Source organism: Vibrio mangrovi (assembly GCF_024346955.1).
Lineage (GTDB): Bacteria > Pseudomonadota > Gammaproteobacteria > Enterobacterales > Vibrionaceae > Vibrio > Vibrio mangrovi.
On the sequence record NZ_AP024883.1, the window covers coordinates 2595215 to 2652885 of the forward strand.

General features: G+C 45.5%; 46 protein-coding genes and 1 other RNA gene (2 of these 47 running past the window's edge). 23 read left to right on the forward strand and 24 right to left on the reverse strand.

All coding sequences use genetic code 11. The annotated features are described in order from the left end of the window. The 5 genes from OCU74_RS11570 to dnaK form a co-directional block, all read right to left on the reverse strand. On the reverse strand, positions 1-1124 hold the 5' portion of the coding sequence (locus OCU74_RS11570; protein WP_087479872.1) for a hypothetical protein. 190 nt of this gene lie to the left of the window's left edge; 1124 of the gene's 1314 nt are visible here — the first part of the coding sequence; its start codon is at positions 1122-1124; the stop codon falls past the left edge of the window. After that, positions 1121-1771 (reverse strand): PulJ/GspJ family protein, encoded by a 651-nt coding sequence (locus tag OCU74_RS11575; protein ID WP_087479873.1) that lies wholly within the window; start codon positions 1769-1771, stop codon positions 1121-1123. The genes OCU74_RS11570 and OCU74_RS11575 overlap by 4 nt, the downstream gene beginning before the upstream one ends. Before the next feature lie 4 nt (positions 1772-1775). Further along, positions 1776-2321, reverse strand: a complete 546-nt coding sequence (locus tag OCU74_RS11580; RefSeq protein ID WP_087479874.1) for a GspH/FimT family pseudopilin — start codon at positions 2319-2321, stop codon at positions 1776-1778. A gap of 254 nt (positions 2322-2575) precedes the next feature. Next, positions 2576-3721, reverse strand: coding sequence for a molecular chaperone DnaJ (gene dnaJ, locus OCU74_RS11585; protein ID WP_087479875.1), 1146 nt, complete (start codon positions 3719-3721; stop codon positions 2576-2578). A gap of 202 nt (positions 3722-3923) precedes the next feature. Beyond that, a complete protein-coding gene (dnaK, locus tag OCU74_RS11590) occupies positions 3924-5837 on the reverse strand; it encodes a molecular chaperone DnaK (RefSeq protein WP_087479876.1) in 1914 nt (637 codons plus the stop codon). 446 nt (positions 5838-6283) lie between these two features. Here dnaK and OCU74_RS11595 point away from each other — a divergent pair, with 446 nt between their 5' ends. After that, positions 6284-7213 carry a TAXI family TRAP transporter solute-binding subunit gene (locus OCU74_RS11595; protein ID WP_087479877.1) on the forward strand — a complete coding sequence of 310 codons (930 nt, stop codon included), beginning with the start codon at positions 6284-6286 and terminating at the stop codon, positions 7211-7213. A gap of 143 nt (positions 7214-7356) precedes the next feature. Next, on the forward strand, positions 7357-9264 hold the full coding sequence (locus tag OCU74_RS11600; protein WP_087479878.1) for a TRAP transporter permease: 1908 nt from the start codon (positions 7357-7359) through the stop codon (positions 9262-9264). A 109-nt stretch (positions 9265-9373) separates the two neighbouring features. On the opposite strand, the gene grpE is transcribed toward OCU74_RS11600, so the two are convergent. Then, the gene (grpE, locus tag OCU74_RS11605) at positions 9374-9991 is read right to left on the reverse strand and encodes a nucleotide exchange factor GrpE (protein WP_087479879.1); all 618 of its coding nucleotides are present in this window, start codon (positions 9989-9991) and stop codon (positions 9374-9376) included. A gap of 136 nt (positions 9992-10127) precedes the next feature. On the opposite strand from grpE, the gene nadK reads away from it, so the two are divergent. From nadK to bamE, 4 genes are all read left to right on the forward strand, one after another. Continuing rightward, the gene (gene nadK / locus OCU74_RS11610; RefSeq protein ID WP_087479880.1) at positions 10128-11012 is read left to right on the forward strand and encodes an NAD(+) kinase; all 885 of its coding nucleotides are present in this window, start codon (positions 10128-10130) and stop codon (positions 11010-11012) included. A gap of 119 nt (positions 11013-11131) precedes the next feature. Beyond that, a complete protein-coding gene (recN, locus tag OCU74_RS11615) occupies positions 11132-12799 on the forward strand; it encodes a DNA repair protein RecN (protein ID WP_087479881.1) in 1668 nt (555 codons plus the stop codon). 196 nt (positions 12800-12995) lie between these two features. Then, a complete protein-coding gene (locus OCU74_RS11620) occupies positions 12996-13745 on the forward strand; it encodes a BUD32 family EKC/KEOPS complex subunit (RefSeq protein WP_087479882.1) in 750 nt (249 codons plus the stop codon). 474 nt (positions 13746-14219) lie between these two features. Further along, on the forward strand, positions 14220-14582 hold the full coding sequence (gene bamE / locus OCU74_RS11625) for an outer membrane protein assembly factor BamE (protein ID WP_087479883.1): 363 nt from the start codon (positions 14220-14222) through the stop codon (positions 14580-14582). A 43-nt stretch (positions 14583-14625) separates the two neighbouring features. Here bamE and OCU74_RS11630 read toward each other — a convergent pair whose 3' ends face one another. Then, positions 14626-14985: an RnfH family protein gene (locus OCU74_RS11630; protein ID WP_087479884.1), complete on the reverse strand. Its 360-nt coding sequence runs from the start codon at positions 14983-14985 to the stop codon at positions 14626-14628. Continuing rightward, positions 14982-15413: an SRPBCC family protein gene (locus tag OCU74_RS11635; RefSeq protein ID WP_087479885.1), complete on the reverse strand. Its 432-nt coding sequence runs from the start codon at positions 15411-15413 to the stop codon at positions 14982-14984. The genes OCU74_RS11630 and OCU74_RS11635 overlap by 4 nt, the downstream gene beginning before the upstream one ends. Positions 15414-15633: 220 nt before the next feature. Here OCU74_RS11635 and smpB point away from each other — a divergent pair, with 220 nt between their 5' ends. The 8 genes from smpB to OCU74_RS11675 all read left to right on the forward strand — a co-directional run bounded on the left by smpB (position 15634) and on the right by OCU74_RS11675 (position 21595). After that, positions 15634-16113, forward strand: a complete 480-nt coding sequence (smpB, locus tag OCU74_RS11640; RefSeq protein WP_087479886.1) for an SsrA-binding protein SmpB — start codon at positions 15634-15636, stop codon at positions 16111-16113. 68 nt (positions 16114-16181) lie between these two features. Next, positions 16182-16547: a transfer-messenger RNA gene (gene ssrA / locus OCU74_RS11645) on the forward strand. A gap of 186 nt (positions 16548-16733) precedes the next feature. Beyond that, complete coding sequence (locus tag OCU74_RS11650; protein WP_087479887.1) at positions 16734-17978, forward strand: integrase domain-containing protein; 1245 nt, start codon at positions 16734-16736, stop codon at positions 17976-17978. Between the two features lie 201 nt (positions 17979-18179). After that, complete coding sequence (locus OCU74_RS11655; RefSeq protein ID WP_234993538.1) at positions 18180-18383, forward strand: helix-turn-helix transcriptional regulator; 204 nt, start codon at positions 18180-18182, stop codon at positions 18381-18383. After that, a complete protein-coding gene (locus tag OCU74_RS11660; protein ID WP_087479888.1) occupies positions 18380-19120 on the forward strand; it encodes a BRO-N domain-containing protein in 741 nt (246 codons plus the stop codon). Before OCU74_RS11655 ends, OCU74_RS11660 begins: the two co-directional genes overlap by 4 nt. 136 nt (positions 19121-19256) lie before the next feature. Next, a complete protein-coding gene (locus OCU74_RS11665; protein WP_087479889.1) occupies positions 19257-20276 on the forward strand; it encodes a hypothetical protein in 1020 nt (339 codons plus the stop codon). Further along, entirely contained in the window at positions 20277-20684 is a 408-nt protein-coding gene (locus tag OCU74_RS11670; RefSeq protein WP_234993539.1) for a hypothetical protein, read from the forward strand. Next, complete coding sequence (locus OCU74_RS11675; protein ID WP_234993540.1) at positions 20681-21595, forward strand: virulence-associated E family protein; 915 nt, start codon at positions 20681-20683, stop codon at positions 21593-21595. The genes OCU74_RS11670 and OCU74_RS11675 overlap by 4 nt, the downstream gene beginning before the upstream one ends. Before the next feature lie 347 nt (positions 21596-21942). On the opposite strand, the gene OCU74_RS11680 is transcribed toward OCU74_RS11675, so the two are convergent. The 3 genes from OCU74_RS11680 to OCU74_RS11690 all read right to left on the reverse strand — a co-directional run bounded on the left by OCU74_RS11680 (position 21943) and on the right by OCU74_RS11690 (position 26095). Next, positions 21943-23403, reverse strand: coding sequence for a P-loop ATPase, Sll1717 family (locus OCU74_RS11680; protein WP_087479890.1), 1461 nt, complete (start codon positions 23401-23403; stop codon positions 21943-21945). A gap of 86 nt (positions 23404-23489) precedes the next feature. Next, positions 23490-24941 carry an ATP-dependent nuclease gene (locus tag OCU74_RS11685; protein WP_087479891.1) on the reverse strand — a complete coding sequence of 484 codons (1452 nt, stop codon included), beginning with the start codon at positions 24939-24941 and terminating at the stop codon, positions 23490-23492. A 983-nt stretch (positions 24942-25924) separates the two neighbouring features. Beyond that, positions 25925-26095, reverse strand: coding sequence for a hypothetical protein (locus tag OCU74_RS11690; RefSeq protein ID WP_159457390.1), 171 nt, complete (start codon positions 26093-26095; stop codon positions 25925-25927). A 403-nt stretch (positions 26096-26498) separates the two neighbouring features. Between OCU74_RS11690 and OCU74_RS11695 the strand changes: the two genes are divergently transcribed. Beyond that, positions 26499-29114 carry an MIX and LysM peptidoglycan-binding domain-containing protein gene (locus tag OCU74_RS11695; protein WP_087479892.1) on the forward strand — a complete coding sequence of 872 codons (2616 nt, stop codon included), beginning with the start codon at positions 26499-26501 and terminating at the stop codon, positions 29112-29114. A gap of 18 nt (positions 29115-29132) precedes the next feature. Beyond that, complete coding sequence (locus OCU74_RS11700; RefSeq protein ID WP_087479893.1) at positions 29133-29477, forward strand: hypothetical protein; 345 nt, start codon at positions 29133-29135, stop codon at positions 29475-29477. Positions 29478-29960: 483 nt separating this feature from the next. Here OCU74_RS11700 and OCU74_RS11705 read toward each other — a convergent pair whose 3' ends face one another. The 4 genes from OCU74_RS11705 to OCU74_RS11720 all read right to left on the reverse strand — a co-directional run bounded on the left by OCU74_RS11705 (position 29961) and on the right by OCU74_RS11720 (position 35397). Beyond that, positions 29961-30914, reverse strand: a complete 954-nt coding sequence (locus OCU74_RS11705) for a hypothetical protein (protein WP_087479895.1) — start codon at positions 30912-30914, stop codon at positions 29961-29963. After that, entirely contained in the window at positions 30901-32703 is a 1803-nt protein-coding gene (locus tag OCU74_RS11710; RefSeq protein WP_087479896.1) for an ORC-CDC6 family AAA ATPase, read from the reverse strand. Before OCU74_RS11710 ends, OCU74_RS11705 begins: the two co-directional genes overlap by 14 nt. After that, entirely contained in the window at positions 32700-33935 is a 1236-nt protein-coding gene (locus tag OCU74_RS11715; RefSeq protein WP_087479897.1) for a metallophosphoesterase family protein, read from the reverse strand. The genes OCU74_RS11710 and OCU74_RS11715 overlap by 4 nt, the downstream gene beginning before the upstream one ends. Positions 33936-34488: 553 nt before the next feature. After that, positions 34489-35397 carry a LysR family transcriptional regulator gene (locus OCU74_RS11720; RefSeq protein WP_087479898.1) on the reverse strand — a complete coding sequence of 303 codons (909 nt, stop codon included), beginning with the start codon at positions 35395-35397 and terminating at the stop codon, positions 34489-34491. A gap of 322 nt (positions 35398-35719) precedes the next feature. Between OCU74_RS11720 and OCU74_RS11725 the strand changes: the two genes are divergently transcribed. The 3 genes from OCU74_RS11725 (at position 35720) to OCU74_RS11735 (ending at position 39122) form a co-directional block, all read left to right on the forward strand. After that, positions 35720-36913 carry a mandelate racemase/muconate lactonizing enzyme family protein gene (locus OCU74_RS11725; protein ID WP_087479899.1) on the forward strand — a complete coding sequence of 398 codons (1194 nt, stop codon included), beginning with the start codon at positions 35720-35722 and terminating at the stop codon, positions 36911-36913. Between the two features lie 29 nt (positions 36914-36942). Next, positions 36943-38232 carry an MFS transporter gene (locus OCU74_RS11730; RefSeq protein WP_087479900.1) on the forward strand — a complete coding sequence of 430 codons (1290 nt, stop codon included), beginning with the start codon at positions 36943-36945 and terminating at the stop codon, positions 38230-38232. Between the two features lie 119 nt (positions 38233-38351). Continuing rightward, positions 38352-39122: a DUF169 domain-containing protein gene (locus tag OCU74_RS11735; protein WP_087479901.1), complete on the forward strand. Its 771-nt coding sequence runs from the start codon at positions 38352-38354 to the stop codon at positions 39120-39122. A 74-nt stretch (positions 39123-39196) separates the two neighbouring features. On the opposite strand, the gene rlmF is transcribed toward OCU74_RS11735, so the two are convergent. Then, complete coding sequence (gene rlmF / locus OCU74_RS11740) at positions 39197-40216, reverse strand: 23S rRNA (adenine(1618)-N(6))-methyltransferase RlmF (RefSeq protein ID WP_087479902.1); 1020 nt, start codon at positions 40214-40216, stop codon at positions 39197-39199. A gap of 165 nt (positions 40217-40381) precedes the next feature. Next, on the reverse strand, positions 40382-40660 hold the full coding sequence (locus tag OCU74_RS11745) for a DUF1330 domain-containing protein (protein WP_087479903.1): 279 nt from the start codon (positions 40658-40660) through the stop codon (positions 40382-40384). A gap of 128 nt (positions 40661-40788) precedes the next feature. Between OCU74_RS11745 and OCU74_RS11750 the strand changes: the two genes are divergently transcribed. Beyond that, a complete protein-coding gene (locus OCU74_RS11750) occupies positions 40789-41700 on the forward strand; it encodes a LysR family transcriptional regulator (RefSeq protein WP_087479904.1) in 912 nt (303 codons plus the stop codon). Between the two features lie 156 nt (positions 41701-41856). Here the strand turns inward: OCU74_RS11750 and yfaU are convergent, their stop codons facing one another. Genes yfaU through OCU74_RS11770 form a run of 4 tightly spaced genes read right to left on the reverse strand, consistent with a single transcriptional unit; the run spans position 41857 to position 46026 of the window. Continuing rightward, positions 41857-42660 (reverse strand): 2-keto-3-deoxy-L-rhamnonate aldolase, encoded by an 804-nt coding sequence (gene yfaU, locus OCU74_RS11755; protein ID WP_087479905.1) that lies wholly within the window; start codon positions 42658-42660, stop codon positions 41857-41859. A 14-nt stretch (positions 42661-42674) separates the two neighbouring features. Then, the gene (locus OCU74_RS11760) at positions 42675-43964 is read right to left on the reverse strand and encodes an MFS transporter (RefSeq protein ID WP_200807667.1); all 1290 of its coding nucleotides are present in this window, start codon (positions 43962-43964) and stop codon (positions 42675-42677) included. A gap of 59 nt (positions 43965-44023) precedes the next feature. Continuing rightward, positions 44024-45229 carry an L-rhamnonate dehydratase gene (rhmD, locus tag OCU74_RS11765; RefSeq protein WP_087479906.1) on the reverse strand — a complete coding sequence of 402 codons (1206 nt, stop codon included), beginning with the start codon at positions 45227-45229 and terminating at the stop codon, positions 44024-44026. A gap of 17 nt (positions 45230-45246) precedes the next feature. After that, the gene (locus tag OCU74_RS11770; protein ID WP_200807668.1) at positions 45247-46026 is read right to left on the reverse strand and encodes an IclR family transcriptional regulator; all 780 of its coding nucleotides are present in this window, start codon (positions 46024-46026) and stop codon (positions 45247-45249) included. Positions 46027-46485: 459 nt separating this feature from the next. On the opposite strand from OCU74_RS11770, the gene OCU74_RS11775 reads away from it, so the two are divergent. After that, entirely contained in the window at positions 46486-46851 is a 366-nt protein-coding gene (locus tag OCU74_RS11775) for a hypothetical protein (RefSeq protein WP_087479908.1), read from the forward strand. Positions 46852-46900: 49 nt separating this feature from the next. Here OCU74_RS11775 and OCU74_RS11780 read toward each other — a convergent pair whose 3' ends face one another. Further along, positions 46901-49021, reverse strand: coding sequence for an ankyrin repeat domain-containing protein (locus OCU74_RS11780; protein WP_143693129.1), 2121 nt, complete (start codon positions 49019-49021; stop codon positions 46901-46903). A gap of 358 nt (positions 49022-49379) precedes the next feature. Here OCU74_RS11780 and OCU74_RS11785 point away from each other — a divergent pair, with 358 nt between their 5' ends. Next, positions 49380-50441 (forward strand): MBL fold metallo-hydrolase, encoded by a 1062-nt coding sequence (locus OCU74_RS11785; protein WP_087479910.1) that lies wholly within the window; start codon positions 49380-49382, stop codon positions 50439-50441. Further along, on the forward strand, positions 50441-50809 hold the full coding sequence (locus OCU74_RS11790; RefSeq protein WP_087479911.1) for a DUF5329 family protein: 369 nt from the start codon (positions 50441-50443) through the stop codon (positions 50807-50809). The genes OCU74_RS11785 and OCU74_RS11790 overlap by 1 nt, the downstream gene beginning before the upstream one ends. Positions 50810-50834: 25 nt before the next feature. Here OCU74_RS11790 and OCU74_RS11795 read toward each other — a convergent pair whose 3' ends face one another. Continuing rightward, positions 50835-51842, reverse strand: coding sequence for an acyltransferase family protein (locus OCU74_RS11795; protein ID WP_159457392.1), 1008 nt, complete (start codon positions 51840-51842; stop codon positions 50835-50837). Between the two features lie 182 nt (positions 51843-52024). Continuing rightward, positions 52025-57671, reverse strand: the 3' end of a protein-coding gene (locus tag OCU74_RS11800) for a non-ribosomal peptide synthetase (protein ID WP_087479913.1). The gene runs 8393 nt beyond the window's last position; 5647 of the gene's 14040 nt are visible here — the last part of the coding sequence; its start codon lies off the right edge, out of view; its stop codon occupies positions 52025-52027.

The following is a 57671-nucleotide window of genomic DNA, read 5'->3' on the forward strand; positions in this document are numbered from 1 at the left end:
GTAATTTCCTGTTCCGGATCCAATCGGGCCAAAGACTTCTTCAGCTCAGCCTGCAACGATGTCGATGCCCACTCCCGGAATAACATGGCTGCATGTTCCGGTGTCACCAACTGATATAACATTCCCTGTAACGAATGCTGGCTCTTAATCCCTACCAATCCATCCTGAATCAGCAGAATAATGCCCTGCTGCGGAAACTTTGCTTGGATGACACGGTTTATTTGCTGAATATCCGGGTCAGACAAGACACATCCGCCGTATACCCAGATAATCATCTTGCCATGCGAAATCACATCTTCGATCTGTGTTGCACAGTCCGGATTAAGCCGGCTTACCGGTAACTGAGATGAATCTGTATAGCGAAACTGCCCGGTAACGGAATTATCCAACGATTCAGGAACCCGCCCGATTCGGGGATGTGACATCACCTGAAACCACTGCTGGACATCAACCCCGAAAAGGTCCCGGAAAGGAGATAATGTCGGTGTATAAAGATAATCGGATTTGGCCGCCTGTGCCCGGCTGGCAACAGTATGGTATTGCCCGGCACATCGTTGCTCCGTCTGCGATGGAAAACCGCGATACAACGGGTATGGCAATTGCTCCGGATGATAGGTCGTCACTGAAGGTGCTGAGAAATCATATTTATATCTCAACACAACACATGCCCACCGGCCATCCGGAAGCTGATGTCCGGGATCGGGTGCGAATGAAGCATTGTCAGTCAGAATCAGGTGACTGGTTGCTTTGACGACCCCCGATAGATCCGGCAATGACAGACGATAATATTTTTGTAGTGTTGTCGTGCCTGCGGTAACCGTAAACAGTTTTTTATCCGGTGGCAAAAAACGAGTTTCGTGTTTCACCTGCTGGCATTGCACTGGTAGTGTTTCTTTGGCATAGGCAGAACGTTCCTGAGTCCAGAGACATTCAAGTTCGCCTTCAGCCTTCCAGAAGGACTGACTCCGCTTGATTTCTTGCTGAACATCAGCCAGTTGATAACGGGTGATCAGCGCTGACCGCCCGACCACCATCAAAGCAATACTGAGCATCAGAGCCGTCAGCAGCAAGGTTGCAATCCCCTGCTGGCGAATGTTCGGCTGAGTGAAGTAAATCCAGCTCATGGTCGCCAGTGCCGCTGCAAAAAAGAAAAATCTGCCGACTCCTGAATCGAAGGCTCCTGCACCAGAGATAGCGCGAGATGAACTGAAATCCAGCCACTACTCCTCTCTTTTGCCGGTAACGGCCGAAGCGACTGATAGCTGACCTGAAATGAATCCACACTGACCCACTCAGGATCAAAGACAGAGAAACATGGACCAGACTCACCGGAAAATGCAGCTTGTTTAAATGTTAGCCGTTTTCCGGTTTGTTTCTCACACAGTCGTAATACCGGCACACCCGAGATACTGTCGGCCTGTTGGTAAACAACATGATGAAAATCACTTTGGTGTTCCTTATTCATCTGATAAACATAACCCACCTGATTCTTTTCCGGCTGAACATCAGTGAGTCTCTGGCTGTCATTCAGTAAAACGGCCTCCTGAGAGGATGCATCAAATCCCGCGGTCAAAAGACTCCGTTTCATCAAAGCTAAAGATGCCCGTAGCTGTTGATGTAACTGTATTTTACGGCTCAACCGCTCTGCCACTTTAACTTCCGAGACAATCAAACGACTGAGTGTCAGGATCAGTACACTACTGAGCACACTTGCCAGTAGTACTTCAAGCAAGGTCAAACCCCGCTGGCCGATATAAGAATAATGAATCATCGAACTAACACGCCGGATAACCGTAAATGGCCATACCTGAGCTACAACTGCGTATCCGGCCAGCCCCGTAAGATGTGATAACTTTAATCCGCCGATCTGGTGTATTCCGAGCCAACAGCGTAATACTGCCATTGCCTAACTTGCCTGAATGGCCGTCAATGAAGAGCCGATCCTGAGTCAGCCCTGACTGCAACGCAATTTTCGGATACTGCGCTCCGGACAGCACAAGCAGACGCTGCCCCTTTTGACTCTCTTCGTCGGTACTGACACGTAGTTGCCACTGGGAATCATTCGGATCATCACTCAGAAAAGATGTCTGAGAAACTAAATGTAGCCACAACTGTTGATGATGAGTAATTGCCAGAGCCCGTGCCTGTATAATCAGTTCCTGAACTTCACTGACCGCCGTTTTTAACTGCTCCTTTTCCATCTGCCGGGAAAACTGTGGGGCAACCATCAAAAGAGAAAGACTGAGTAACGCGATAACCGTAACCAGTTCAAGTAAAGAAAATCCTGTACGCATATCTTTTTCCCAAAAGATTAATTTCATATCCCCATCATAAAAAAATTAAGGTCGTGATATTGCGTACACAGGAAAGTCTAGATGTGACATCAAAGAAATAACTGCATGACAGACATAACAGTTACACCAAAGATGATTGACTCCGGATAACCAAACGACAAGGGGCTGTAATCTGGTCCCATTCAGATTGAATGGTATTCAACAATACCCGCCTGGCAGTTCCAAAAAACACGCATAAAAAAACCTGCCGAAGCAGGTTTTCTCAGATTAAATCGCATCAATCAGCTGGTCAGATCGTCAAAGAACTTCTTTACACCACTGAAAAAGCCTTCGGACTTAGGTTTGTGCTTACTCGCCGCTTCACCGCCACAGGATTCTTCAAATTCACGCAACAGTTCTTTCTGACGCGAACTCAGATTGACCGGAGTTTCAACAACCAAGCGTACAATCAGATCTCCGGCGGCTCCGCCACGGACATTCTTCACACCTTTACCACGCATCCGGAACATTCTGCCGGTCTGAGTCTCTTCAGGTACTTTCAGATTAACCCGCCCGTCAAGTGTCGGAACTTCTACTTCACCACCCAATGCAGCCATTGAGAAACTGACCGGAACTTCACAGAACAGATTATTCCCTTCACGTTCAAAGATATGGTGCTCTTTAACGTGAACCTGAACGTACAGATCTCCGGCCGGAGCGCCCATTTCTCCGGCTTCACCTTCTCCGGAAAGACGGATCCGATCTCCGGTATCAACCCCGGCAGGAATTTTCACATTCAGCGTTTTACGCTGTTGCTTACGGCCCTGACCATGGCAATCCCGGCACGGATCTTTCACAATCTTACCTTTGCCGTGACATGTCGGACAGGTCTGTTGTACAGCAAAAAAGCCTTGTCGCATCTGAACCTGACCATGTCCGTGACAGGTGCTACATGTCTCCGGAGATGTGCCTTTCTTCGCACCGCTACCGTTACAGGTATCACAATGTACCATGGTTGGTACTTCAATTTCTTTCGAACAACCGCGGACAGCTTCTTCTAAAGTGAGTTCCATATTGTAGCGAAGATCTGCACCGCGCTGTGGCCGGGCCTGACCACCGCCACGACGACCGCCACCGAAGATATCGCCGAACACATCGCCGAAGATATCGCCAAAATCAGCACCGCCGCCACCAAAGCCGCCGCCGAAGCCGCCACCGCCCTGTTCAAATGCTGCATGACCATACTGGTCATAAGCCGATTTTTTCTGAGGATCTGTCAACACCTCATACGCTTCTTTTACTTCTTTAAACTTTTCAGCTGCGGTGTCATCGCCCGGATTACGGTCGGGATGGAATTTCATCGCCAGGCGTTTATACGCCTTTTTGATATCACGCTCAGAGGAATCACGGCTTACGCCTAAGATTTCGTAAAAATCACGTTTTGACATGTTCTTCGTCACCAATTAATTACTGCAAGCAACTACTCGTCGCCCGGTAGATGTATCGATATAGATGATATTTCACACGATTATGAAACATGACCTAAATCGACACGCAGATTACAAACAGACGGGCGTCAGAGTCCCCCCAAACGCCCGTATCATACCTGAAAAGGTTTGAAATCATATCAATGAATTACCCATTCACTGATTATTTCTTCTCATCTTTTACTTCTTCGAACTCAGCATCAACGACATCATCATCCTGACCTGATGCTTGTTCTGCACCACCAGCCTGCTGTTGTGCCTGAGCCTGCTGCTGAGCAATTTCCATCAGTTTCTGAGACGCAGTCATCAGAGCCTGAGTTTTCGCATCAATTTCTTCTTTGTCGTTGCCTTTGCTGGCTGTTTCCAGCTCGCTGATAGCTGTTTCGATTTTCTCTTTATCTTCCGCAGGAAGCGCATCACCGGCTTCTTCTACCTGTTTACGGGTTGCGTGAACGATTTGATCAGCCTGGTTACGGGCAGTTGCCAATTCTTCGAACTTCTTGTCCGCTTCTTTGTTTGCTTCTGCTTCCTGAACCATTTTCTCGATTTCATCATCGCTCAGACCACCAGATGCCTGAATGGTAATTTTCTGCTCTTTGTTGGTCTGCTTATCTTTTGCAGAAACATGCAGAATACCGTCCGCATCAAGATCGAAGGTAACTTCGATTTGTGGCATACCACGTGGAGCAGGCTGAATACCTTCCAGATTGAACTGACCCAGCGACTTGTTGTATGTCGCCTGTTTACGTTCACCTTGCAGAACGTGAATCGTTACTGCACTCTGGTTATCTTCTGCAGTTGAGAATACCTGATTCGCTTTGGTTGGAATCGTGGTGTTTTTCTCAATCAGCTTCGTCATCACACCGCCCATGGTTTCAATACCCAGAGACAGAGGTGTTACGTCAAGCAGAAGAACGTCTTTTACATCACCGGCAAGTACACCACCCTGAACAGCAGCACCAACAGCAACAGCTTCATCCGGGTTAACGTCTTTACGGGCTTCTTTACCAAAGAATTCAGCAACTTTCTTCTGAACCATTGGCATACGTGTCTGACCACCAACCAGAATAACGTCAGTGATGTCATTTACAGAAAGATCAGCATCAGCCAGAGCAACTTTCATTGGCTCAAGAGAGCGTTGCACCAGATCTTCAACCAGAGACTCAAGTTTCGCACGAGTCACCTTGATGTTCATATGCTTAGGACCGGTTGCATCTGCTGTGATATAAGGCAGATTCACATCAGTCTGTTGTGCTGAAGACAACTCGATCTTCGCTTTCTCAGCCGCTTCTTTCAGACGCTGCATTGCCAGAGGATCATTTTTCAGGTTGATACCCTGCTCTTTATTGAACTGGTCAACAAGATAATTGATCATGCGGTTATCGAAGTCTTCACCACCCAAGTGTGTATCACCATTGGTTGCCAGTACTTCAAATGTTTTTTCGCCTTCTACATCATCGATTTCGATGATGGAGATATCAAATGTACCACCACCCAGGTCGTACACAGCAATAACACGATCACCACCTTCTTTGTCCAGGCCATAAGCCAGTGCAGCAGCAGTCGGTTCGTTAATGATACGTTTTACTTCCAGACCTGCGATACGGCCGGCATCTTTTGTTGCCTGACGCTGCGCATCGTTGAAGTATGCCGGAACAGTAATTACCGCACCAGTAACCGCTTCACCCAGAAAATCTTCCGCGGTTTTCTTCATTTTCTTCAAAACTTCAGCAGAAACCTGTGGTGCAGCCAGTTTTTCATCTCTGACCTGAACCCATGCATCACCATTATCAGCCTTAGTAATTTTAAAAGGCATGATTTCGATATCACGTTGTACTTCTTCGTCCTCGAAACGACGACCGATCAAACGCTTGATTGCAAACAGCGTGTTTTCAGGGTTAGTGACCGCCTGACGTTTTGCTGGCTGACCAACAAGTGTTTCTCCATCTGTATACGCAATCACAGAAGGGGTTGTGCGTTCACCCTCAGCATTTTCAATAACACGAGGTTTACTACCATCAAGTACAGCAACACAAGAGTTTGTAGTACCTAAGTCAATACCAATGATCTTACCCATCAGGACATCTCCGAATAATTCTATTGTCGTTTTGCCGATACCCCAGATATGGGGGTGGAGAATCGGGTTTCAACCCCTTACTCACTGCTCAACAAACGAAGTTTGCTTCTCTTATGCCCCTTAAATAAGGGCGGAAAATACCTTTTCAAGGGGAAAAATAAAAAAAATGAAAATTTCCCTGTTTTCCGGGCATAAACACCAACCAAAACCCGGTTATCAAGCCGGATTCCCGCCAATACAGCTAAATAACCTAAAAAACAAAATACATGCAGATCTCACAAAGTTGCGCTCTGTTTGGTGACATAACCAATATTTTCCCGTTTCCGCTATACCCAGACACATCAACATCATGCTATCAAAACCGATACACTGTGATTACAACTCTTATACATGTACCTACATCATGTGACTATGTATCCTACTAAACAGAAGAACAGGGAGTTTTTATGTACAAGCTCGTCAAAAAAGGATTAATGATTCTCGGGCTGGGTATCGCATTACCGGCAATTGCAGACAACTACACCATCGGGACAGGTAGCCAGAGTGGGACTTATTACCCGCTTGGCGGTACGCTGGCTAAAATCTGGAGCGAGAATATTCCCGGTTTCAACATGCGTGCAGAAGTAACCGCCGCATCGGTGGAGAACATCATTAAAGTCTCGACCCAGAAACAACTGGTCGGTATTGCCATGGGCAATGTGGCGCTCAAAGCTTATCAGGGAGAAAAACCATTTCCGAGAAAAATGCCAGCTCAGGTGCTTTTCGCCCTTTACCCGAATGTCGTTCAGTTCATCGTACCGGCAGATTCGGATATTCATTCCATCAGTGATCTGAAAGGCAAAAAAATATCTCTCGGCGCACCCGGTTCCGGCACCCGTGTCAGTTCAGTCAACATTCTGAAAACACTCGGTATTACTGAAGATGATATCAAAGCACAGTCACTAAATTACACGGCAACGACCAGTGCACTGGCAAACGGACAAATTGATGCCGGTGTTATTGTCGGTAGCCTTGGTGTTGGTGCGATTACCGAGCTGGCACTGACCCGTCATATCCGGATTCTCTCTTTTACCCCGCAGGAACTGGAAAAAATCTCAGCTGCCAATCCTTCTTATCAGGCGTTCAGTGCACCGGCAGACAGTTATAAAAACGTTCCGGCGTTTCAGGTTCCGGCGGTCTGGAATGTTTTGGTAACCAATCAGAAGATGGATGACAAGCTGGCTTATGAAATGACCAAAGTCGCATTCGAGAATATCGACAAAATCCGTCAGGCTGTGGGCGTGACCAAATTTATGACCGTGGATAACATGACCAGACTGGAAGGTGTTCCACTTCATCCCGGAGCATTGAAATACTACCGCGAGCATCACCAATAAGGTGGTGCGTCCTCTGTTTGTTTAAGGAACTCTTGTTTTACGGACTCGTCCGTTCAACTCAGTCTGTTCAATGAATCAGGTTACGTTTTCACAAGAAAAACGTAACTTGGTTTTCTTTCACGAGCTCACATATGGAGTTAGCTATGACTCAGGAACCATCCAGCCACATGAAGTTTGCTAATAGTCTTACGGTGGCGACCGGCCTGATCGCAGTTTTGCTGACGGTGTTCCAGATATGGCAAGGTATTACAGCCGAACTGTCAGCGACCGTATTCAGACCGGCTCACCTCAGTTGGGTCTTGATTCTTGTCTTCCTGGCCTTTCCTCTGACCCGCGCAGAAACCGCATCTGCGGCTAAATATATTACACTACGCTGCCTTGATATCATGCTGATCATCCTGACCTGCTGGGCTGCCAGCCGGATTATCACATTCGACTATGATGATATCGGTTTTTTGCTCGACGGCTTACAGCCGCAGGATCAATACGCCGGACTGTTACTGTTACTCTTACTGCTGGAAGCGACCCGACGGGCTGTCGGTATGGTTATGGTGTTTATCGCCGTGATTTTTCTGGTCTACGCTCTGTTTGGCAATGTCCTCCCCGATGCCATTGCCAGTAAAGGTTTTTCTCTGGAAGAAATGGTCCGTTTTCATATTTACTCAACCAATGGCGTATTCGGGGCACCACTGGCAATAGCTGCCGGAGTTGTATTTATCTTTGTGCTGTTCGGCGCTTTTCTGCAAGTCAGCGGAGCCGGACAATTCTTTATCGACTGCGCCTTTGCGATTGCCGGGAAATCCCGAGGCGGTCCGGCCAAAGCCAGTGTTCTGGCTTCGGCGGCACTGGGGTCGATCTCCGGTTCAGCCATCGCGAATACGGTCACAACCGGCTCTCTGACCATACCGATGATGAAAAAGCTCGGCTATAAAGCAGAACAGGCCGCCGGAATTGAGGCCGCCGCATCAACCGGCGGGCAAATCATGCCTCCGGTTATGGGTGCCGGAGCGTTCGTGATGGCACAATTTACCGGCATTCCTTACAGTGAAATCATTCTGGTTTCAATTGCACCAGCCATCCTCTATTTCGCCTGTACGTTACTATATGTCCATCTGATGGCCTGTAAACTCAACCTACAGGGAATGAGCGAAACGGAAAAGATCAGTGGAATACTAAAACAAGGGTGGCACTTTCTACTGCCACTGGTGATGATTACCGTCCTGCTGATTATGAGTTATTCCCCAATCTTAGTCGGCATCGCCGGATGTGCCGCTATTCTCATTGCGGCGGTAACACGTAAACGCTCTCAAATCAGTCTCAGATTGGTCTTTGAAGGAATGAAAGAAGGTGCCATTCTGGCACTGCCAATATCGATCGCCTGTGCTACTGCCGGAATCGTGGTCGGCGTGGTCGGACAAACCGGCATCGGTCTGCAATTTACCCAGTTTCTGACATCACTATCCGGCGGTCATCTCTGGTCAGCCCTGCTCTTTATTGCAATCGCGGCAGTCATTCTGGGAATGGGCCTTCCTGTAACCGCCGCTTATATCGTCCTGTCCGTCATGGCTGTTCCGGCTTTAATGGATCTGGGCATTCCCATGCTGACCGCACATATGATCGTATTCTGGCTTTCTCAGACATCGAATGTGACGCCGCCAATTGCACTGGCAGCATTTGCCGGAGCCGGTATCGCCAACGCCTCACCGATGCGTTCGGCGGTGCAGGCTTTCAAACTGGCACAGGGATTCTTCCTTATTCCGGCCATGATGGCATTTTCCGGTCTCATCTGGACCCAGACAGAAACCCCACTGGAGTTTATCGAATCGACCATCGCCTGCATCGCATTGATCGTCGCATTCGCCGGAGGAATTGAAGGCTATCTGTTCCGCCCTATGTCAGGGATATATCGACTGATCTTTTTATTGCTGGCAGCGATCACGCTGCTGTTTCCTCACCCTTACCGATTGGCAGGCATTCTGTGTATTGCACTGCTTATTCTTTTCGAGTGGAAAAGAAACCGCCAGAAGAATACCCGGTTACAGGCTTCGTAGAATCAGAACATCACCGGCACAAAAAAGGTTGGCAAAAGCCAACCTTTTCATTGGATGTTGATGAATCATTATTCGCATATCAAACAATTCACCCTCACCTGACTATACGTTACTTAGCAACCATAACCATCGCCGGACGAATCACTCGGCCATTCAGTTCATAGCCTTTTTGCATGACAAACATAACCGTGTTCGATTCATGATCGGGACTTTCCTGAATGGACATAGCCTGATGGAGTTCCGGATTAAACGTCTCTCCTTCAGGATTGATCTCTTTAAGACCAAACTTCTCAATTGTCCCGATAAACGTTTTGTGCGTCAGTTCGACCCCTTCCAGAAGTGGTTTAATCACTTCATTCTCAGTATCTGCTGCCTGAATCGCACGCTCAAGATTATCAATCACCGGTAACAACTCTTCAGCAAAACGACCCAACGCAAATTTACGCGCTTTATCGACTTCCTGCTCACTACGGCGGCGGATATTCTCTACCTCTGCCTGAGCTCGCAATACAGAGTCCTGTTGCTCTTTAACTTTATTTTCGCTGGAAAGCAGTGCGGCTTCCAACTGAGCAATTTTCGCATCCTGCTCATCAAGCTCTGGGGCATCGTTCTCATTCCACTCGATATCAGCGTCACTACCGACGACGACTTCAGCCTCAGTCTGTTCTTGCGCTACCGAATCCTGCTGCAGATCTTCTTCTTTGACTTTATTCTCTTCGTTGCTCATGATATCTCCAGAGTTCCATGATCTTTTGTATTGATGATTCTACATTCAACACACTAAACATTCGCATAAAAGCATAACTTGCCTTTATTATGGGGATGAAGATTCCTGATTCAAGCCTAATTCGATTGGAAACATTATGAAAAAATCTTTTGGCGTGATAGCCATCATTGGTAAACCACGGGACCAGTCTGCCATCCAAACGCATCGCGAGTTATATCAGTGGTTGTCAGAACAGGGATACACCGTATTTATCGATGATCGCCTCAGTAGTATTCTGACCGATATTCCGCCGCAAAATTTTTCGTCTTTACTTGAGCTGGGGAAAAAAGCCGACCTGGCGATTGCAGTTGGTGGTGACGGCAATATGCTCGGTGCTGCCAGAGTTCTTTCCCGTTTCGATATCCGGGTGATCGGTGTCAACCGGGGCAATCTGGGCTTCCTCACTGATTTAAATCCCGAAGATTTTCAGGCAGCATTACAGAAAGTACTCGCAGGCGAATATATTGAAGAAGAACGCTTTCTGCTTGAAACCGAAATTCATCGCCACGGACAGATCAAAAGCCATAATGCTGCGCTGAACGAGGCCGTGCTGCACCCCGGGAAAATTGCACACATGATCGAATTTGAGGTGTATATCAATGACGCTTTCGCTTTTTCCCAGCGTTCTGACGGCCTGATTATTTCGACACCAACCGGTTCAACGGCTTATTCACTTTCCGGCGGCGGGCCAATTCTGTCTCCGAGTCTCAGTGCGATTTCACTGGTACCGATGTTTCCGCATACGCTGTCATCCCGGCCACTGGTCGTTGACAGTGACTCCCGGATCAAACTGGTAGTTTCCCCCAATAACCGGGGAACTCAGGAGATCAGTTGTGACGGGCAGGTTTCTCTGCCGGTTTCTCCGGGAGATGAAGTCATTATCTACCGGAGCCCGAATAAACTCCATCTGATCCATCCCAAAGATTACAGCTATTATCACGTCCTGCGAAACAAACTGGGCTGGTCGAGTAAGTTGTTCTAAAGCGTCATTCACACACCTGACAAACTGGTGAAAATAAAATCACCAAACATCTTTACTGTATAAAGAAACAGTATATACTGTTTCTTTATACAGTATTGGTAAAATATACAGGTGTGAATATGCTGGCTCATTTAAGTGTCAATAATTTTGCAATCGTAAAATCATTACAGTTAGAACTTTCACAGGGAATGACCACTATTACCGGGGAAACCGGTGCGGGGAAGTCTATTGCTATCGACGCACTTAGTCTGTGTCTCGGTGGCAGAGCTGAAGCCAGTATGGTCCGCCAGGGAGAAGAAAAGACCGAAGTCTGTGCTGCATTTCTTCTTGATCACAATCTGCATGCCACCCGCTGGCTTGAAGACAATGAACTGTTAGACGGTACTGAATGTATTCTCCGCCGGGTAATCACCAAAGAAGGTCGTTCCCGGGCATTTATCAACGGCAATCCAGTCCCGATTTCACAGTTAAAGTCTCTCGGGCAGCTTTTAATTAATATTCACGGTCAACATGCGCATCAGCAACTGATGAAAAGTGAGCATCAGCTTACTATGCTGGATCAATATGCCGGTCATACCGAACTCCTGAAAAAAACTCGTCTGGCTTATCAAGACTGGCGTCAGTCCAGCAATGAACTCAAACAGCTACGGGAAAACAGCCAACAGAATCAGGCACAGGTTCAGTTGCTGGAATATCAAATCAAAGAGCTGGACGAACTATCAATCGGTGAAGATGAGTTTGCTGAACTGGAACAGGAATACAAACGCCTGACCAACAGTGGTGAACTTATCACTCATAGCCAAAATGCCATTCAGCTATTGAATGAAGGAGAAGAAGTCAACGCGATCGGTTTGCTGCAATCAACCAGCCAGATACTGATTCAGTTAGCGGAACTGGATGAGAAAATGGCAGTGCTACCTTCAATGATTGCAGAAGCATTGATTCAGTTGGAAGAAGCCAACAGTGAGCTACGTGGTTACCTGGATCGTATTGAAGTCGATCCTGAACAAATGGCGTATATCGAAGACCGTTATTCCAAAGTGATGTCACTGGCACGTAAACACTATGTCCTGCCAGAAGATCTGTATGAACATCACCAAAGCCTGTTACAGCAAATCGCAGCACTTGACTGCTCTGATGAAAAGCTTGAACAACTTGAAAGTGCCGTAGCAGAAAAGTATCAGTCATTCGTCAACCGGGCAGAAAAACTGCATCAGTCCAGAATGCGTTACGCCAAAGAACTCAACAAATTAATCAGTCAGAGTATGCACGAACTGAGCATGGAGAAAGCCAAGTTCCAGATTGAAATACAACACGACGGTAACCATCCGTCACCACTAGGATTCGATTCAGTCTGTTTCATGGTATCGACTAACCCGGGCCAGCCTCTGCAACCGATCACCAAAGTTGCATCGGGTGGTGAACTTTCCCGGATATCACTGGCAATTCAGGTTATTACGGCTCAAAAAGTCGAAACACCGAGTTTGATCTTCGATGAAGTTGATGTTGGTATCAGTGGCCCGACGGCAGCGGTTGTCGGAAAAATGTTGCGTCAGTTAGGTGAATCAACTCAAGTCCTGTGTGTAACGCATCTGCCGCAGGTTGCCGGCTGTGGGCATCAACAACTTTTCGTTGCCAAGCAAAGTAAAGGCGGAAAAACAGAAACCCAGATGCTCAAACTGGATACTCAACAACGCGTTGAAGAACTAGCAAGATTGCTCGGCGGAAGTCAAATTACCGAAACAACGCTGGCTAATGCAAAAGAATTACTTCTTGTTGCAGCATAATTAGTCTTCAATTTATTCATCTCTATTATCTAAATTCTAAATGTCGGGCTTTTTTATGAAGAAAACCTTCAGCCCGACATTTTATTTTGATTATTTTTCTAGTTTGATCTTAACTTAACAGAAAATTTATATAGAATGTGCCGCGATTTACCATCGCTAATTATAAAAGACACATTACAAATAATAAATTCACATTATGTTAAGAGAACAATGCATAGAACACATTGATAAAAACATCAATGGTGTTATAAAAATCATCGACCAGAAAAACACTTATTGGCTTAAAATAGGTGGAGAAGAGAAATCAAACTTTATCCGGAAAATATCCTCAATCGCCGGAAAGCTTAATTTACTCTCATTCTTTCAGTCAAAAGCAACCATGAATTCACTGTCCCGTTTTGAGCATGAAAAGTCGATGCTGCTCTACCTGAACTCAATTGGCTTTCAGGTTCCACAAATTACACTGGAGGGACGACATTTCTTTGTGACTCCTGATCAGGGATGTCCTATCTCTCAGATCGATGCTGACCGGATAACCGATGAAACTCTGGCACAACTTTTCTCTCTCTTTGCCCGGTTACATAACGCAGATATTGCCCATGGTCGGCCAGCGCTGCGCGATATACTGATCGATCAGCACAACCAACTGAGCTTAATTGATTTCGAAGAGTCAATCATGCATGCCAGTCCGATGCTAAAAGCCAGAGATATTTATCTGTTGCTGATGGATTTATGTCGTATCGAACATATAACCCTCGAACAAAAAAGAAAAGCCCTGCTCAGTTGGAGGCAGCAGGTTTCCGAAGATCACTGGACGAGTCTGTTAGAAATTCATCAATTACTACATAAATTTAAATTTCTTGCCCATATTGTTTTGTGTTTCAAGCAAAAGAATAAGTTAAGTAAACAACTACTGGAAACGTGCCATCTATTTAATACACTCTGATAACATTAATTCAAATATTAGCATCAGTTAAAATAGATAATTCAAAGATATAAACTCTGATATTTCTCAATATCTCATTTCAAATATTGAATCGCGAACAGAATATGATTCATTCACTGATAACTGAGATACCGGGAATACAAAAAATAATAACGATGAATTAAAGCGTTATTTTTAAACAATCGATACTGAAAACCGGCATACACCTTCAGGCAACCGCAGGGATCGCAGCCTGAAGGCACACAACACCTACAAGGTGAAGTCCTGTCAAATCATTCTCCAGAAAGCCAGGCAATATGTCCATTAAGGCATATAATGAATCATATTGATGAAAAAAATCGATCCGATGCAACAAAATCCAAAATTTGTAGTCTGAGTATATGGCAAGATGGCGGGGAATCCTTTTACTTCTTCACCAAGCTTGTTTATTATCAGCCAAGCGTTAACTCTAAATGACAATGTAGTAAACAAACTATGCAACTTAAGAAGTATCTCATTACCGCATCGTTAGCGATATTTATCCTGAGTGGATGTTCATCGGTTACCGATATGTTGGTTTACCGTATTGATATCAATCAGGGAAACTATGTTGATCAACAGGCAGTTGATCAACTGAAATTCGGCATGACCAAGCAGCAGGTACGTTATGTCCTCGGCTCACCCATGTTGGTTGAGAATGGTTATCCGGATACCTGGTACTACATCTATCATCATGTCGCGGGACATGAAGATCCGATCCAGAAGAATCTGATAGTCAGATTTGATAAAACTGGTTCACTGATTCACCTTGCTGGTGACTTTAATAATAGTGACAACTTCTTTGAAAGCATCCAGTAAATATTCATAAAAAAGCCCGCAATGCGGGCTTTTTCAATATTCATTAATCTTGCTGCTGCTTTTTGAGTGGATTCGGTTTTCCACCGGTCACCGGATCAGCTTTTCCGGCAACCTTTGCCTGTTCAGCCCGCTTCCTGCGAATCTCTTTCGGATCAGCCAGCAGAGGGCGATAAATTTCAATCCGATCTCTGTCGCGAACTGTCGAATCCAGCTTCACATTACGGCTGAAAATACCCACTTTATTCTTTTCCAGATCAATTTCCGGATACATACTCAGTACACCGGAATGGCGGATAATCTCTTCCACCGTCATCGACTGAGCCACAACCAGCGACAGAACCCGCTGCTCATGAGGAAGCGCATATACAACTTCAACGTGAATAGTACTGGCTTCATCCGTCATACATATACCTGCTTTGCCCGCTTGGTAAAAGCATTCACCATATTATTGGTCAGCTCATGAAACACCTTACCGAATGCCAGCTCAATCATCTTACTGGAAAACTCAAATTCAAGTTTCAGTTCGACTTTGCAGGCTAGTTCATCCAATGGTGTAAAATACCAGCCGCCACGCAGCATCTTAAACGGCCCATCAACCAGATCCATTAAAATGGCTTCACCTGTTTTTAACTGATTCGATGTGGTAAAGGTTTTGCTGATGCCTGCTTTAGACACGTCAACAGCAGCGACCATCTTGTCAGAATTCGATTCAATCACTCTCGCGCCGGAACATCCTGGTAAGAACTCAGGATAACGCATCACATCATTGACTAAATTAAACATCTGTTCAGCGCTAAACGATACCAGTGCAGAACGACTCACCTGCTTCATAGATGCTCCTTCATTCCTCTTTACATCCAAGCGGTGTGATTTTACTGTGATACACAAGTGAGCTCAAGGTCAGTGTGAAAACCCGGCTCATACAAAGACGAAAGTTGTACTCTGAAAAGAGTCGTTCCTGCCATTCTTATACCTCAATCACGTATATTTCGAGTCAATTCAAACAAAAGGATTTCCCAACACACACGCAATCCGTATAATACGCCCCACTATGGTAAAGAAAAAATCAAAAGCAGGGAGCAACACAATTGCTCTCAACAAGAAAGCCCGCCACGAATATTTCATTGAAGATGAGATAGAAGCAGGTCTGGAGCTTCAGGGCTGGGAAGTCAAATCACTTCGCCAGGGCAAAGCCAATATCGCAGAAAGCTATGTGTTCCTGCGTGGCGGAGAAGCATTTATCTCCGGCATGAGCATCACGCCACTGCAACAGGCTTCAACACACGTCGTCGCAAATCCGACCCGGGTGCGTAAACTGCTGCTTTCCCGACGCGAACTCGATAACTTATTCGGACGCATTAACCGTGAAGGGATGACCTTAACAGCGCTATCGCTGTATTGGTCCCGTTCATGGGTCAAGATAAAAATCGGGGTCGCCAAAGGTAAGAAGCTGCACGACAAACGTGACACGGTCAAAGACAGAGACTGGCAACGGCAAAAGGACCGGGTCATGAAGAGCTCTCTGCGCTAAACTTAACCATATGATTGTGCAGTACTAGACACCGGGAGCAATTCTGGTAGTATGCACACTCTACCTCTGGGGCTGATTCAGGATTCGACGGGAATTTTGCAGTCTGAGGTGCATGCCGAGGTGCGGTAGGCCTCGTTAACAAACCGCAAAAAAATAGTCGCAAACGACGAAAACTACGCACTAGCAGCTTAATAACCTGCTCAGAGCCCTTCTGCCCTAGCCTCCGCTTGTAGGACGGGGAGTTCAGAAGGTCAAAAACAATCAAGCTGGCGTGGATTCCCCCACCTGAGGGATGAAGCGTAAGATCTAATTCAGGTTAGCTATTCATTCGCGTGTCGGTTCGCAGGTGGTAGTGAAATTAAAGATCGACTAAGCATGTAGTACCAAAGATGAATGGTTTTCGGACGCGGGTTCAACTCCCGCCAGCTCCACCAAATCATAGTTTAAAGACGTCCTCGGGCGTCTTTTTTCTTGCCTGCAACAACCAAAAATCAATAACTTACGATATGTTATGGTCTTTTACAGTCCAGAGTAGATTTGCAAAATCCAGCATTTTTAGGAACACTAATAGGAACACCAACCAAAATTCCCGTTTTCAGTGTTCCTAAAAGAGTATCCCTATGGCAAGACAGACAACATCATTAACTGCAACTCAGGTCAAAGAAGCAAAACCAAAAGATAAAGAATACTACCTAGTTGATGGGCAAGGATTAAAGCTTAGAATTAAACCGAACGGCTCCAAATCTTGGCTCTTAAACTATCTAAAACCAATCAGTAAAAAGCGCACTAACCTCAGTTTAGGAATGTATCCTGACCTTTCACTTGCTAACGCCCGAAAAGAGGCTGTGAAAGCCAGAGAGTTACTTGTCCAAAATATCGATCCCAAAGAACACCGCGACACTCAACGAGTAGCTCAAGCCGCTGCACTGAAACACACACTTCAAAATGTTGCTGCCCAATGGTTCGATATAAAAAAACATAGTATCAGCCATGATCACGGTGTTGATATCTGGCGTTCTCTGGAACTCCATGCCTTTCCTACACTTGGCAACACCCCAGTCAGTGAAATCACAGCCCCTAAAGTCATCAATGCAATCAGACCAATTGAAGCTCAAGGAAAACTTGATACCGTAAAACGGGTAAATCAGCGCCTAAACGAAATCATGGATTATGCCGTTAACATAGGCCTAATACATGCTAATCCTATTTCTGGTATTAAAGCTGCCTTTAAGATAGCAACCAAGCAGAATAATCCAGCACTAACCCCGAAAGAATTACCGGAACTCATGGCCACCCTCTCGCATTCGAATACAAAAATGGTGACAAAGTTCTTGATTGAATGGCAATTACATACAATGGTTAGGCCAAATGAGGCGGCGGGAACGCGATGGGATGAAATCGACTTCAATAAGCAAATCTGGATTATTCCTCCTTCCCGCATGAAAAAGAAAAAAGAACATCGTGTTCCTTTAACTCCGCAATCACTGGCTATTCTCGAAGCAATAAAACCAATCAGTGGGCACAGAGAATATGTATTCCCCGCAGATCGTAACCCTAAAAAAGGTGTTAATAGTCAAACGGCTAATGCAGCGCTTAAGAGAATGGGATTTAAGGATAGAAGCACAGCTCATGGATTACGCTCTTTGGCAAGTACGACACTTAATGAACAAGGCTTTGATTCTGACGTAATAGAAGCAGCACTAGCCCATGTGGATACAGACAAAGTTCGTGGTGTATACAACCGTACGGATTACCTTGAGAGACGCCGGAAGGTAATGCATTGGTGGAGTGAACATATCGAGCAAGCAAGTATCGGTAGCCTTTCAGTAACAGGCTTTAAGACACTAAAAGTGGTCGGAAGCTAATCTCTTTTCATCCATTAGCGATCACCAAGGTATTGACTCTTCCAAAAAAGTGTTTCATAATTTTCCAATCGTGCCGCCATGCGCACGTTTGAAAGCCGTCCTTACCGACGGCTTTTTTTATACCTAAAATTTATCAACTTATCGATAAGCCCACTTCCTTCCCGGAGTGGGCTTTTTTTATGCCTGTCTGGAGGAAGAGCAATGACTGAAAGTGTGAATTTCTGGAAATTAAAAAAAGTAATGGAAAGTACAACTTTGTCCAAATCAACCATCTATGCATACATCGCTGAAGACAGATTTCCCAAACCCGTTTCACTGGGTGCAAGGTCTGTGGCATGGGTAGAAAGTGAAATCAATGAGTGGAAGGCTCAACAGGTCGCAATGCGTGATGAGGCGGCGGCATGATGAGAAAAGAAAGCACTCCGCTACAGAAAACATCAGTTCACATGGAAAGTAATTTTCGTTCAGCCAATACATTGGAGGTGTTCAATAGCCCGCAGTTTGGTGACCTGACGGTACTAACCCATGCTGACGGTAACCCTTGGTTTATTGGCAAAGAAGTGGCCTTAAAGCTGGGCCACAAAAATATAAATGATGCACTGACGAGATATGCCAGGAAAAGAAAACTCAGTCGGGATTTCCGATTGAGTTCACACCGATACTTCGGACAGCGGGGAATTGTTTTAATCCCGGAGTCTGACTTATACCGGCTGACCATGAAAAGTACGTTGCCAGAAGCCGAAGCCTTTCAGGACTGGATATGTGAGGAAGTATTACCATCCATCCGCAAATATGGGGCTTATGCTCAGGGGCAGGCGATGTTCAGTGCAGAAGAACTCATGGCAAAAGCGTTGCTGATAGCGGAAAACACACTCAATGAACGGGCTCAGGAGAATGATCTGTTATCCAGTACGATTGAAGACCTGACGCATCAGTTTGCGGTCGGTATGACTATCCCAGCCTTTTGTATGCAACTGAACGGCGTGAATACCCGGGAGGTGCAAAATACACTGGTGACCCATAAAGGAGCATACATGCTCTACAAACTCTATCGAAACAATAAATTGCCAATGCGCAAAAACTGGGATCACAAGTTCACCACCAGCCAGCTAACCAAAGCACAACAGACAGCCCACCACTAACAGAGAATCAGACCATGAAAAATACAGGATATGCGGTATACCCGCAGGGGCTCGGCTTGCCTGAATTCAGGCATGTTAAAGCCATGCTTACCACCGAAGGTAAATCGCTCATGTTGATATCCCGGAGGGAAGTCGCATGAAATACCTACTGATTGAGCACATACAGCAAACCCATGATTTTGACTTCATTGACTGGCAGACGCTCACCCAGCTGATAAGCTCACCCCCATTCATTCAAACCAGCGTCGCCCGGCAAGCGAAAAAACTCAGCAAGGCCATTACCGCAACGGACTGCCCGAACAAACGTCTGGAAGACATCACCGCACATAATCATTTTACGCTGCTACGTCTGGATTTGGATGATACCGAACATTGCATGAAGACCATCAACGACACCTTGCTTGGTCTGGGGATTCATTCTTTCCTTGTTCATACGACCGCAAGCCACCGGCAGGACGGTAAAGGAAACCGATACCGGGTTTATATCGAATTAGGTCATGGACTCAACCTTGATGAGTGGCGCATTCTCCAGACTTATCTGGCCTATTGCCTCCTTGCCGATGACTGTTCAAACCGCCCTCAGCAAATCATGTTCTTACCCGTGCGTTTTATTGGCAGTGAATATCACTGCCATATCAATACCGGGAGTCCGCTTAATCTGGGTGGCTCGCAGTTATTCGATGATGCGATAACATTTGATACCGAGCAGAAACGACAGGCTCAGGTCATCAAGCAAGAAAAAGTAGCTCAAATAAAGCCATCCCATCCGGAGCACCTGATCAATGGGCAGGTTTCAATCATCGATGTAGTCAACCAGAGCTATTCATGGCCTGAGTTACTGAATCAGTACGGATACAAGCGGCAAGGCAGGGCATGGCTGCCACCTGAATCCACCAGCAAAACAGCCGGAGCTTATATTCTTTCCGGCCCTGATGGAAAAGCGCGTTATTACTCCCATCACACCAGCGATCCCTGTGCGACAGGTAAATGTATCGACCAATTTGATTTTCTCACTCTCCGCTCTTTTGCCGGGGATAGCGGTACTGCACTAAAAGCACTTGCTAAATACTTCCCGGAGCAGGACGCACATAATAAGCGCCAGTACATTGCCTATCAGCAGGCGTTGAAGCTCCACAGTATCCGGGAGGGACGATAAATGAGTGATATCCCAAAACCTACAAATATCTCTTCGCTAAACACATCGACTCAGCCGACTGTGGATGAAGTCCGTATCCCGGAGTTCCCTCATACCCGGCCAAGAGGCAACGGTATGCCCCAGATATTGAATACGGCGGATAATCTGGCAACTCTGCTTGACCATCTTGGTGTTCAGGGCGCCCTGAATGAAATGACGTTTGAACTGGAGATATTACAACGTGGTCAACCCACTCAGTCGCCGGACGCCATACGCAGTAAGATTATCTCAGCAATGTCTATCTGTGATATGCCGAGACAGGCCATCGACGATCACCTGACCGCACTATCAGAGCATAACTCTATCACCCGGTCAAAAACTGGTTGGGAAACGGGCAGTGGGATGGGATCCACCGGGTCAGCGCCGTGATTGAATGTTTGAATGCAAACAACCCTGAAATTGCATGGATAGTGATGTCCCGCTGGCTGGTGGGCGCTGTCGCCTCACTGTATGAGCCCCGGTTTAAAAGTAAGTTAACCCCGGTGTTACAAGGTAGTCAATCCGTCATGAAAACAGCCTTCATTGACCGGATAGCCAACATGTTACCCCGAGCCTTTCTGGAAGGTGCGGATCTGAATCCGAACAGTAAAGACAGTGTATTACACGCGATTCGTTCGTTTATTGTTGAACTTGGCGAGCTTGAACGAACCACGAAAAGCCGCTTTGCCCATCAGGGCTCGATTAAAGCCTTCTTAACCAAACAGGTGGATACGGTACGCCCGCCGTTTGCGAAAAGTGATGTCAGAAAGCCAAGGAAAACCCATTTTATTGCCAGTGTAAACGGCACCGACTTCCTGAAAGACGAAACCGGGAACAGCCGCTATGGAGTGATTGAGATTAGCCGCCCGATTAATATGGACAAAGTGAATGAAATACTCGGCTGGCACTATGACGGAAGCGGCAGTCTGACCCATCAACATCCGGAGCAGTTAAAACAGTTCTGGCTGGAAGTAAAATCCATGTATGACGGTGGTTACGGGTGGATGCTGACCGCCACAGAGCAACGTTTAGTCAGTCACGCTACCGAGCGGCACAATGACAAAGGAGACTGGTATCATGTTCTCTATGACAAGTTTGTCCATGTGCCGGAAAGTCAGTACCGCAAAGGTGAATGGTTAACCGCTACGGAAGTCTGTGAATATCTGGGAGAGCAAAAACAACGCAGCCGAACCATCGGTAAAGCCCTGACCAAACTTGCCAGTGAAGGACTGATTGAGTCAAGAACCAGCCGGGGGAAGAGCCAGTACCTGATCGTCGTTGTGACAAATCGCAGGGAGTAGTCATCCCTAACGCTCTATGCCGTTTCGGTTGATAAGCAAAATCTCGGTGTGACTGATTCTCTCATCCACACACTGATCAGTGTATTTCTTGTTCAATCCGGCTCTTTTGTGGTGGGTTTAGTGGTGGATTAGTGGAAAGTGGTGGGACACATTTCGGCTAACCCACCACGTCTCACCCCAGTAGTAGCAAGGCTTAGAACACATTATGGTGGGACTGGTGGGTTAAAATGTAGGTTCTGTTCTAGAGGGAGCAGAGGCTGTGCCTGTAACATGATTCGGGACAGAAACGATTTAGCGATATTGTACTAAACCGTTTTTAGTAGGTGAGGAGGGTATCTTGTTAGCTTTCATTTTATATTTAGAAAGGTACGATATGCCGGATGAATCGACCAGACAATATTGTCTTTTCGGCTTTCTAAGGAGCGATACAAGTCTGGATCGTCAGTATAATGAGTGAATGTTTTTCCGTCTTCATGTGCTCTTGAGATAAGACCTAGTTTATATAGAAAATCACCTAAGTCTTCACTTTCGACATAAGTTTTCCCATCTATTTTAGGGATAGCGCTAACATCCCTCCCCCTAATAAAATTGCTTTCGATGATTAAGTGTAGCTCTGATTGTGTAAATTCTTTTTGTGTTGATCTTAAGGAGTCAATTAAATGCGTAAGTTCCTCAAATTGATGGCTATGCTCTTTTATCAAGTCATCTCTTCTTAAAGCCCCAAAGTCAGACAGAATATAATTAATATGATCAATGTTTACCTTTTTTATTCTTGCATTCTCGCTGGCTTTTTTACTCGCCATTCGACAAAGTTGCCCCATCCACCGCGGTCGCCTATTCGAAAAAGCACTGATCGCATCGAAAAGTTTAGCATCTCTATCACCACGCCATTCAATGGGTGAATTGAAAACAATATCTATTATTTTATTGTAATCACTTTTCAGTTTAAGCTTCGCTTCATTACTATCAGGAAAGTTTTTCTGGATATAAACAAGAATCTTTTGAGCCAACATATCTCGCATATACTTTTTACTCCAAAAGATTTCAATAATATACTGCTGCAATTTATCTAAATCTTCTAGATGACGAAGGCAGGACCATACATCACTTCGCACAGTTGCTCTTATATTTAAGTTTTGATTGTCAAATGATAAAGATCTTATGGCACTAAAAAATGAACCAACACGGGCTTGGTTCTCGTTGGTATTTTGAAATTTTGCATCAATATCATCAACTAATAACCAAACATTTGGAGAATTATCATTATCTTGATAACGTTGTAGAAGCTTGTCTAAATTAGCTGGAACATCGCTCTTAACTTCAAATCCAGTCCCCGGGAGCTTTCCTTTAACTCTGGCTATTAAGCCTCCTACTAAGTTTTTACTCTTCAGACCCTCGATTTCAGATAGTTCTACAAATGACATTTCATCACTGTTTAGAGCAAAACCAATTTGATTACCAATTTCGACGATTATCCGTTTACATATAATTTGCTTCCAGTAATTCTCTAAATACGAATGATCTTCACCTTTAAAGTCACCAAGCCCTAATAACTCATTCCCTTTCACCCTAATTATTAGAGGTCTTTTATAATTTTCATCGTTAATTAGCTTAAACTCTAACCTTGATAATAAAGCTGACTTCCCCATACCTTTGCGAGCCGATACAATTGATAGCCTTTCGTCGCTATCAAAAAAATCATCAAAATTACTATGTTCTATGTAATATGAGTTTAAGACTGCTAATTTTTCATCTTCTCCCGCTTCGTTTCCAAATATTTTTTTGTCTTTTAAATTGATTTTAATCACTATTCGTTAGCTCCTTTGATTGAAAAGTTGGGAATGGCTGGTGAAAACTAACGCCGCGTTCACCGACTTGTCCGGTGCAACGCTTGTTAGGCCTCCTGAATATCTGAATTTAACAGATCATCAATTCGCTCAATTATGTCGTCCCCAACAGTTTCATCTGCACTGCTATCGAGCCATACGCGACACATTGCTCTCCATAGCTCCTCAGTACCAATGGTGATACGGTCAGCAACCGATTTAATCCATTCATGATGATCAGGAAGCGTTAAGGCATTTTCGGCTGCACTGACAAAATCTGAATGGGATCGATTTATCAATGGTGATATTCCTTGCCAAGCTATCTGCTGTAAGTCTTCGAATAGCTGCCTTTCTGGTGCATCTTCACCCGGAAGTATCATGCAGCCTGGAGCTGGATCTTGGTCGGCATCAAGAATAACTACAGTGGGTCGTGAAAACCTATTTCCCTCAACCATTTGTCCAAGAGACTTTCCTACAGATGCAGCACCAAATGGTGATATTAAACACCGCGATAAGTTTCCAAGTGATTTTCTTGCCATTATTTCTTCAATGAGAATCGTGGCAGTGTTGTCTTCTACATAGACGTCGATCTCAGGGTGAATTTCTTCATCCATTTTTGATAGAGCGAACTGAGCACTTACACCCGGCACCACACATTTTTCTGCGCCATTCTTAAATACATAAACTCTTGCTGATGCAGGCAATTCTTCCAATACATATGGTGAATGCGTAGTTATAACAAACTGAACAAGCTTTATTCTCGATATTTCCGCCAAGTCTCTTATCAATCTACGCTGCGCTCTGGGATGAAGGGATGTTTCGATTTCGTCAACCAAAACAATACTATATTGTGGAATATCAATACTGATTAGATCGGCAACTGTTGCTTCCCCTGCTCCCTGGTGAAAACCTGAGTATTCCGTACCGTCATGGGATACAACAGGTACATTTCTAGTTTGATCTAGGTTAGTAGTTGCTTGTCTTGCTGATGCGTATGATTTTCCAATAATACTAGATAATCTCTGTAGTGAATCGGTTGCGAAGTCGGTCGAACTAGCTTCGTTTAACGCGGATTTTGCTAATCTCGCATATCCAGTACGAGCAGATATTGGCTGTATTCTCCTAAGATCTAAATATATAACCGGCCGCTTTCTTCTGGTATCGTTGCCTCGCCATCTAGTCGTTGGCTTTCTAACAGAAACTTCAGTTGAATTTTGCCCTTCTTTGACAGAAGCCTTAATTACGACGCCTGTTAATGAGTCCCAGGCTGTATCGGGAAAAAATGTTGAAGCAAAGTACTTTTCGGCAGTTGTGCTTTCATAAATGCTGGCTACAGCTTGAATTATCGTACTTTTTCCCGCTCCGTTTTCGCCACAGATCGCGACAATCGGAAAATTAAAGTCTGTCCTTTGTCCAGACCACCCTCTTACTCGATCCAGCTCGATCCACTCCAAATGTTTTGGAAAATCACCACGCTGCCACTTGGCTGCTAGTTTTCTAACCTCTTTACTCAAAGCCATTTATAGTCCTTCATATAAATTTTAAAACTACTAACTGTATCTTTTAACTAGAATTGAGCTGTATAAATTCGGCAGAAAATACAGAGTCATTTCTGATATCGAATTGTTTTCACTAACAATTCTGTATAACCAATGTGACAATTACAAACAGTCTCTATCTAGTACACCATACTAAACTAAGTACATATTCGACCATTAGTAAAAATAGGTCAACTCATGACAAGAGAAACGTCCCATCTCAGGCTGGTAGCTGATTAGCCATTCTATGGCGTATCTATCGGTTCTGGTATTTACTAACAATCTAATCCTTTATCCCACCATTTATTGGTGTATCCCTTACATAGTAAGGCTTTCACCGTGGTGGGACAGGTGGTGGATTAGTGGTGGAACAGATTTAGTAACCCACCACTCCGTGCTCTGTATGGGCCAGAGAGTAGAAGATTATGGAAGAGGTTCAGTTTTTTACCGCATTAAAATCCACTCAATAGAACAAGATGATAATCAGAGACCCGGCTACCATATCCATTGATAAAAATGCGCAGAATGATCTGAAAAACTGCGCACTTTACATCGGCCAAACTGCGCATTTTCAGGGAATCACAACTTGGTGGAAAATAAATAATGAAATTGTAACTGATTGATTTTAATTAGTTGTTGTGTTTGTTTGTTAACAAGGTGCGCAATTAAAACTGCGCACTTTCGAGAAAAACATCCCCCGAAATCGGGAAACCGCACACCGTTAAGATAAACTGCGCACAATTGAAGTTACTCGAAGAAAACTGCGACAGGAAGATGCATGGCTGGCCTGTTGAGGCATCCGTTTATTTCCGTGTAAATGTACAGAGTGTTCCCGAGAGTAAGTGTATTTGAAGAGACAAGAATCATCCGGTGGTGAAAAGCGCTGGACAGGCACTGGTTGAGGATACGAAACAGAGCCGCTACAACACAATACGGCTCTAAATTAATTCCCTAAGCCGTCATTGTCACTCTTGATGCATCAGCCTTGCTACCTCATTGGTCAACAGGTTATTGAGGTAAAGCAGAACATCACGGAGCTCTTTCCGATCTGTATTGACATAAACATCCTGTAACTGGATCAGATATTCACGAGCTTTTTGTGTCAGTTCGAACTCATGAGGGATTTTTTCCTCCATAAAAACTCCTTGGGGGTAAGAGGATGAATCACCACACAGAGGTCCTAATCAATGGGTGGTGAGCTGGACGAGTTTAGGACAACCGCTCCCAAGGACGCGGCCTGACCGAAGTCAGCCTCAATCCAGCCCACCATAATTCAGGTGTGCTAAGACCGCACATAAAAATGCCAGCAGAAAGCTGGCGACAATGCGCCTTGGGGAAACGATGCGGGGTCCTAATCCCGGCACTGGATTTTGCCAGTACATCGGTAGGGTAATCCTGATGTTTGGGGGTGTCAACGGGAAAAAATGGAAGAACTTTCAGACGTCATCATCTTAACCGTTCATTACCTGATCCATCTTTTTTCTATTTCCTGTAGGATATGCACCTTATTTACAACCAGCCCAACAGAATAATATTAATATGAGTTACAACGTCGTTCGATTAACCGATCTGATGGCTTATGAATTTGGTCAGGTCGAAGGAGATTTCGATTCCCTCAGAGAATCCGATTTAAAAACAGCGCTTCCCACCGGAATGAGTTTCAGACAATTGCAGGCCGAGTTAAAAAAAGGGGAGCTGGTTTTACTGCACGATACACCATCAGAGCCGCTGATGATTCAGGCTCAGGATGAAATGAACCACCAGAGCTGGCAAATCAATCCACTCGTGGCCGATCAACTGGAGACGCTGGCACAAAACGCCTATAGAGCAAGAGTAGCACTGTCAGAAAAAGGTGCCGGAAGTCATGCTGCCGGAGGAAGTTCCGGTACTGGCTATTCAGGGAGTCTGCATCCGGCTCTGCCGATGCCGCCTTATGTTCCGGAGCCAACCATCCCGGATAATGCCGATCAGGTTCCTGCCTCGAAATATGAATATATGCTGGAAATCGCCTGCTCAGATGAATCCCGCCTGTCGATGCTACGCTATGGTTTTGTACTACAAGGTAAGAAGGCGGAAGTGAAGACCGGGCCACAGCAGAAAAACCGGACGGAACACGGCACCCGCTATGTATACCGCGCAGCATATAACGAACAGAAAAGGCTCTATGCCTTCAGTGACAGCGCCCCGCTTGGTGTCAGTCTGCCCGAGCCTGTACGGGTAAAACCCATTGGTTCAGTGATGGTCCGTGATGCCTATATTCCTATCCAGCCAGTGGTGCAGGTCGGCGGACGCCTTGGCTTTCCGGCATCCGGGTATCTGTATCATTTCCGGGATAACAAATTGGTTCAGGAATACTTTCTGCCTGAAGATGGTGAAGGTCTGTTTTATGCCACGCTTTCCCGCGAAGGAGTGTTGAATACAGCAAGAGGCTGTCCGTGTAGTCATCGGGCCTTACTGGTGTTCTGGAAAATAAATGGTGTGGAGATAAACAATCAGTCACTGGTCTATCTGAAGCAGCCCATCACCTTGGAGCAACTGAATCATCTGGATGACACCATTGCACAACATGGGATTCATCTGGATATCAGTGCCCTGCTGGATGCAACCCGTCAACCGGTCATGAGCCGGAAGTCGGCAGAACAGAAACAAGAGCAGCCCGATGAGCCGACCACCCACACGGTGCAGCGTGCTCCGGGGAGTGACAAGCGGGAATCATGGCCGGAAATCGCCCAGCAATACGGACTCAGTGCCAAAGAATTGCTGAATCTGAATCCTGCTTATCACGCAGACCCGATGACATTGAAAATCGGGGATGTGCTGAATATCAGAGCGGAGCAGGAAAGCGCAGTCGTGCCGGAAAGAATCAGTGCGATGCCTCCTCAATCCCCGCAGGATTATAATCAACCGCTCAATAGCTGGTATCGGTATCAGGATAAATATCTTACCGGCACCCAGGTGATCTCCATTCAGGATGAAAGTCTGATCACGGCAGATATTCCGCTGGTGCGCATTACCGATGAACCTGTTGCCTTTGATCTGGGTTTTTCTATAGTTGAAAAGCGTCAGTCTCAGGCCAGTTTGTGGAACGATTTACTTGCGGATGAAACCGCCCCGGAAGTGCGCTCGATGCTGCAACAACTGAACGGTCATCTGAATGACCCGGTTCGCCCCGGAGAACTGGTGATACTCGCCAGTCAGGCGCCGCAATCAGACCAAGAGCAACAAAAACTCAATGTATTACAGGAAGAGGCGAAAATTGCCAGCGAAGCGATTGGTGAATTATCGGATGAACAGGCCGAACTGAATCACCGTTACTTTGAAACACTGGACTGCAAAGTCTGTGAAGCATTCGAACAGGGCGCACCGAGTGACGCCTTTGCATGGAGCAGTGCCGCAACGGGAACGTTGGCTCCGGCGATGCAGAAACATCTGGAAAACGTGGCTGCAACCCTGCAAAAGCTGGATGGTTTATATATTCGTTTCTTGGGCAAACATATCGGTCGGGAAGCATTTATTCAACAACGTCAGGCATTAACCGGTCTGCTCGATTCACAACTGGATAAACTCACCCAGAAAACGCTGAGCCTTCCCGTCAATACCGGATTGAAAGAGAAACTTGGCATTCATTCAACCAAATCACTCATTCACCATGCGGATGAAATTCTGGAAGGCGGACGAGTACCGGAGCTTGGCAGACATCTCGCAAATACATCAAAGTGGGTGAAATACGCAGAAAACGCAGGCAAAGTGTCCATCGGCTTGAGTATTGCCAGTGCCACCTATTCAGTCACTCAGCAATGCGAAGCCGGTGGATTGAGTGATTGTGCAAGGGCAACTACTGTTGAAACCGGTGGTGTAATTGGTGGCTGGGCTGGTGGTTATATCGGAGCAATCGTCGGAGGAACGATTGTTACCGTATTAAGTATTTCTTCCGCTCCTGCTATTTTATTGGTTGTTGGTAGTTCAGCATTAGGAGCTGGTATATACGGTGCCGGTGAAGGGAAAATAATCTTTAATGAGCTTTACGATTTAATTGGACTTAATGAGTTATTTGATAGTATTGAAGAGAAAGTAGAGTCTCGTATACCTCAAGAAGTTGAAGAATATATCAATAAAAACAGGTTTAACAATTTCAAAATTTCCAATGATTTATAGGTAGTGGTGATACATTTTATGTATGAAATTATTTTAAGATATATAGCGATTTTTGGGCTTGTCTGGGGAATTGTATTTTTCGTCTGTATGATGCGTTACAGTTTCGGAGATAGGGAGCGTATTTACCAGTTAATTCGTAAGCTAGCAAAAGATCCACAATGGTATTTCAATAAAGATAGTGTCATGTTTGTTTTGATTTCAGGCATGAGTGCTGGAGGTGTCTTTGCCATATATTCTATTCTCTATCCTTTTATCGTTCATCGTTCCATCAAGCGTGGTTATAAGGTGGATGTGATGATGTGCCTGCACTGGCTATGGTGGCTCACTATTATTTTCGTGCGGATCCGTGCCAGTTATGCATGAAGTTCTTTTGCGTTGTGTCGGCCTCTATGGAATGGTATGGATGATAGTCATATTTATCTGTAGCTTACGCTATGGCTTCGGTGATAGAAAATACATTCAGATTTTAGTCCGACAGTTAGCAAAGAATCCTAACTGGTATTTGGAAGATAGAGGAAGCATTATAATCTCGGGAATAAGTGCTGCGGGGATATTTTTCATATACACGATAACTTACCCGCTTATTGTCCACCGTTCCGTAAAGCGTGGCTTTAAAGTGGATATTATGATGTGGTTACATTGGCTATGGTGGGTATGCATCATTGTCCCGTGGTCTCAGATAATGCAGTAGCTAGCAGAACTTTCAGCTTGTTTGTATGTTATTAAAATTCCCATGGTGCTAAACTCCCCAATGCACCATGGGAATGTGCATTGTTTACTCACTTGTCCAGTTTTTTTATTGGCCTCCACCGATCAGCCTAACGAGTGTCCGGTTTCAGTTGACCTCTATAACCCACTACTAATTGAAGTCATCACAAACTCGCCATTGGCCTTTACATTATGCGGCTTATTTCGCTTATATTCTGAGTAAATACAACTGACTCCTTGAAAATTTAGTCCCGCGATTATTGAAGCTAGCAGATGTGGTTTTGGTCCAAATTGCACTATTGAAACGTTATACTTGTCCACGATAGGTCGAATAAGTTGGCATAGGTTCTCAAACGTTTGAGCTACGCTAAAAATAGGTGATCCAACTAATTTTTCACCATTATTCAACTGATGTTGTATAAATTGCCCATTTATCGTTCTTGCTGTTTCCTCATAATCAGGTAGAGAGCCAGGTGAAGATATCATACCATATGCGATATCAGGTTCTAAAAGGTTATAGAAACTAAGAGGTCCAATTCGATCGAAACCTAACATAAATATGCTAGCCTTCTTTTTTTTAGTAATTGATGATCCTTGACATCCAGGCAAAACTTTTACTTCACCAAGTTCAAAATCTAAAAAACCACTATTTAAAGGATACTCTGCACATGAGTAAACCATTGTAATTTCAATAGGTTTTTTAAAATAATTCAGAAGATAATTAAGAATTGCTGAGTACCAGTTTCGAGACATTGAAGAGTAATCAATAAATATTTTGTATACACCATCTATATTTTCAAGCCTTTCCATTGTTTGTATCAAGCTTTGGTAAGCCAGTTTAATCTCACAATGTTTTAGTGATACAAAGTTTGTATACCCCATACTTTTGAATAATGATTGGTTTGTTCTATGAACATCATTCTGAGCACTTTCCTCATATGATAGGACTAGTGTATGACCTATATTTTGACGTTCTAATAGGCCTGCCAAATGAATACATCTCGGCTCATACCCAACGGAGAAAATACCCAAATCGAATTGAGTCTGCATAATTTCTGAACGGGGTAAATCTTTGATTCTAACATTCTTCATTTTCAAATAACTCCATCTGTTCAATTACTTTTGAGCTATTCATTACTGTTGAAATACTAACCCCACGTCCGACTCTCGGAAAGAGATTAAAGTGGGGAGCTAAACAATTAGCCAGACTAAAAACACCTTCTTTAACTGGGAATAGACTTCGTTCATTACTATCTTTCTTGACTACAGGATATAGCAAACCTAAGTCAACAGCTGATTTTATTGCTGCCCAGACACGATCATCTACAGAGTGTTGAATACTTATTGCTTGCGGCAGATCTGACCCAAGTTTTTCCTCTAAAGTTTTGACTTTGAAATAGGATCCAATAGCTTTAATTAGTTCAAATGAACTCTTTCCTCCTTTTTCAAACTTAATTACCTCTAGTTCACTATGAGAAAAGCTTTTTATACGTTTACTCTGTACTGTAGCAGGAAGAATTGAGCTAAGCTCTCCACTAGAGCTATTTAACAAGTGGTTAAACAAGCGAAAGAGACGACGAGGATTACCATCAGAACAACGTGCAATGATCGCAACACCACTATATAACGAGGAGTTTGAACTGCCTATACGGTTATGATATTCATCTCTTAGAAGTAGAATACCTCTATTTTTCCTGCCTATTTCATCATCAAATCTTTTCTTGTTCTCTTTGTATAATTTCTTTGCTCTAGCATTAGTAGCTTTATTACAATGGTTATCAATGAGTACCAATAGGTCATCATCTGTTATTAACTCATTAGTATCCTGAGTTAACCTAGAATGCCCAACTAAACCTTCGAGAGTTTTCACATTATCGTTGTCGAACTGACGTAAGCGATTAATGAACAATTTAGTTGCAAATTCTTGTATTGTTTTGTCAGAAGTTTTTTGGTTCTTATTTATTGTACCTAACTTATCAATATATACATATTCTAAGTCATGTCCTACATTAACATTAGCTTCGACTGTAGTGGACAATGTGTGATGTCTATAAGGCATAGTGGTTATCTTAAAGAAAATATCATTCGCCGATCTCATATGAGTGTTTAAGATCTGGTGATGTTCTTTAGATAAAAATTCAGCTTCATCGAGACAAAGAATCCATTTACAGGAAGTAGGAATGTCTAACACTCTAGATATCTGTTTGGTAGCAATAGTAAAAGGGGAAAATAAGTTACCATGAAAAGCTAATCCTAAAGACTTTTCTTCATTTGTAAGCTCTAGTCCCATAGACTCTTTATTAAACATTAGGTTTTTTTCATATTCTAATGTTTCTAGCTCTCTGCTTAGTTCTGGAAAGTTATTAATAGAACGTGGCAATATCCACATTCTGGATAAGCTTTTACATATACTACGTTGTATTAGAGCCCCCTTAACCTCATTTTCTACATAAGCCTCGATACAACTTTTAGCAGTATCAATCAATCGAGCACAAGTTGCTAAGTTCAAACTCCAAATAAAGTACTTATCTTTAGCATTTTCATAATTTTCAAGTGAATTAACCCATTCTACTTTTAAAGGTATATATGTTGCTATTAGACTTTTTTCTTGGATTATTCTATTGGCTTCTTCAATATTTTCACTTTCTTTCTTATCTGCTTTATCAATATTTTTTTTTGCAAGTTTCCGTAAATTTTGATGAGATAGCATTTTCACCAAAGCTGTTTTACCTGACCCCCTTGACCCAAGAACAATTTGATTTTTAGTAGAGCATAAAATTTCAGAAAAAGAATCAGTCCAGATAAACTCATTAACAAGCTGATTTGATGTAAAATCTCGAGCATTTGAAGCCTCAAATACATTCTTTAAGTTAGTAGTCATACGGAAGAGTCCTCTTGAACAACTAAGAAGTCATTATTTCTCATGGGTAAATACTCCCAACCTTCTTCTTCACATAGTTCGGTAATCACAATTTCTCGTAGACCTAGGTTGCAATACTTTAGCTCTGGCTTTTTATTTAGAAGTGTTTGCCACCTAAATACATTAGTAGTTTCTATTTGTGTCTCTATGTCGTGTTTTAGCTCTTTTTTTAGAACTTTTCGGTTACGAATATCGCCAAAGAACTCTTCGTGGCTAATGTAGTCTCGCTCTTTGTTAGCAGATATCCACTTATTGTTGTCAAAATATGCCCAAGTGGTTACTTTACCCAAAATATTATCATTTTTATCGCACTTACCTTCCACTTCGATAATATGGAAAAAGTTCGCCACACCATTGTGGTAATCTTTCAAAGACGCGCTAAAGCTACCTGCGGATAGAGCAACAACAGGATAGTTGAGGGCATCGGAGTGAATGTCAAATCTCGGAATGTGTTTATGTCCATGAACAATAACGTCAAATTCATTTGTAGTTGCAAAGCGAAGGAACGCATCAGCATTTTGCATGATACTGAAATCACTATCTTGGAAAGTGCGATCTGTGTAATTTTTAGGATGGTGATGAGTTAGTAGTACCTTTACTTTATTCTTAGTATCGAGTTTATCGAGCTCTCCATTGATTTTGTTTAAATCATTAGGTTCTATGGAGCCATGATGAACATCTGATGTCGTACCATCTCTCACTGACGAGTTTATACCCACAATCACAATCTCTTCACTGTTCCAAATCGAACCATAGGGAGAGCTATACATATCTTGAAAGACAGCATTGCCTAGTAGGTTGGCAAAAAACTTGTTCTGTTCTAAGTTGGTATATTTTTTCTTGATTGTGAGCTCTGTGGGCTCATTATTTTCAATCGATGATTTCTCATCATTCCAGTTACTATCATGGTTACCAGGAATGAAATAAATGCATTCTTTTCCTACTTGTAGCAGGTCAGCGATGGCTTCGATGTTCTTGGCTGCTAGCTCGAACTCATTATAAGCAGCTGTTTGGGTGATATCTCCAGCTATCAGTATATGGGTCACGTCTATACTTTCTTTCTTGATCAATTCAGAAAAATCCTTAAAAAAGTCAGGCGTATTTCTGCATGCCATATCATCTGGTGAAGTCGAGAAATCTTGCGCTCGAGCTTTGGAACCCACATGTAAATCACTTAGGATTAGGAGCTTCATAACCGATTAAGTAGACTAAGCTAATTGAAATATTAGCCAACAAAACTAACACAAACTAGTTTAATAGCAATATGTATCTTATAACCCATAGTTAAGCATTCTTGATTAAGAGGAGCAGGTCAAACCGTCTTGCAACAACTCCACGTAACAAAACCAATCCAGAACAACCTGTCAGATCTATTGGACATCAACAAAACAAAGCCAACAAATTGTATCAAGATATTTTAGGAACACTGCAAGGAACACCGTCAAAAATAAACTTTAATAAAGTTAATATAAATCAACAAATTAAATACAAAACTCAGATGACGCCAGCCCACCAAATCATAGTTTAAAGACGTCCTAGGGCGTCTTTTTTCTTGCCTTCATAAATGTAAAATCAATAACTTATGATGCGTCATAGTCTTTTACAGTCCAGAATAGATTTGTAAATCCAGCATTTTTAGGAACACGGATGAACACCAATCAAAATTCTCGTTTCCAGAGTTCCTAATCTATGCCAATGACCTCTTCACTATTAACAACCACAGTCTGGGTAAGAGGTCCGAACTAATCACTTAAAACTATGCTCCATATATCGGGGCCAGTTTTCAAGTATAAGTTGATGTACTTCTTTCATCGCTCTTGTAGCCGGATGACTGGTTGCCATATCAAGGACAATCACCCGATTTACATCTCCATTGCTGATTTTAGCAAATGAGTACTGCTCCTTTTCCATCCCATCAGATATGGCACTCAGTGTTAACAGTGAAAATCCTAAATTACATCTGATCGCATGTTTGGTTGCTGCAAGTCCCTCAATTCTCCATACGATGTTTGGCTGAATTCCCTCACGTTCAGAAAACGAATTGATCGTAAACCAAATCTCATGTTTCTCCGGAGGAACGATCAGTGGCAGCTGTAATACTTCTCTGGGATGAATTGTAGCTGAATCTGACGGGAAATAACCTGCCGGACCAATAACATACATAGACTCTTCAAATAAAACCTGTGCCGTCGGAGCCGGGATGTCTTGTGGCATAATAACGATGTCATGCGTTTGATTTTCCAGTGATTCTCTTAAACGTTTACTGTCACCTTCGCACATCATTACCCGAATACCAGGGAAACGTTTCTTGCAATCTTCCAGGATGGAAATACCTAATGTGGGGAACAGAGAAAAAATAATACCGATGATGACATCGCCTGTTGGATTAACCCCAACATCTTTCGTTGCATGTTCTGCTTGCTCTATAGCCCGCATAATGGATTGGCAATGGCTGAATAGTATTTTTCCGGCTTCGGTTAATGTAACCCCGCGCGGCAACCGGTCGAATAGGGAAGTCCCCATATCATCTTCTAAAGAACGCAAATGAAGACTTAAGGCAGATTGAGCAACGTGTAATTCTTTTGCAGCCCGAGTCAGTGAACCTGCTCGGGCAATTTCTAAAAAGTAACGCATTCGCATGGTATCTAAGGTCATAATATTGCCTGGTTATTGTTATTTTGATATCTAGAAATTAGATAGACACAATCACAATAATATATTTGTGGAATATCATCAATTTTATTAGTCTCACCTCAGAACCTGAATTAAAAATAATAAAAACCAATAGATATTCACTCGTTCTAAAAATTACCAAACTTTACATAATCCTATTCAAATATTATCTCAACTTGTTTTTGATATAGATCAACTTTATTTAATCCAATATTAACTCATTAAAATTTGTTTTTATTCACTTTGTGATTTTAATCAGATTTTAGAAATAGTGATTCAGACTGTATTCTATTAAGGATATTTTATGAAAATTACAAGCATCGATATTTTTCAAATGGGTCAACCGAGAAATACTGAGACCAAACCTTATAATGCTGTGGTAGTTCGTATTAACACAGATGAGGGAATTCATGGTTTTGGTGAAGTAGGTTTGGCTTACGGTGCCGGCAGTTCTGCTGGTGTTGGTATGTTAAAAGACCTCAGCTACTTCTTACTGGGGGAAAATCCGGAAAACGTAGAAGCTATTTGGGAAAAATTGTTCAGAAAAACTTTCTGGGGAATGGGCGGTGGTCCCGTGGTTTATGGTGCGATGAGCGCGATTGATATTGCTTGTTGGGATATCAAGGGTAAAGCACTTGGTGTGCCAGTGCATCGCTTACTTGGAGGAAAAACCAGAGATAAACTCAGAACCTATGCAAGTCAAATCCAGTTTGGATGGGAAGCTGACAAGAGTCTGCGTCTGGTTCAGCCTGAAGAATATGCAGAGGCTGCACTTAAAGCGGTTTCTGAAGGTTATGACTGTGTGAAGGTTGACCCAGCAGGTATGACTGCTGAAGGTGTATGGGGCGCAGCAAACCTCGAACCTTGCCTTTCTCCTAAGCAACTGAAATTATTCTATAACAGAACTAAAGCAGTTCGTGATGCGGTTGGTTCAGATGTCGATATCATTCTGGAAATGCACTCTTATCTTGGCATGAACTCTGCGAGACAATTTGCTGAGTCAGTTAAAGAATTGGGGTGCTTGTTCTATGAAGAACCGATTCACCCAATGAGTGTTGATTCAATGGACCGTCTCGCCAGACAATCCCCAATCCCACTCGCGGGCGGAGAACGCATTTATACCCGCTGGGGCTTCAAGCCTTTCCTGGACCGTCAGATCTTTGGTCTTATTCAACCTGATCTGGGCCTCTGTGGTGGCTTAACTGAAGGTAAAAAAATCTGTGATATGGCCAATACTCACCATGTTCCGGTGCAGTGCCACGTTGCCGGTGGTCCAATCGCATTAGCTGCCGCACTACAATTAGAGTCGGTGATTCCTAATTTCTGTATTCATGAACATCATGGCGTTGCTCTGTGGGAAGCCGGGCTTGATAGTGCTATCCATTCTTACTTGCCTAAAGACGGATTCTTTGATGTTCCTGATTTACCTGGAATTGGTCAAGAACTGACTGAGAAGGCAATGTCTGAAGCTCTGGTCCATCTTCATATTGAAGAATAGTCGCTGGATAGATTGAAGGAGAAATTTCTATGGCTATATCTTCAGTAATCGACAGCCCGAAAAAAATGTCACGCTATCGCTACTTCATTGTGATTGTGATGATGATTACGGTCGGCGTCACTTATGTTGATCGCGCTAATATCTCAATATTAATCGCGAACAGCGAGTTTTTAACCTCAATGGGAATCGAAAGTTCAGGTGTTCAGAAAGGCCTGATCATGTCGTTATTCTTGTTTGCCTATGCATTTGCTAACTTCTTAATCAGTCCGTTAGCTGATGTATTTGGTGCCCGTAAAACGATTTGTGCCGCCATATTACTCTGTATCGGCTCCATGTTCCTCGGTGGAGTTGCCAGTGTATTTACCCTGATCCTTCTTTCCCGGGTACTAGTTGGGTTGGGTGAAGGAACTCAGTATCCTATCGTAGCTGGTGTCGTGCGCAACTGGTTTCCCAAGAAAGAACGCGGCAGAGCCAACGCTGTATGGGGAATTGGTACAACAATCGCCCCGGCCTTATCAATGCCTTTCTTTGCATGGCTCATTGATGACTATGGTTGGCATAGTGCTTTTTGGGCATGCTTAATTCTAAATGTCATTGCTATGTATCTTGTGTGGACTTATCTTCGGGACACACCACAACAATCAAAGTACGTGAATGAACTAGAGCTGACTTATATCGAAGAAGATCAAGAGAAACAAACTTCGATTGATAAGAAGTCTCAGACTCAGGAAAAAGAAACTTTATTCCAGCGTTTATCGCATTTTATGTTGGATTACCGCTACTGGATTTTAGTTGCGTGGTACATCGGCATTATGATGAATGTGTGGGGCTTGATGACATGGTTACCGAGTTATCTAAAAGAAGGACGTGGGTTTTCATGGACAACAATGGGCTGGCTCGCATCACTACCTTTTATCCTCGGAATCGGCGTCAAAATCTTTGCCGGGTGGGCAATTGATGTAACACAGCGGAGCGGCATCTTCTGTATGCTCGCAGCCATTGGCGCGGGGTTAGGGATCTATCTCAGTGCCATCATTGAAAATAACTGGGCCTCAGCATTACTGATATGTATGGCGCAAGGCTGTATGTACATGGGGGCTCCGGCTTCTTGGACACTTTTACAGGGGATTGTCCCAGAAAAATCCATGTCTGCGGCCAGCGGTATAATGATTGGGATTGCCACCGTTGCCGGCGCACTATCACCAACAATTCTGGGCTACTTTATCTCAATAACGAATGGTTATTCCGGCGCACTGTACTTCCTTGTTGCAGCAGCACTATTTAGTTCAGTGATCATGATTCCTCTGGCTAAACGCTGAGTAGCACTGTTTTACATTATTAGCACTAAATCTATTACGTATATTTTCTAAACCCTAATGAGTTCTCTTACAGCACATTAGCAATAAAGAGAACTCACTATTATTTGGAGGAAGTGACTATGCTAAGTGATAAAGCTAAAGACATGTTCAAAAAATTAAATTTATCCATTCCAGCTATAGCAATAAAATATTTACCGGTTAAGCCGGAAGGAATTGAACATTGTGAGAAAAAGATGGCTTTATGCCAATATATTAAAGAAGCACAAGAAACCGGAAAAACATTTTACATAACTAAAGAAAATGATACTTGTTATGGAAAACTTTCTCTGGGAATGGAACCTAAACCACCAGTGACAGCTTCAGGTCAAGCCGGGCTCGATTTTGGTGTATATAAATCATTAGCAGGTTGCCGTAAATTGTATCAAGAATTGCCGGTCATCGTTCCTGGATCTATCAATTATGTCGTTTACTCTCCTGTTGCGGATTGTCAGTTTGACCCTGATCTAATTATTGCATTTGCAGAGTTACCTCAGGCGGATATTATCATGCGTGCCACCAGCTATATTTCCGGCGATTTTTGGGAGTCAAAATCAACACCAGTAATCAGCTGTAGCTGGATGTATGCATACCCGGTTATTTCAGGCAAAGTAAATCACATTACTACAGGGTTCTACCACGGTCTTAAACGTCGTAATGTTTTTGAATCCGGCCTGCGAATGATCTCTATACCGTTCAATAAAATTGATGAAGTTGCTACGGCTTTGGATGAAATGGATTGGACAACCATCGCATTTCGCGACGATCAAGAGAGTAAATCTGAACTGAAACGTCGGGTAGATCACTGGCAAGAAATGGCAATTGAAATGGGCTGTTCTTGCGATTTACACTAACTGTGTGACCCATAGACATCCTTTCAGCTATACCGGATGTCTATGGGCAGAGAAGTACAGCAAAAAAACCACCTTTAAACACTAACCCACTCCCGACGCTGCTCCTCCGTCATAAACGTCCAGGCGATAAAGCGGCTAATCTTCTGGCCCTGACTCATCTCGATGATTCGAATTTCCTGTACACCGGCCTTTTGCAGTTGTTTCTGCATCCAGCGGACATTCTCTTTCTTTGATATGAGCGTGGTAAACCAGAGCACCTGCCCGGCAAACTCACTGCTTTCCAGTGCCATATTCTTGATAAAGGCAGCTTCGCCACCCGGGCACCAGAGCTCAGCTTTTTGACCGCCGAAGTTCAGTGTCGGCTGCGGTTGACTCTCTTTACCACCGCGCTTTACTCGGTTGGCACTCAGGTTATTCAGCTTTCGCTGGGTGCCTTGCTGAGCTTCTTGCAGAGACTTGTGAAACGGCGGATTGCAAGTGGTGATGTGGTAACGTTCACCCGGCTGGATAATTCCTTTAAACAAGCGGCGGCTGTCTTTCTGCTGCCGGCATTCAACCTTCCCTTGCAGAACGGCATTGCTATCAACGATGCTGCGGGCATTTTTTATCGAAACCGGGTCAACATCACTGGCAGTATAGTGCCAGCCATAATCACAGACACCGATGATCGGGTAGATACAGTTCGCTCCGACACCAATATCCAGCGCCCTGACCTGAGCCAGATCCAAACCCGGTTCATTGCCCAGCAGCTCTGCGGCACGGTGAATATAATCCGCCCGCCCCGGAATCGGCGGACAAAGATAACCCTGAGGAATATCCCATGTGGTGACCTGATAATAGCGACTCAGTAATGCTTTATTCAGCAACTTCACCGCCAGCGGATCAGAAAAGTTAACCGTTTGTTCGCCCTTCGGATTGGTCGTGACATGCCTTTTCAGCTCCGGCAGCGCTTTGACCAGCTCCGTAAAATTGTAGCGCCCCTGATGCTTGTTACGCGAATGTAATCCCTTGGGAGAACTCACCTTCACGACCCTGACATCAGATGAGAGTTTCGCTGTCGGTGCAGGTTTAGCCGGTTTTCTTTTTTGACTCATGTCACTCGTATCCGTTGGAAAAACGCGCCATTGTCACCTTTTTTAGCCAGCGTTTCCAGATTTGTGCAGAAAGTCCATGAGTAGTGATGTCAGTGAAAAGATACGAGCCGCAACTGCGGCCCGGTTTATCGGTGAGAGAATAAACGGTAAGTTCTCAAACCTTCTTTAACCAATCAAATGAAACTGGCAGTCCATACCTTTGTTTCTGATCGGGATGATTTCCTGATAGGCCGCACTGTTATACCAGTTCAGAGCACTGTCTTTATCAGGGAATTCAATCACTGACTTTCTCTGATACGGTGCTTCACCATGGAGAGCTTCCGGTTCACCCCGGGCGATAAATTTGCCTTGAAAAGGTTCTAACGTTTTCGCAGCGCGGGCGCTGTATTCTGCCAGCTGTTCTTTGTCTGTCGGGGTTGAATCAACAATCACTAAGCATGTCATGATTTATTTTCCTTTAGTTGTTAGAGCGTATGGTTGTTAAGACATATAGTTGTCAGGGCGTGTTGACACAGCATAGAATTTCACGAATATTAATCAATAACCAAAAAATTAACGTATTGTTTAAATTTATGAACAGTGTAAAACTCGCTCCGCTGCTGCTGATTTTTGTCGAAGTCGCCAACAAACGTTCATTCACCGAGGCAGCCAGAAAACTGGGCCTGAGTAAATCGGCGATTAGTCAGCAGATCAAACGGCTTGAGGACGCTTTAGGTCAGCAATTGCTGGTACGCAATACCCGGGGTGTAATTCTGACTACAGTTGGCGAAGCACTTCTGGCACGGAGTGAACTATTGAGTGAACAGTTGAGTCTGACTCTCAAAGAGCTGGAAAGCAGCAAAGCACAACCGACAGGCAAATTTAAAATCTCCATCCCGCCTTTCTTAGAAAAAGACATCGTTATTCCTGCTATCAGTCAGTTGTGTCTGGAGTTTCCCGGAATTACACCGGAAGTTGTGGTGACGGGCAGATGGCAGGATTTGGTGGAACATGAATTAGACGCAGCAGTGTTTGGCGGTGATTTACGGGATTGTGACTATCGGGCCTTATCGATCGGTAAAGTGGCAGAAATTTTTTGTGCTTCACCCCGTTACCTGCAACGCCATGCGCCGGTCAAACATCTGGAACAGCTCTCGGAACACCGCATAATTGCAACGCCGTGGCAACACGATGAACTACAGCTGTTTGATAACAACCAGACAAACCGGCGCTTATTCTGCGTCACCCACAGTGCAAAAGCGACGTCTCTGACCACCATATTAGAAATGGCGCTGCACGATATGGGCATCGTGCTTTTCCCTGAATTTCTGGTACAAACAGAGCTGATGCAACAACGGTTAGTCAGAGTCCTGCCTGAAATACAGGGCAGAGCCTGGCATTTTTACTTTTTACATCAGTATCAGGGCGAAAAGCCTAAACATGTCAGTCGCTTCTATGAGCTGCTCAAGTACTATTTTGATAAAACCATTGCCCACTGTAGTTAACTGTCAGAGCAATGGTTTATACAACGTCATCAATAGCGGTTTCACCGTTGATGAAGTGAAGAAACAATATTCCCCGAAACAAGTATCCACTGTGATTACACAATGGATACTCTGTGGCTTTGATACAGCGTTACGGCAGATACTTCAAAATATCCCCTAATAACTGGACTTCTGCCCGCCGGACTGAATATCCGCTTTGAATAAGCTTAACCGTTCATCAAGGGCGCTGGTATACAACATTGTATCAACCCCAACCGCGACAAAATTGGCGCCCCATTCAATCGCTTTTTTCGCCATGGCCGGGTCGACAGCCAGAAAACCAGCAGCTTTACCAGCCTGTCGGATTCTGCGAATACAGTGTTCAATTTCGTGCTGCATCGCCGGGTGATTGCTGTTATCCGGATAACCGAGTGACGCGGAAAGATCGGCAGGCCCGATAAAGACGCCATCAATCCCTTCAACGGCTAAAATGTCATCGAGATTATCCAGTGCGGTTTTGCTTTCCACCTGAATCAGCAGACATAACTCTTCATTCGCCTTCTCCATATACTGTTCGATTCTTCCCCAACGCGCTGCCCGGGCGACGCTGGCACCAACGCCCCGGACACCTTCCGGCGGGTAACGCATCGCACTGACAACCTGCCGCGCCTGCTCCGCACTGTCGACCATCGGAATCAGAACCGTCTGAGCACCAATATCCAGTATCTGTTTAATCTGACTTTTGCTTCCCTCGACCGGACGAACAACCGGTTCACCATAATAAGGCGCAATGGCCTGAATCTGATGATAAATATCCTGAACGGTATTGGGTGCATGTTCACCATCGATCAATAACCAGTCATATCCTGACGTTGCTGCAATTTCAGCCAGATATGAAGATGTTGAACTGAGCCATAACCCAATCTGTAATTCTCCACAGTTGATTGCCTGTTTAAATAAGTTTTTGGATAACTGAACCATATTCTTCTCTCCGATTAACTTGCAGAAGGCTTGTAGACTGCCGATTCACGCTGACTGAAAGTTAAGCTCAGAATCACCAGAGAACCAATCATGGCGAAAACCGCCAGACTCAGTAAACCGGCATACTCATTATTAAAAATACTTTCGGCTTTCACGCGGATCAGTGGTGCTAAAAAACCACCCACGGCACCAAATAAATTGACAAATCCGATCCCTGCCGCCAGTGCTGATCCGGAAAGCAACTGGGTTGGCATGGTCCAGAAAACAGGTTGCACCGCGATAAAACCAACAGCGGCAACGCAGAGTGCGATGATAGCAAATACCGGCGAAACGAGTCCGGACAGACCGACACCAATACCCGCAGCAAACAGGGTCACTGCCGCAACCTTCTTGCGTTCACCAATGCGATCCGAGTAACGAGGGATATACCAGGTGCCAAACAGCGCGGCAATCCACGGAATCGCCGTCACCACGGAAGCAGCAAACCCGATTTTTGTCCCCATCAGCGCTGCTACCTGACTGGGTAAAAAGAAAATCAAACCGTATACAGCAACCTGAATCGTGAGATAAATAACTGCGAGTTGCCAGATTTTAGGGTTACGGATCGCTTCACTAATGCGGGATGTCACTTTAGTGGTTTCTTCCCGGGCCAATGCTGTCATGATCGCCTGCTTCTCTTCCTGGTTGAGAAAACGGGCTTTATCCGGTGTATCGACCACCCAGTAAAACGTAAATAGTCCGGCAATAACGGCAAGAATACCTTCGATCATAAACATCCAGTACCAGCCAGCTTTGCCCAGAAAACCATGCATCTCAAGTAACGCGCCGGACAACGGAGAACCCAGCGTTAACGCCAGCGGCGCTCCCATATAAAACAGCCCCATGATTCCTGCCCTGTTTTTGAGCGGGAACCAGAGCGTGGTTAAATAAATCATACCGGGAAAGAAACCGGCCTCTGCGGCTCCCAATAATGTCCGGACAAGTAAAAACTTAAATTCAGTATCTGCATAAGCCATACCGGCAGAAAGCATTCCCCAGATAATGGTAATACTCCCAATCCAGATTCTGGCTCCCAGTTTACGCATCAGTAAATTAGCCGGAACACCGAAAGCTGCATAAATAACAAAAAATATACCGGCACCTAAAGCATAAGCTTCATTCGACAAACCAATATCTAATTGATAAGCATCTTTTGCAAAACCAATATTTGAACGATCCAGAAATGCCAGAACATATAAAGTCAGCATAAACGGAATTAAATGGGCGCGATTTTTCTTAACCGCAATATCTAATTGGGTCATCATAATCTTCACTCTTATATATGTAGGGTATTTAGTCAGATATAATTATTTAAATTAAAATATTAATGGTTATAGGGTCGTTTCAAATGACACTCCCAATTTAATTCCACACCAAAGCCAGGTTTATCCAATACAGATTTATGCATTCTGCCATTAACGGGAACCGGTTCATTCAGCAAGATAGGATCAAATTGCGGTCTTAATGTTGAGCAGTCCGGACTGGTCATTAAGAATTCACTGAAAGGTGTATTGGTAAATGTAATCACCGCATGATGAGAATATACTGATGAGCCGTGAGGAACGACTAGCTGCCCTCTCGCTTTTGCTATCGCGGCAATCTCCACCAGCGTGGTTAAACCGCCACACCAGCCGACATCCGGTTGCATGATATCAATACCAGTCTCTGACAGCGTCCGGAACGACTGGATAGTGCCATGATGCTCACCACTCGTTACCATCATGCCAGCCGGAACGTTACGTTTTAATTCCCGGTAGCCTTCATACTGCTGTGCCGGTAAACACTCTTCGATCCATTTCAGATTATACGGAGCACAGGCATGTGCCAGTCTGGTGGCATAATTCACATCCTGACTCATCCAGCAATCGAGCATCAGCCAGAAGTCCGGACCACACTTATCCCGGAACTCGGCCACCATAGCTGCATCTTTCCGGATCCCGGCATCACCATCATGCGGTCCCCAGTGAGTCGGCATTTTGCCGCCGATAAATCCCATCTCCTGCGCCAGATCCGGTCGGGCACCGGTGGCGTAAAACTGAATCTCGTCCCGCACCGCACCGCCAAGTAACTGGTATACGGGCAAATCAATTACCTTGCCGAATAAATCCCACAGTGCAAGGTCCACACAAGAGATCGTATTCATGACCAAACCACCGGAACCGGCGTAAAACATCGTTGCACCAAGCATTTGATCATGAATCAGTTTAATGTCACTGACACACTTGCCTTCAATAAAACGGCTCAGGTGTTTTTCAACCATAAAACATCCCATTTCACCGGCAGTTGACACAGCAAATCCGGTCTGACCGTTATCCGCTTCGACTTCGACAACGAGTGTTCCCAGCACATTAATACCGAATGACTGACGTGACTGTTCATATTGTTTGTATTTGCTCATCGGTGTCGCAATATGGTCGTCAATCCAGTGATTCCCGCCCTGATCATGGTAGTCAGCGCCACCACCGTTTTTATCTGCGGTCGCCCCGCCGGTAAACCATGCGCGTACGGCTTTGATTTTTGGTAATTTCATATCTCCGTCCTTTCATTTCACGATACTGAATATAATGATGATGGCTCCCATCCCGTCAGATGAGATATTTCCTGTGCACAAAGAAGGGTTCTATCGATAATTTCACCGATATTAGATTCGGTAATTTGCAGGCTGGTTCCGACAACGGAAATTGCTGCAATTAATTTATTTTTACTATTAAAGACAGGGGCAGCGACACAGCGGACATTTTCATAATCTTCACTATTATCATAACTCCAGCCTTGTCTTCTGATATGTTCTAGTTCTTGAATTAAGTCATGTGAATTTGAGATAGTATTATTGGTTTTTATTTTAAAACTAATATTATTGATAATTCTTTTTCTGACATTATCCGGCTGCCAAGCTAATAAGCATTTCCCGATACCGGAACGGTATAAAGACATACTTTTCCCTTCATGAGAACGGACACTGATTGTCGATTTAGATTCGACTTTTAAAATGTAATAAGCCTGTTCATTATCGATAATGCCTAAATGACACAGAAAACCGGTCTCTTCCATTAAATTGATTAATGGTTTTCTTGCCAGCTCCCGGAGATCGATCTTATTGACTGCATGTCCCGCCAGCTCGATGATCTTGGTCCAGAGACAATAATGATCATCACTGTCCACCCGGAGAAAGCGCTGACTCTTCAATTCCCCCAGAATCAGGTATGCCGTACTCTTCGGAATGTTTAATTCATGGATAATGGTCGTTGCACTACACGGCCCGATTCTGGCAATCAGGTTCAGAATATCGACAGCTCTGGCTAACGCGGGGACTTTACTTGATTCCAAAATACTGGACCTCTTTCCTGTATGTTAGAATCATTATTGGTGAATAAATAAGCAATTTTTGTGATTCGGATCATGCCTGAAATCCATTCCAGAGTGTTGGAGTAATCCGACGTTAAAACGTGATTAGGGTCACTCTGGGACCGATTATCTATCTGCTATGCATTACTGATAATGAGCAAAATACTGTATGACAGACACTACCGGGATAGTCATAACAATTTACAAATGTATCAATATAAATGTGGGAATTTATATGAATAGCTCACTCTATTCCTAAAAAATAATTTTAATAGTCAAACTATTTATTTTCATGCTTATACACATAAAAAACATATGGTATTTTCTTGCTGATTTATCAGTCTCAACTAGTATAGCTGCACGATATACTTGGTTGAAATGTAAAGAATTATTTAAATAAATCAAACCTAATTTCAAATAAATATCACATGGAATATAAATATGAAAAAAACGTTAGTATTAATGATTGGTTGTCTGGCTTCTTTAAATCTGTACGCAACAACCAACCCTGGTAGTGGTCAGAAATGGTATGGTCCTTTTACGCTGACAAAAGTCGCCAGATATTGGGATGGAAGTTATCACCGGATGTCTGTCCATATTGCCGAAGAGCCGGGGACTGACTGTAGTGTCACCAATAGTGAGAAAAAAATAAGTTATGTTGGTAGATCAGAAACTTTTTCCGATAGTCTGTTTTCAGCGGCAGCAACAGCACAGGCACAAAATAAAAGAGTGATGTTATTGCTAGATGGAGCATGCGATGCTTCGTTCGGTAAAAATGTCCACGGTATTGAAATTTTCTCGGATTGATTTCATCTCCCTGCCACCAGCACCATCACTGGTGGCAGTCAGACATCACTTACTGATGAGTCAGGACCATTCCCGTAATCTGCCCGCCTTTCAACATCATCTGAGCCTGTTCTTTATTGAGGCAGTTTAGTTTCTGATTACCTTGGTATCCGCAGATAAAAGATTTCCAGTTCGGACTTCCTGAAGCATTGAACCCATAACCTTTATTGGACTTAGGAATCGACGGGTCAATTTTGATGTAGCCTCTTGTCTGACCATTCTCGATTCTCAACAGTACGGCAAAGTTATAGGGTAACGTTACGTCCGAATCGGATTCCCACTTCCAGCTTCCTGACACCAGAGGTTGCCCCATAATTGTCGATATACGATAGCGTGTAGTAATTGAGCGGATAGCAATATCACCGACTTTTAAATTCCTATGTGTAAACTCTCCGGAGTACTCACTGTTATCCCCCGTCTTCATATTGCCGCGGACACTCAGCCGGTAAGTAACTGGCTGAGGTTTAGCTTTCTGTTGATCATGCTGTTGAGCCGGCTTTGCTTTTTTCTTCTCCTGCACTGACTGTTTATTTTCATCCAGCAATGCTTTACGGAGTACTGCATAATCCGATTTAGCTTTGCGATTGCGGGATGCCTCAATAATAGAACGCTGCTTCTTATCAAGTTCAGCCACATATTTTTTTCTCTCATTCACCATGTTGCGGTGCGCCACCGCTTTTGAGTGCTGATAAGCCTGCTCTTGTTTCAGCAAGCGGGCCAAAGCCGGATCCGAGACCGAAATATCGCCTTTCATATATCGCTGACTGAGAGTAGCCAGACTATTGCTCTGCCCGCCGGACCAGACATCACTCACTGCTGCGGAAAAAATCTCCGTACCATGATAAGCATCGACATTACTCGCATAAATACCGGCACCGATTGCAGTTGTCGTCAGTGTTTTCATCACAGTGTCAAAATTAAAAAATGAGGATTTGTTGACGCCGCCATACTGGCGGATCAAGCGGCTTATTTCCGGTAAATCATGGTCTTCAGCCAGATCCAGCGAATAGCCGGCCGTTCCTCCCAAATCAATATTCGGGTTGGCTCCGGAGAAAAGTAGCAAGCGGGCAATCTCAGGCTGATTACGGTAAATCGTATGCTCTAATGGGTATTGCGTGTATAAATACTCCTCACGATTAACTTCGAAACCGGCTAAAAGCAGCGCTTCAGCCATATCCCGATCACCATGGTCGATCGCATTGATCATCGCCGGATAATAGGATTCGACCGGCGACTGGCACCAGCGGTGCATAAATTCAACCTGCGCCGGAATCCGTGGCACCTCACCACAGATCTGCGCAGACACTACGGTAGGATTTGCTCCCAGCTTCATCAGTGCTTCGGTGCCAGCCATATGGCCGTCCTGAAAAGCAAGAAACAGTGCATGATTCAACGCATCCGGTTCAGGACGAGCACCATATCCGGCCAGACGTTCACTGATCAGCCCGCCCCTGGGATTGCGTAATGCGTAATACAAAGCGGTATCAGGGCGAGCCCGGCTTCCGGTTATCATTAATGTATCAACGATATCCGGATTAGCAGCATATTTACCTGCGGCGTACAGAGGAACATAGAGCTGATTATTACCATAGACAGCATCCGCGTCCGGGTCGAGCCCTTCCTCCGTAAGCAGATAAGCGATCACACCGAACTGGTTATATCTGGCAGCCATCGCTAAAGGTGAGTAGACATCTTTATAACTGCGGGTCAGCCCTTTGCTGTAATACATTTTCAGCCGTTTGATATCACCTTTAGCCGCCGCGACTCTCGCCTGCCTTACGGAAGGATCCGCCCCTTTAGCAATGAAGAAGTCACTGTACCGTTCGCTTGATAAGTCCTGATAGTACCAATCGAGTTCTTCAGCCTGTTGATTGAGTCGGTTTAACTGAGAATCCGTCGCTTCAACGCCCGATTTTTGCAGGGCGACACTCATTTCCAGTAAGGATTCAATTGCCCGGCGCACAGCTTTGCTGCTGTTGTCTCCCGGAATCTTTTCCAGGGTCAGCAGAATCTGATCGATTTGCTGTTCTTGCGGCAAAGCCTTAATTTGCTCTTTCTGAGCATCAGAAACAATCGGGCCGGCACACCCAGCCAGCAGAAAAACCATCAAAACGCATATGAGAGATCTCATTATGCCTCACTCCATCACAAATATATTCGTAGATATTATTTACGTTATCTGAATCATTAGTTTTGCACATAATCAATAATCACTGATCTCGTAGATAAATAAGCCTTAAAACGTGACAGATATTGGAAATATCAATCATACCGCAGGGTTTACAGGAATTATCACCTGCTCCTTTTCTGTTTCCTGCTCCTCATCCTGAACTTCAGCATTGATGCACAATCAGGCAAGCATTGCGTAGGATTAGGATTGAACAAAAAAGCCGGATACATAATGATAAGATTTCATTTTTTATCGTTTGTGCGTCGGTATCATGCCTGCGCCGCCATACTTACTATCGATGCGGATGAGATTGAATTTTATGAGAAATTTTCGTTGTTCCAGAACCCTGTTCAGTAGCCTGAGTCTGAGCGTTTTGGCCTTATTTGGCTGCTCTGCCAGTGGTCAGGATATTCATACATCTCCGTCTGAATTTGCGAATACTGAAGTGCAGTATCAACCGGGCTTTAGTACTTATGTGACGGCGTTCTGGAATATGCTGACATCTGACGTCGCCGATCTCACTCCGGCAGCGCCGATACCGCTCATGCCGATGACATCACAACAACTTGCCCATGAAGATAAAGATGTGATTTACCGTTTAGGGCATTCAACCGTACTGATGAAACTTGGTAAGCAGTGGATCCTGACTGACCCGATGTTCAGCCAGCATGCTTCTCCGGTACAGTGGATGGGGCCGGAACGCTTCCATCCGGCACCGATTGCAATCAAAGACTTACCTGAAATCGACATGGTTCTGATCAGTCATAACCATTTTGACCACCTTGATGAAGACTCAATTGTCCGGCTGGCGCCGAAAGTCAAACAGTTTCTGGTTCCGGCTCAGATAGGAAAAATACTCACGGACTGGGGCGTTGCGGAGAATAAAATTCAGGCACTCAACTGGTGGAACACCACGCAGGTCGGAGAAACACAGCTGATATTTACGCCTTCCCAGCATTATTCGGGACGTGGCATGACCGACCAGAATGAAACGCTGTGGGGCGGCTGGGTTATATTAGCTCCGACTCACCGGATCTATTTCAGTGGAGACTCCGGCTACTTTCATGGCTTTAAACAGATCGGTGACCAGTATGGTCCGTTTGATGTCGCTTTGCTCGAAGACGGACAATATAACCACAGCTGGCCGGCTATTCACCTTTTCCCCGATGAAGTTGTTCAGGCAACGCTTGATCTGAAAAGTAAAGTGGTGCTGCCGGTTCATAACAGCACATTTAAACTGGCCAATCATTCCTGGAATGAACCGCTGGAACAGGTTTATCAAATCAGTCAACAACGAGGCGTTACCATGGTTGCCCCAGAATTCGGCCAGCGCTATGAAATCGGTCAGCCCTTACCGGTCCGGAGATGGTGGGCACAATAATGAAAAAATTTATCGGCTTACTGCTGCTCGTCAGCACCATGAGTGACGCATCACCCACATCAGATCAGGAGATCACGGCCTTGCTCAATGTTCTGCAACACTCCGACTGCCAGTTTGAACGCAGCGGTACGTGGTATTCCGGGGAGCGGGCCGCCGCCCATCTGCAGGATAAATGGGATTATGCCAAAGATGAAATCGACTCCAGTGAAACTTTTATCCGGAAAATTGCCACCGGAAGCTGGCTCACCGGCAGCAGTTATCATGTTAAATGTGATCAGACAATGACTACCAGCGCACAATGGCTGAACACGCAGCTACAACAGCTCCGGACTTCCCAACAAAGCTCACCGGCTGATTCGCTTCAATAACAAGCTCAGACTGACCGGAGAAAACTTAACTGGCTCTCCGGTACAGATATTTTCTGCTCTTTGTGCCATGAATTCCCAGCCATGATTCAGGGATAAACCGGGCAGCCAGCAGTGAAACCAGCAGTGCAATGGTTCCTAATGTCACCGCATAGCTGTTTCCCTGTACCGGCAGGCCAGTCCGATAGGAGATCAGCGTGATCAGGGTAAACACTGGCCAGTGGATTAACAGCAGGTACATTGATTTTCTGCCAATCCAGATCAGAGGGGAGATGGCAATCTTCCGGAAGAGGAAAAGCACAGAACAGACTGAGAGCAGCGATGTGACGATATAACCGATGTAGCTGCCATACCACAGCGTGTTGACATGGATATCGACATAACCCTCAACAGCATAAGCCAGCCCTACAGTCACACATATCACCATGATCTGAGAGAGAAAGCTCACCCGGCTAATTTGCTCTCCGAACAGGTATCCGCTCAGGGCAAACAGTAATCCCAGCGGGATCGTACTGAATCCCAAAGGTAGCAAAAGCTGCTCGCGGTATAACAACCATCCGACACCAGCCAGAAGCGGGAGTAAAATAAACTGTATACGCCGATTCAGCCTGACAATCCCGGCCATCAGACATTTCACAATAAACAGCGACAAAAGAAACCACAGCGGCGCATTTCCCTTAGTATCACCGGAAATCAGCAGCGAATCGACCGGTAATGACAACACCTGTCCGATGGGAAGCCGGTCGATATAAATCAGTTTCGGGGCCATAAACATAAACCCGATGAGCGTCCATATCAGCATCGGAAAGATGAGTCGGTTCAAATCGTTGGTGAAAGCTTCTCTGAAAGGACGTGTTTTAAACACCACACCCGATTTAAAGTAAAACCATGGCATAAAGAAGAACAACACCCGGAGCAGGACATGAAATGTATCCGTATCAGATAATCCTCCCCACATGAATGCATGATAAACCACCATCCATAAGATCATGATCCCACTGATACAGTCATAAGACACATTACGATTTTTAAGCATAGCCATTATCTTCCGGATGTTGTTTTATCCCTTAATACACAGACAAATAACAAACCAGAAACAAATAAGCAACAATACCCATATCTTATTGTGATCATTCAACTCTTTTACATACTAAATTCTGGCGGATAAAACAGAGCCCGGCAATTCCGGGCTCATAGGCAATCTCAGTATCACATCACTCAACCATCCAGAACCTCACCAGAAAAATGCATACTTTCCAGTATTTGTTCAGCAACCCTTGTGTCCCGCACAATACTTTCATGATCACCAGGCAGCGTCTGTCGCTGAACCTGACCGTAAACATCCCACTCATCAGGACTTGCACCCTGCTGATAGCGGGAACCGCTCAACGTCTGATTTGACCAGAACACCATCAGCGGCGCGGCGACCGGTCTGAGCGTATGCTCCTGCATCAGCCGGTGGCTACTCATGAATAACTGCATCTGAATAAAACGCAGTGCCCTGTCACCTTCCCCGTCAAAAATCACCTCCGTTTCACCAATCAACTGCACCAGTGCATCAAAAGCATATTGATCGATGTTCAGTTGTTCTTGCGGGGACAGGCGCGCTAAGTCCTGTTCCAGCTCACTCAGTTCAGTCTGACGATTTTCCAGCAGTAATGTCCGGTGACGATGATTCAGACAAGCCAGATAACGGCTAACCCGGTTCAGCTCCGGCACTTGCAAACGAGCTTTGTGGGCGTTGGCTCTGGCATCAATAATCGTGACCCATTCAACCCGTTCACCGTCAGCTTCCAGTTGATGAGTGACAGCCATAGCCAGCCATGCGCCGAAAGACCATCCTGCCAGCCGGTAAGGGCCATGAGGCTGAACAGCACGAATCAACTGCACATAGTGTGCACAAAGCTGTTCAATACTTGTCGGTGCAAGCGGTGATAGCTCGGATGCAGAGCCATGCAGTTGCGGGGATTCAATCCCGTAAACCGGGAAGCGGTCAGCAAATGTTTTTACCATCTCCTGATAAGCCCGGACAATTCCGCCGGCAGGATGCATTAAAAAGACATTGTCACAGGCTGTCCGGGTATGCAGGTTCTCTTGAGCACGGGCATTCATCGGCACCAGCAGATCCTGAAGATCCGGATCGTTTCCGCTTTCCGTCTGATCCTGCTCACTATCCACCAGTTGAGCTAATGTCCGCAGGACCGGATGACGGAACACCTGCATCAGCGGTAACTCAATTGCCCACTGACGCCGGAGCATCGCAATCAGCCGTCCGGCCAGTAGTGAATTGCCGCCAAGGGCAAAAAAATCATCTTCACGATACACTTTTTCTGTCCCCAGCAAGGTTTGCCAGATCGTGGCAACCGCCTGTTCTGTCGCGGTACACGGTTCAGTCCGGGCTGTTGCTTCATCTGCTATACCGGCCGGCTCCGGCAGTGCCTTGCGGTCAACTTTATTGTTGGCATTGCGAGGCATCGCTTCCAGACAGACAATGTGCTGCGGCACCATATATGCCGGTAACACCTGTCCGAGACGGGATTTTACCTGCTCGGTTCCGCTTTCAGTTCCGGAAATATCAGCAGTAACATCAGTGGTGATATAAGCGACCAGACACGCCTTTGGTGTTCCGGCATAGCACAGACTGACAGCCGCTTCTCTGATGCCGGGAATCATACAGAGCTGTGCTTCAATTTCTCCGGTCTCAATGCGGTAACCCCGCAATTTGATCTGAAAATCAGTCCGGCCGATATAATGCAGTTCTCCGTGGATGGACAAACGTACCTTATCGCCGGTCTTATACATCTTCGCGCCATCACGGGAAGTAAACGGATCCGGCAGAAAAGCGGCTTCGGTCAAATCCATCCGGTTGAGATAACCTTCAGAAATCCCAGCGCCGCCGATATACAACTCACCTTCCGCTCCCGGTGCGACAGGATTCAGCCACGGATCCAGCACGTAAAACTGAGTATTGGCAATCGGTTGTCCCAGCGGCGGACGGTGCATATTCTCCGCAGTGATCTCACTATAGGACGACCAGACTGTCGTCTCAGTCGGACCATACATATTAAGCAGACGCGCACCACGGTTCAGGATACTTCCGGCCAGAGTCGGCGGCAGCGCTTCACCGCCGACCAACGCCGTAAGATGGTGCCAGTCCCGATGCTCCTGTTCCGTCAGCATCTGCCAGGTCATCGGTGTTCCCTGCATGACAGAAATATGCTGCTGTTGCAGGCAGCGGGATAAAGCTTCACCGTCCCGGACCATCATTTCATCAGCAATGACTACCTGTGCACCAGCCAGCAGTGGCACAAACAGTTCCAGTACCGCGATATCAAAACCAACCGTCGTCACTGCCAGAAGCTTGTCGGCTGCGGTGATCCGGGTTGCCGTCAGCATACTGTGCAGAAAATTACTCAACGCCGGACGGGCAATCTGTACCCCTTTCGGCCGCCCGGTCGAACCCGAAGTAAAGATGGTATAGGCAAGACCGCTATCCTGATGCCGCAACCATTCCAGTTCGTACGCATAATCAGCATCACTAAGTGTTATCCCCCGGATTAATGCTGCTACAGGCTGATTCAACGCGGCATCACCGATCACTATCTGACCATCCGTCAGGATCAGCTCCGGCTGCGTCTCTTCCAGAATCAGTTGCAAACGTTCCTGCGGCTGGGAAGGATCCAGCGGTATATAACTGGCACCGGAACCATACACAGCCAGCAGTGCCACCAGCATATCGGTCTGGCGTGAATGGCAGACGACGGCACGGCTCTGTTTATTTATCCCCCGTTTCCGGAGCACATGTGCAAGGCATAGCGTGCGTTCAAGCAGTTCGGCGTAAGTCAGTTGCCCGTCCTGTGCAGCGACCGCGACCCGATCTTTTTTCAGTTCCCAGTCCGACAATAACCCGGAACCGAGATGCCATGAGCCGGTCTCAGCCGCTTCCCCACAGAAATGCGCCTCAGCCGGACATGCCTGCCAGCATAAGTCCTTCAGGTGTTCGTCTCCCTGAGCCATGGTGAAAGCGGAGAGAATCTGTTCCAGTGTCGCCAGCATATGCCGGGCTGCCAGCGCAGAAACCCTTTCACCATCACAGGCAACCCGAAGCACCAGTGACTCATGCGGCATAATAGTCAGAGTCAGCGGGTAGTTATTGCGCTCATATGCCTGTAGCGGAGTCACCGATAAGCCATGACGGTTTTCCTGACCTGACGACTCTCCGAGTGCTTCGTTTTCAAACACCATCAGCGAATCAAACAGTGACTGTCCCCGGTGCACCAATTCGCTCTGTGCCGTAATATCCACCAACGGCAGGCATTCATGTTCACGCAGTTCGACACCCTGACGGTGCGTTGTAGTCAGCAGTTGTGCCAGGGTTTGATCGGGTTGTAGCGGCAGACGGACTGCCAGCGTATTAATAAAGATACCGACAATACGCTGCGCCTGAGGCAGGTCAGCCGGACGCCCGGAGGTAGTCATACCGAAAACAATATCTTTCTGCCCGCTATGATGAGCCAGAGTCAGCCCCCACGCCACCTGCATCACTGTGTTTAAAGTCACACCATAGGTGCGGCACAGCGCCTTCACTGCCGCGGTTTGTTCTTCGCTTAAACAGTGATCAAACAGTTCGAATCTGCCATCCGGCTCTCCGCCGGGTAAAGCCACCGGCGTATCAAATCCACTCAGGTAGGATTTCCAGAAAGCTTTCGAAGCATCAAGATCCTGCTGTTCCAGCCAGTCGAGATAAGTAGAGAAATCCGGACGCGGAGCCAGTTGTACGCTCCGGTCACCCATCGCCTGACGGTAACGGGTCATCACATCCTGAATGACCAGCGCAGAACACCAGGCATCGACGATCAGGTGATGACGGCTCCAGACCAGCCAGTGTTGCTGCCCGCTGACCCGAATCAGATACAGACGCATCAGCGGTGGCACATTCAGATCAAAACCTTTCCGGCGATCATTCAGGCAGAGTTCTTCCAGACGACGTTGTAGCTGTGATTCATCACAGCCGGACCAGTCCAGTTGCTCGACCGGCAATATGACCTGCGGTGCAAAACACTGGCGCGGTTCTCCCTGTTGGTTTTCACCAAATTGAGCTCTGAGAGCCTGTTCGGCATTGACCGTCTCCTGCCAGGCTTGCAGAAAAGCTCCGGCTTGTAGATCACCATATACAGCGACGGCCGTCTGATTGAAATACATCGTTCCGGCACTCGCGGCACTGTGCAGATACATTCCCTGCTGAACCGGGGTTAAAGGATAATCGATAGCACTTTGCCCGGCAGTTGCTGCCGGAGAAGACCGAGTTTCCGCCACCGATAACTCCGGCAAAGAAGCCAGATGGTTCATCTGCTCATGAAACGCATCGACAACCGGCTCCAACTGCGGTTTCAGTGACGGTGGATACTGCCAGACCACTTCCAGTACACCGTCACGAATTTGTGCAGTCACCTCAATCAACTGACGCCGGATACTGTGCGGATGACGGGCCTGTCCGGCTCCCTGAACCGGTTTCCAGTCCGCATCCAGCGAGCCGGTTTGTCCCAGATAGTTAAACAGAACCTGCGGAGCCGGGAAGGCCAGACTCTGACTGAGATAGCGCAGCACGCCATAGCCAATCCCGAGATCCGGAACATCCGCCAGTTGCCACGCTACCGATTCCAGTGTTTCAGCATCACAGGTTAACCGGACCGGGAAGCGACTGGTCAGCCAGCCGACCGTTTCACTCAGATCCTGCGTTTCCTGCCAGGGGCTGCGACCGTGGCTTTCCATCTCGATCAGCAACTGCTGACGTGGGAACTGCATACTGACGGCTCGAACCAGAGCCGAAACCATTGCCACTTCGCAGGCTGAACGCTGATGCAGACTACCAAGGCCGATCAGACGTTCCGTCAGATTCGCTGAGAATGTCTGGCGGTGAGAATAAACTTCACCGACCGTTCCGGGCTGAGCTCCGGGAATCAGCAGTCCGGCATCGAACTGACCGACCATCGGCTGCCAGTAGTTCCGGGCTGTCGCAAGCTTGTCATCCGGAAAATCAACCAGTGCCTGTTGCCACTGCTGTGCTGTCGTGATCTCGGCTCCTGAGGAAACCGAATCACCAGCACAAAGTGCCTGATAAGCCTGATGCAGATCCCGGCCAATCACCCGCCACGAGACACCGTCTACCACCAGATGATGCGCCACCAGCAGTAACCGGGGCTCGCCATCAGCCATATTCAGAGCGACTACTTTAAACAGCGGTCCGGCGGTTAAATTCAGACTCTGCTGGGTTGCCGCAACTAGAGCCGCAGCCCCGTTCTCATCCTGCCCGTCAAATCCGGCATAAACAGCGGCGGTTTCATGAGAGAGCCAGTAACTTGCCCGGCTCGGATCATCCATGTGCTCAAACCGCGCCGTCAGCAGCGGATGTTTTACCAGTAACACTTCGACGGCCTGACTCATCCGCTGGTGATCGATCTGTTCCGGTAATTGCAGCATCACGGCCTGATTCCAGTAATGCGGATAAGGCTGCGGCTGCTCGAAGAACCACTTCTGAATCGGCAGCAGAGGGAAACGCTGCTCACGATCCTGCGATTGGTCATGCATCTGAACGGAATTCGCCTGTTCTGTATGACGCTTTGCGGGATCAGCAGTCATCACTGCTTCTGACGGCGATTCCAGTTCACCGAGACTGATTGCGAGTTCAGCAATCGTCGGCGTGGCATACAGCATTTTCGGCGTAATCACTAGACCATGCTGTCGCGCCCGGGCGACCAGTTGCAGTGCAATGATCGAATCGCCCCCCAGAGTAAAGAAGTTATCACTGACATCCACGTCTTGCTGAAGCAAAGCTGACCAGAGTTGTTGCAGTACCTCGGTCACA

What these genes read in the sequence shown, in the direction of transcription:
- OCU74_RS11575 (WP_087479873.1), bottom strand. Translation starts at nt 1,771, where the DNA reads ATGATTCATTATTCTTATATCGGCCAGCGGGGTTTGACCTTGCTTGAA.
- OCU74_RS11580 (WP_087479874.1), bottom strand. Translation starts at nt 2,321, where the DNA reads ATGAAATTAATCTTTTGGGAAAAAGATATGCGTACAGGATTTTCTTTA.
- dnaJ (WP_087479875.1), bottom strand. Translation starts at nt 3,721, where the DNA reads ATGTCAAAACGTGATTTTTACGAAATCTTAGGCGTAAGCCGTGATTCC.
- dnaK (WP_087479876.1), bottom strand. Translation starts at nt 5,837, where the DNA reads ATGGGTAAGATCATTGGTATTGACTTAGGTACTACAAACTCTTGTGTT.
- OCU74_RS11595 (WP_087479877.1), top strand. Translation starts at nt 6,284, where the DNA reads ATGTACAAGCTCGTCAAAAAAGGATTAATGATTCTCGGGCTGGGTATC.
- OCU74_RS11600 (WP_087479878.1), top strand. Translation starts at nt 7,357, where the DNA reads ATGACTCAGGAACCATCCAGCCACATGAAGTTTGCTAATAGTCTTACG.
- grpE (WP_087479879.1), bottom strand. Translation starts at nt 9,991, where the DNA reads ATGAGCAACGAAGAGAATAAAGTCAAAGAAGAAGATCTGCAGCAGGAT.
- nadK (WP_087479880.1), top strand. Translation starts at nt 10,128, where the DNA reads ATGAAAAAATCTTTTGGCGTGATAGCCATCATTGGTAAACCACGGGAC.
- recN (WP_087479881.1), top strand. Translation starts at nt 11,132, where the DNA reads ATGCTGGCTCATTTAAGTGTCAATAATTTTGCAATCGTAAAATCATTA.
- OCU74_RS11620 (WP_087479882.1), top strand. Translation starts at nt 12,996, where the DNA reads ATGTTAAGAGAACAATGCATAGAACACATTGATAAAAACATCAATGGT.
- bamE (WP_087479883.1), top strand. Translation starts at nt 14,220, where the DNA reads ATGCAACTTAAGAAGTATCTCATTACCGCATCGTTAGCGATATTTATC.
- OCU74_RS11630 (WP_087479884.1), bottom strand. Translation starts at nt 14,985, where the DNA reads ATGACGGATGAAGCCAGTACTATTCACGTTGAAGTTGTATATGCGCTT.
- OCU74_RS11635 (WP_087479885.1), bottom strand. Translation starts at nt 15,413, where the DNA reads ATGAAGCAGGTGAGTCGTTCTGCACTGGTATCGTTTAGCGCTGAACAG.
- smpB (WP_087479886.1), top strand. Translation starts at nt 15,634, where the DNA reads ATGGTAAAGAAAAAATCAAAAGCAGGGAGCAACACAATTGCTCTCAAC.
- OCU74_RS11650 (WP_087479887.1), top strand. Translation starts at nt 16,734, where the DNA reads ATGGCAAGACAGACAACATCATTAACTGCAACTCAGGTCAAAGAAGCA.
- OCU74_RS11655 (WP_234993538.1), top strand. Translation starts at nt 18,180, where the DNA reads ATGACTGAAAGTGTGAATTTCTGGAAATTAAAAAAAGTAATGGAAAGT.
- OCU74_RS11660 (WP_087479888.1), top strand. Translation starts at nt 18,380, where the DNA reads ATGATGAGAAAAGAAAGCACTCCGCTACAGAAAACATCAGTTCACATG.
- OCU74_RS11665 (WP_087479889.1), top strand. Translation starts at nt 19,257, where the DNA reads ATGAAATACCTACTGATTGAGCACATACAGCAAACCCATGATTTTGAC.
- OCU74_RS11670 (WP_234993539.1), top strand. Translation starts at nt 20,277, where the DNA reads ATGAGTGATATCCCAAAACCTACAAATATCTCTTCGCTAAACACATCG.
- OCU74_RS11685 (WP_087479891.1), bottom strand. Translation starts at nt 24,941, where the DNA reads ATGGCTTTGAGTAAAGAGGTTAGAAAACTAGCAGCCAAGTGGCAGCGT.
- OCU74_RS11690 (WP_159457390.1), bottom strand. Translation starts at nt 26,095, where the DNA reads ATGGAGGAAAAAATCCCTCATGAGTTCGAACTGACACAAAAAGCTCGT.
- OCU74_RS11695 (WP_087479892.1), top strand. Translation starts at nt 26,499, where the DNA reads ATGAGTTACAACGTCGTTCGATTAACCGATCTGATGGCTTATGAATTT.
- OCU74_RS11700 (WP_087479893.1), top strand. Translation starts at nt 29,133, where the DNA reads ATGTATGAAATTATTTTAAGATATATAGCGATTTTTGGGCTTGTCTGG.
- OCU74_RS11705 (WP_087479895.1), bottom strand. Translation starts at nt 30,914, where the DNA reads ATGAAGAATGTTAGAATCAAAGATTTACCCCGTTCAGAAATTATGCAG.
- OCU74_RS11710 (WP_087479896.1), bottom strand. Translation starts at nt 32,703, where the DNA reads ATGACTACTAACTTAAAGAATGTATTTGAGGCTTCAAATGCTCGAGAT.
- OCU74_RS11715 (WP_087479897.1), bottom strand. Translation starts at nt 33,935, where the DNA reads ATGAAGCTCCTAATCCTAAGTGATTTACATGTGGGTTCCAAAGCTCGA.
- OCU74_RS11720 (WP_087479898.1), bottom strand. Translation starts at nt 35,397, where the DNA reads ATGACCTTAGATACCATGCGAATGCGTTACTTTTTAGAAATTGCCCGA.
- OCU74_RS11725 (WP_087479899.1), top strand. Translation starts at nt 35,720, where the DNA reads ATGAAAATTACAAGCATCGATATTTTTCAAATGGGTCAACCGAGAAAT.
- OCU74_RS11730 (WP_087479900.1), top strand. Translation starts at nt 36,943, where the DNA reads ATGGCTATATCTTCAGTAATCGACAGCCCGAAAAAAATGTCACGCTAT.
- OCU74_RS11735 (WP_087479901.1), top strand. Translation starts at nt 38,352, where the DNA reads ATGCTAAGTGATAAAGCTAAAGACATGTTCAAAAAATTAAATTTATCC.
- rlmF (WP_087479902.1), bottom strand. Translation starts at nt 40,216, where the DNA reads ATGAGTCAAAAAAGAAAACCGGCTAAACCTGCACCGACAGCGAAACTC.
- OCU74_RS11745 (WP_087479903.1), bottom strand. Translation starts at nt 40,660, where the DNA reads ATGACATGCTTAGTGATTGTTGATTCAACCCCGACAGACAAAGAACAG.
- OCU74_RS11750 (WP_087479904.1), top strand. Translation starts at nt 40,789, where the DNA reads ATGAACAGTGTAAAACTCGCTCCGCTGCTGCTGATTTTTGTCGAAGTC.
- yfaU (WP_087479905.1), bottom strand. Translation starts at nt 42,660, where the DNA reads ATGGTTCAGTTATCCAAAAACTTATTTAAACAGGCAATCAACTGTGGA.
- OCU74_RS11760 (WP_200807667.1), bottom strand. Translation starts at nt 43,964, where the DNA reads ATGATGACCCAATTAGATATTGCGGTTAAGAAAAATCGCGCCCATTTA.
- rhmD (WP_087479906.1), bottom strand. Translation starts at nt 45,229, where the DNA reads ATGAAATTACCAAAAATCAAAGCCGTACGCGCATGGTTTACCGGCGGG.
- OCU74_RS11775 (WP_087479908.1), top strand. Translation starts at nt 46,486, where the DNA reads ATGAAAAAAACGTTAGTATTAATGATTGGTTGTCTGGCTTCTTTAAAT.
- OCU74_RS11780 (WP_143693129.1), bottom strand. Translation starts at nt 49,021, where the DNA reads ATGAGATCTCTCATATGCGTTTTGATGGTTTTTCTGCTGGCTGGGTGT.
- OCU74_RS11785 (WP_087479910.1), top strand. Translation starts at nt 49,380, where the DNA reads ATGAGAAATTTTCGTTGTTCCAGAACCCTGTTCAGTAGCCTGAGTCTG.
- OCU74_RS11790 (WP_087479911.1), top strand. Translation starts at nt 50,441, where the DNA reads ATGAAAAAATTTATCGGCTTACTGCTGCTCGTCAGCACCATGAGTGAC.
- OCU74_RS11795 (WP_159457392.1), bottom strand. Translation starts at nt 51,842, where the DNA reads ATGCTTAAAAATCGTAATGTGTCTTATGACTGTATCAGTGGGATCATG.